General features: G+C 34.5%; 60 protein-coding genes and 1 pseudogene (2 of these 61 cut by a window edge). 12 read left to right on the top strand and 49 right to left on the bottom strand.

The features are described from left to right. Positions 1-359 carry the start of a BA2291 family sporulation histidine kinase gene (locus tag C568_RS0116410; protein WP_003197467.1) on the bottom strand. It extends 775 nt beyond the left edge of the window, so the window shows 359 of its 1,134 coding nt (coding positions 1-359); the start codon lies at positions 357-359; its stop codon lies beyond the left edge, outside the window. 178 nt (positions 360-537) lie between these two features. Between C568_RS0116410 and C568_RS0116405 the strand changes: the two genes are divergently transcribed. Then, positions 538-930: a YueI family protein gene (locus C568_RS0116405; protein WP_016132763.1), complete on the top strand. Its 393-nt coding sequence runs from the start codon at positions 538-540 to the stop codon at positions 928-930. Positions 931-1,514: 584 nt separating this feature from the next. Here the strand turns inward: C568_RS0116405 and C568_RS0116395 are convergent. Further along, positions 1,515-2,849: a hemolysin family protein gene (locus C568_RS0116395; protein ID WP_018782157.1), complete on the bottom strand. Its 1,335-nt coding sequence runs from the start codon at positions 2,847-2,849 to the stop codon at positions 1,515-1,517. A 386-nt stretch (positions 2,850-3,235) separates the two neighbouring features. Between C568_RS0116395 and C568_RS0116390 the strand changes: the two genes are divergently transcribed. Then, positions 3,236-3,724, top strand: coding sequence for a hypothetical protein (locus C568_RS0116390; RefSeq protein ID WP_003197459.1), 489 nt, complete (start codon positions 3,236-3,238; stop codon positions 3,722-3,724). A 110-nt stretch (positions 3,725-3,834) separates the two neighbouring features. Here the strand turns inward: C568_RS0116390 and hcp are convergent, their stop codons facing one another. The 9 genes from hcp to C568_RS0116345 all read right to left on the bottom strand — a co-directional run bounded on the left by hcp (position 3,835) and on the right by C568_RS0116345 (position 15,032). After that, positions 3,835-5,121 carry a hydroxylamine reductase gene (gene hcp / locus C568_RS0116385; RefSeq protein ID WP_018782156.1) on the bottom strand — a complete coding sequence of 429 codons (1,287 nt, stop codon included), beginning with the start codon at positions 5,119-5,121 and terminating at the stop codon, positions 3,835-3,837. A 105-nt stretch (positions 5,122-5,226) separates the two neighbouring features. Then, positions 5,227-5,823, bottom strand: a complete 597-nt coding sequence (locus C568_RS0116380) for a hypothetical protein (protein WP_003207128.1) — start codon at positions 5,821-5,823, stop codon at positions 5,227-5,229. 317 nt (positions 5,824-6,140) lie between these two features. Then, positions 6,141-7,991, bottom strand: coding sequence for a hypothetical protein (locus C568_RS0116375; protein WP_018782155.1), 1,851 nt, complete (start codon positions 7,989-7,991; stop codon positions 6,141-6,143). Further along, a complete protein-coding gene (locus tag C568_RS0116370) occupies positions 7,981-9,792 on the bottom strand; it encodes an AAA family ATPase (protein WP_018782154.1) in 1,812 nt (603 codons plus the stop codon). Before C568_RS0116370 ends, C568_RS0116375 begins: the two co-directional genes overlap by 11 nt. 109 nt (positions 9,793-9,901) lie before the next feature. Continuing rightward, positions 9,902-10,162, bottom strand: coding sequence for a hypothetical protein (locus C568_RS0116365; RefSeq protein ID WP_003197448.1), 261 nt, complete (start codon positions 10,160-10,162; stop codon positions 9,902-9,904). 94 nt (positions 10,163-10,256) lie between these two features. Further along, a complete protein-coding gene (gene arcD, locus C568_RS0116360) occupies positions 10,257-11,684 on the bottom strand; it encodes an arginine-ornithine antiporter (RefSeq protein WP_003207126.1) in 1,428 nt (475 codons plus the stop codon). A 218-nt stretch (positions 11,685-11,902) separates the two neighbouring features. After that, positions 11,903-13,414: an ABC transporter permease/substrate-binding protein gene (locus C568_RS0116355; RefSeq protein WP_018782153.1), complete on the bottom strand. Its 1,512-nt coding sequence runs from the start codon at positions 13,412-13,414 to the stop codon at positions 11,903-11,905. Positions 13,415-13,417: 3 nt separating this feature from the next. Then, entirely contained in the window at positions 13,418-14,371 is a 954-nt protein-coding gene (locus C568_RS0116350; RefSeq protein WP_003207125.1) for an ABC transporter ATP-binding protein, read from the bottom strand. Between the two features lie 103 nt (positions 14,372-14,474). After that, on the bottom strand, positions 14,475-15,032 hold the full coding sequence (locus C568_RS0116345; RefSeq protein WP_018782152.1) for a YdcF family protein: 558 nt from the start codon (positions 15,030-15,032) through the stop codon (positions 14,475-14,477). A gap of 551 nt (positions 15,033-15,583) precedes the next feature. Here C568_RS0116345 and C568_RS0116335 point away from each other — a divergent pair. Then, the gene (locus tag C568_RS0116335; protein WP_003197440.1) at positions 15,584-15,796 is read left to right on the top strand and encodes a hypothetical protein; all 213 of its coding nucleotides are present in this window, start codon (positions 15,584-15,586) and stop codon (positions 15,794-15,796) included. A 158-nt stretch (positions 15,797-15,954) separates the two neighbouring features. Continuing rightward, positions 15,955-16,377 (top strand): DUF1801 domain-containing protein, encoded by a 423-nt coding sequence (locus tag C568_RS0116330; RefSeq protein WP_006094749.1) that lies wholly within the window; start codon positions 15,955-15,957, stop codon positions 16,375-16,377. 65 nt (positions 16,378-16,442) lie between these two features. Here the strand turns inward: C568_RS0116330 and C568_RS0116325 are convergent, their stop codons facing one another. The 16 genes and pseudogenes from C568_RS0116325 to asnB form a co-directional block, all read right to left on the bottom strand. After that, a complete protein-coding gene (locus C568_RS0116325) occupies positions 16,443-17,237 on the bottom strand; it encodes a VOC family protein (RefSeq protein WP_006094748.1) in 795 nt (264 codons plus the stop codon). Positions 17,238-17,389: 152 nt separating this feature from the next. Further along, a complete protein-coding gene (locus C568_RS0116320) occupies positions 17,390-17,926 on the bottom strand; it encodes an NADPH-dependent FMN reductase (RefSeq protein ID WP_006094747.1) in 537 nt (178 codons plus the stop codon). Positions 17,927-18,132: 206 nt separating this feature from the next. Then, positions 18,133-18,297: pseudogene (locus tag C568_RS0116315) on the bottom strand (MurR/RpiR family transcriptional regulator); the annotation flags it as partial. Between the two features lie 36 nt (positions 18,298-18,333). Further along, complete coding sequence (locus C568_RS0116310) at positions 18,334-18,675, bottom strand: hypothetical protein (protein WP_018782150.1); 342 nt, start codon at positions 18,673-18,675, stop codon at positions 18,334-18,336. Positions 18,676-18,687: 12 nt separating this feature from the next. Then, positions 18,688-19,323, bottom strand: a complete 636-nt coding sequence (locus tag C568_RS0116305) for a response regulator (protein ID WP_018782149.1) — start codon at positions 19,321-19,323, stop codon at positions 18,688-18,690. Positions 19,324-19,337: 14 nt separating this feature from the next. Then, on the bottom strand, positions 19,338-20,456 hold the full coding sequence (locus C568_RS0116300) for a GAF domain-containing sensor histidine kinase (protein WP_018782148.1): 1,119 nt from the start codon (positions 20,454-20,456) through the stop codon (positions 19,338-19,340). A 200-nt stretch (positions 20,457-20,656) separates the two neighbouring features. Then, positions 20,657-21,205, bottom strand: coding sequence for a cysteine hydrolase family protein (locus C568_RS0116295; RefSeq protein ID WP_018782147.1), 549 nt, complete (start codon positions 21,203-21,205; stop codon positions 20,657-20,659). 110 nt (positions 21,206-21,315) lie between these two features. Further along, positions 21,316-22,185, bottom strand: coding sequence for an AraC family transcriptional regulator (locus C568_RS0116290; protein WP_018782146.1), 870 nt, complete (start codon positions 22,183-22,185; stop codon positions 21,316-21,318). A 350-nt stretch (positions 22,186-22,535) separates the two neighbouring features. Further along, positions 22,536-23,024, bottom strand: a complete 489-nt coding sequence (locus tag C568_RS0116285; RefSeq protein ID WP_018782145.1) for a hypothetical protein — start codon at positions 23,022-23,024, stop codon at positions 22,536-22,538. Positions 23,025-23,300: 276 nt separating this feature from the next. Then, positions 23,301-23,948 (bottom strand): nitroreductase family protein, encoded by a 648-nt coding sequence (locus C568_RS0116280; protein WP_018782144.1) that lies wholly within the window; start codon positions 23,946-23,948, stop codon positions 23,301-23,303. A 104-nt stretch (positions 23,949-24,052) separates the two neighbouring features. Further along, complete coding sequence (gene dat / locus C568_RS0116275; protein ID WP_003197405.1) at positions 24,053-24,931, bottom strand: D-amino-acid transaminase; 879 nt, start codon at positions 24,929-24,931, stop codon at positions 24,053-24,055. A gap of 133 nt (positions 24,932-25,064) precedes the next feature. Then, positions 25,065-26,027, bottom strand: a complete 963-nt coding sequence (locus C568_RS0116270; protein WP_018782143.1) for an ABC transporter substrate-binding protein — start codon at positions 26,025-26,027, stop codon at positions 25,065-25,067. 378 nt (positions 26,028-26,405) lie between these two features. Next, positions 26,406-27,401 carry an N-acetylmuramoyl-L-alanine amidase gene (locus C568_RS0116265; RefSeq protein ID WP_003207118.1) on the bottom strand — a complete coding sequence of 332 codons (996 nt, stop codon included), beginning with the start codon at positions 27,399-27,401 and terminating at the stop codon, positions 26,406-26,408. Positions 27,402-27,501: 100 nt separating this feature from the next. Then, positions 27,502-27,831 (bottom strand): hypothetical protein, encoded by a 330-nt coding sequence (locus C568_RS0116260; RefSeq protein ID WP_018766421.1) that lies wholly within the window; start codon positions 27,829-27,831, stop codon positions 27,502-27,504. Between the two features lie 56 nt (positions 27,832-27,887). Beyond that, the gene (locus C568_RS0116255) at positions 27,888-28,247 is read right to left on the bottom strand and encodes a GNAT family N-acetyltransferase (protein WP_018782142.1); all 360 of its coding nucleotides are present in this window, start codon (positions 28,245-28,247) and stop codon (positions 27,888-27,890) included. Positions 28,248-28,390: 143 nt separating this feature from the next. Further along, a complete protein-coding gene (gene asnB, locus C568_RS0116250; RefSeq protein ID WP_003197399.1) occupies positions 28,391-30,292 on the bottom strand; it encodes an asparagine synthase (glutamine-hydrolyzing) in 1,902 nt (633 codons plus the stop codon). A 217-nt stretch (positions 30,293-30,509) separates the two neighbouring features. Here asnB and C568_RS0116245 point away from each other — a divergent pair, with 217 nt between their 5' ends. Continuing rightward, on the top strand, positions 30,510-30,977 hold the full coding sequence (locus C568_RS0116245; protein WP_018782141.1) for an Hsp20/alpha crystallin family protein: 468 nt from the start codon (positions 30,510-30,512) through the stop codon (positions 30,975-30,977). Between the two features lie 54 nt (positions 30,978-31,031). Here the strand turns inward: C568_RS0116245 and C568_RS0116240 are convergent, their stop codons facing one another. Further along, complete coding sequence (locus C568_RS0116240; protein ID WP_018766424.1) at positions 31,032-31,616, bottom strand: SCO family protein; 585 nt, start codon at positions 31,614-31,616, stop codon at positions 31,032-31,034. Positions 31,617-31,960: 344 nt separating this feature from the next. Between C568_RS0116240 and C568_RS0116235 the strand changes: the two genes are divergently transcribed. Continuing rightward, positions 31,961-32,932 carry an MBL fold metallo-hydrolase gene (locus C568_RS0116235; RefSeq protein WP_018782140.1) on the top strand — a complete coding sequence of 324 codons (972 nt, stop codon included), beginning with the start codon at positions 31,961-31,963 and terminating at the stop codon, positions 32,930-32,932. Positions 32,933-33,220: 288 nt separating this feature from the next. Here the strand turns inward: C568_RS0116235 and C568_RS0116230 are convergent, their stop codons facing one another. The 4 genes from C568_RS0116230 to tatA form a co-directional block, all read right to left on the bottom strand. Continuing rightward, positions 33,221-34,063, bottom strand: coding sequence for a DegV family protein (locus tag C568_RS0116230; protein WP_003197390.1), 843 nt, complete (start codon positions 34,061-34,063; stop codon positions 33,221-33,223). Between the two features lie 153 nt (positions 34,064-34,216). Continuing rightward, positions 34,217-34,468: a DUF2535 family protein gene (locus tag C568_RS0116225; RefSeq protein ID WP_000605583.1), complete on the bottom strand. Its 252-nt coding sequence runs from the start codon at positions 34,466-34,468 to the stop codon at positions 34,217-34,219. A gap of 154 nt (positions 34,469-34,622) precedes the next feature. Continuing rightward, positions 34,623-35,351: a twin-arginine translocase subunit TatC gene (tatC, locus tag C568_RS0116220; RefSeq protein WP_016114704.1), complete on the bottom strand. Its 729-nt coding sequence runs from the start codon at positions 35,349-35,351 to the stop codon at positions 34,623-34,625. Between the two features lie 74 nt (positions 35,352-35,425). After that, positions 35,426-35,590 carry a twin-arginine translocase TatA/TatE family subunit gene (gene tatA, locus C568_RS0116215; protein ID WP_001132888.1) on the bottom strand — a complete coding sequence of 55 codons (165 nt, stop codon included), beginning with the start codon at positions 35,588-35,590 and terminating at the stop codon, positions 35,426-35,428. Positions 35,591-35,782: 192 nt separating this feature from the next. On the opposite strand from tatA, the gene trhA reads away from it, so the two are divergent. After that, a complete protein-coding gene (gene trhA, locus C568_RS0116210; RefSeq protein WP_018782139.1) occupies positions 35,783-36,439 on the top strand; it encodes a PAQR family membrane homeostasis protein TrhA in 657 nt (218 codons plus the stop codon). Positions 36,440-36,474: 35 nt separating this feature from the next. On the opposite strand, the gene C568_RS0116205 is transcribed toward trhA, so the two are convergent. The 5 genes from C568_RS0116205 to C568_RS0116185 all read right to left on the bottom strand — a co-directional run bounded on the left by C568_RS0116205 (position 36,475) and on the right by C568_RS0116185 (position 41,814). Then, on the bottom strand, positions 36,475-37,194 hold the full coding sequence (locus C568_RS0116205) for a lysophospholipid acyltransferase family protein (protein WP_018782138.1): 720 nt from the start codon (positions 37,192-37,194) through the stop codon (positions 36,475-36,477). A 111-nt stretch (positions 37,195-37,305) separates the two neighbouring features. Further along, positions 37,306-37,941 carry an FMN-dependent NADH-azoreductase gene (locus C568_RS0116200; RefSeq protein ID WP_018782137.1) on the bottom strand — a complete coding sequence of 212 codons (636 nt, stop codon included), beginning with the start codon at positions 37,939-37,941 and terminating at the stop codon, positions 37,306-37,308. Between the two features lie 236 nt (positions 37,942-38,177). Next, the gene (locus tag C568_RS0116195; RefSeq protein WP_018782136.1) at positions 38,178-40,163 is read right to left on the bottom strand and encodes a penicillin-binding transpeptidase domain-containing protein; all 1,986 of its coding nucleotides are present in this window, start codon (positions 40,161-40,163) and stop codon (positions 38,178-38,180) included. A 185-nt stretch (positions 40,164-40,348) separates the two neighbouring features. Continuing rightward, a complete protein-coding gene (locus C568_RS0116190; RefSeq protein WP_003197378.1) occupies positions 40,349-40,837 on the bottom strand; it encodes a dihydrofolate reductase in 489 nt (162 codons plus the stop codon). Between the two features lie 20 nt (positions 40,838-40,857). Continuing rightward, a complete protein-coding gene (locus C568_RS0116185) occupies positions 40,858-41,814 on the bottom strand; it encodes a thymidylate synthase (protein WP_018782135.1) in 957 nt (318 codons plus the stop codon). Positions 41,815-42,071: 257 nt separating this feature from the next. On the opposite strand from C568_RS0116185, the gene C568_RS0116180 reads away from it, so the two are divergent. Then, entirely contained in the window at positions 42,072-43,529 is a 1,458-nt protein-coding gene (locus C568_RS0116180) for a serine hydrolase (RefSeq protein WP_018782134.1), read from the top strand. Between the two features lie 86 nt (positions 43,530-43,615). Here C568_RS0116180 and C568_RS0116175 read toward each other — a convergent pair whose 3' ends face one another. From C568_RS0116175 to C568_RS0116155, 5 genes are all read right to left on the bottom strand, one after another. Further along, entirely contained in the window at positions 43,616-44,002 is a 387-nt protein-coding gene (locus C568_RS0116175) for a VOC family protein (protein ID WP_018782133.1), read from the bottom strand. A 230-nt stretch (positions 44,003-44,232) separates the two neighbouring features. Next, entirely contained in the window at positions 44,233-44,865 is a 633-nt protein-coding gene (locus C568_RS0116170) for an HAD hydrolase-like protein (protein WP_018782132.1), read from the bottom strand. Positions 44,866-44,996: 131 nt separating this feature from the next. Then, positions 44,997-45,575, bottom strand: a complete 579-nt coding sequence (locus C568_RS0116165) for a YpjP family protein (protein ID WP_018782131.1) — start codon at positions 45,573-45,575, stop codon at positions 44,997-44,999. Positions 45,576-45,856: 281 nt separating this feature from the next. Beyond that, positions 45,857-47,053 (bottom strand): ABC transporter permease, encoded by a 1,197-nt coding sequence (locus C568_RS0116160; RefSeq protein WP_018782130.1) that lies wholly within the window; start codon positions 47,051-47,053, stop codon positions 45,857-45,859. Continuing rightward, complete coding sequence (locus C568_RS0116155) at positions 47,031-47,756, bottom strand: ABC transporter ATP-binding protein (RefSeq protein WP_016114694.1); 726 nt, start codon at positions 47,754-47,756, stop codon at positions 47,031-47,033. Before C568_RS0116155 ends, C568_RS0116160 begins: the two co-directional genes overlap by 23 nt. A 188-nt stretch (positions 47,757-47,944) precedes the next feature. On the opposite strand from C568_RS0116155, the gene C568_RS0116150 reads away from it, so the two are divergent. Further along, a complete protein-coding gene (locus C568_RS0116150) occupies positions 47,945-48,376 on the top strand; it encodes a GNAT family N-acetyltransferase (protein WP_006094728.1) in 432 nt (143 codons plus the stop codon). A 26-nt stretch (positions 48,377-48,402) separates the two neighbouring features. Beyond that, complete coding sequence (locus tag C568_RS0116145; protein WP_006094727.1) at positions 48,403-48,942, top strand: HAD-IIIA family hydrolase; 540 nt, start codon at positions 48,403-48,405, stop codon at positions 48,940-48,942. Between the two features lie 190 nt (positions 48,943-49,132). On the opposite strand, the gene C568_RS0116140 is transcribed toward C568_RS0116145, so the two are convergent. The 7 genes from C568_RS0116140 to C568_RS0116110 all read right to left on the bottom strand — a co-directional run bounded on the left by C568_RS0116140 (position 49,133) and on the right by C568_RS0116110 (position 56,129). Then, a complete protein-coding gene (locus tag C568_RS0116140) occupies positions 49,133-49,573 on the bottom strand; it encodes a GNAT family N-acetyltransferase (protein WP_018766435.1) in 441 nt (146 codons plus the stop codon). Next, positions 49,570-50,043, bottom strand: a complete 474-nt coding sequence (locus tag C568_RS0116135; RefSeq protein WP_006094725.1) for an SAM-dependent methyltransferase — start codon at positions 50,041-50,043, stop codon at positions 49,570-49,572. The genes C568_RS0116140 and C568_RS0116135 overlap by 4 nt, the downstream gene beginning before the upstream one ends. 99 nt (positions 50,044-50,142) lie before the next feature. Beyond that, a complete protein-coding gene (locus C568_RS0116130) occupies positions 50,143-50,865 on the bottom strand; it encodes an aspartate/glutamate racemase family protein (RefSeq protein WP_018782129.1) in 723 nt (240 codons plus the stop codon). A gap of 118 nt (positions 50,866-50,983) precedes the next feature. Continuing rightward, positions 50,984-52,423, bottom strand: a complete 1,440-nt coding sequence (locus C568_RS0116125; RefSeq protein WP_018782128.1) for a GntP family permease — start codon at positions 52,421-52,423, stop codon at positions 50,984-50,986. Positions 52,424-52,466: 43 nt separating this feature from the next. Continuing rightward, positions 52,467-53,681, bottom strand: a complete 1,215-nt coding sequence (locus tag C568_RS0116120) for an iron-containing alcohol dehydrogenase (RefSeq protein WP_033794521.1) — start codon at positions 53,679-53,681, stop codon at positions 52,467-52,469. A gap of 108 nt (positions 53,682-53,789) precedes the next feature. Continuing rightward, the gene (locus C568_RS0116115) at positions 53,790-55,229 is read right to left on the bottom strand and encodes a GntP family permease (RefSeq protein ID WP_018766439.1); all 1,440 of its coding nucleotides are present in this window, start codon (positions 55,227-55,229) and stop codon (positions 53,790-53,792) included. Between the two features lie 234 nt (positions 55,230-55,463). Then, the gene (locus tag C568_RS0116110) at positions 55,464-56,129 is read right to left on the bottom strand and encodes an HAD family hydrolase (protein ID WP_029427374.1); all 666 of its coding nucleotides are present in this window, start codon (positions 56,127-56,129) and stop codon (positions 55,464-55,466) included. A 234-nt stretch (positions 56,130-56,363) separates the two neighbouring features. Here C568_RS0116110 and C568_RS0116105 point away from each other — a divergent pair, with 234 nt between their 5' ends. Beyond that, complete coding sequence (locus C568_RS0116105; RefSeq protein ID WP_006094720.1) at positions 56,364-57,161, top strand: lipid II flippase family protein; 798 nt, start codon at positions 56,364-56,366, stop codon at positions 57,159-57,161. Between the two features lie 163 nt (positions 57,162-57,324). Continuing rightward, a protein-coding gene (locus C568_RS0116095; protein ID WP_018782126.1) for a nucleotidyltransferase family protein crosses the window boundary here: on the top strand, positions 57,325-57,671 show its 5' portion. It continues 229 nt past the right edge of the window; the window shows 347 of its 576 coding nt (coding positions 1-347); the start codon lies at positions 57,325-57,327; the stop codon falls past the right edge of the window.

Below are 57,671 nucleotides of genomic sequence, written 5' to 3'. Positions count from 1 at the left end.
AATTCACGAGCTTTAACATCTAATTCGCACATTGCTTCAAATAGTTCATTTCTTCCTACATTCGCATTATAGACAAAATCTCCAATATTAACGTCCGCCCCTGCTCGCTCAATTGCAATTTTTTCACATAACGGCTGTAGGTGAGCTACATCCTTATTTTCCATAATAAGTTCAATGATTAACTCTAATAAATTCTCTCCATTCTGAGCTACTTCTTGCTTAAATGGATCTTTTTCGGAAATTATCATTTTGTTTTTCCAGTTCTCTACGAATTGGTGCCTGTTGTTTTTCAAGTGCGAACAAAATACTTCTTTAATATCCTTATCGATTGGAAAAACCCCCATTCCCTCCATTTCCATGCGACGAATACCCTATATATTTTGAATATTAACACAAAAAACGAGTTTCGTTAAGAGATTATTGTCACATTTTGTTAATTTCTGTTGATAAAGTTAATTTGAATATGGTATTTGAAATGTCTTTTTTTGCATCCTTTTCATTTCTTGCGTACAATAAGATATGAAAGGTGTGAAAAATATGGTAAATAAAAATGTGGAAGATTATCTCCAAGAAGGCATTCATGGCCAAAAGCAAAACAAACCAGAAGAACGCAATATGTACTTAGGCACATTGCGTGAGCGTGTGGAAATCGCTTTAACAATCGGTCAAGTGATGCAAAGCAATGTTTACACAGAAGTAGCTAATAGCATGCGCACTTCTCAATCATTACAACTATATGTAAACGGCAGCATCTCTTACCCACATTTATCAAAATACATTAAATTAGCAAACGAAAAAAATGTACCTTTTACAATCGTCCAAAATAAAGGTACACAAACACCAATTGGTTTAGTTCTTGCGCATAACACAGCGGTAGATAAAGAACAAGTTTATGTTGAAGATACGATTTTTAAACAAGAGATGAAATAATACACGATAATGTGACACTTCCATTACCAATCGGTCTTTTACGGGCAGTTATCCCTCACTTCTCTTCCTTGCTCCTCTCTGAATCTTGAGATGGGGGTCTTACTGCACGCAAATAGCGAGATAAATAAAAGGTACACTTACTTAGATAATAAGTGTACCTTTTATTTATATTTATTTTTTTATGAAGATTAGTTTCATCTCTGTCATTTCTTCAATCGCATATTTAATTCCTTCACGACCTGTACCACTTTCTTTGACACCGCATATGATGTCTTTAATCATGAAACTGCCCATATAAATCCATTTTGATTTTTTGACATATAAGCCGCGGCTATGAATAACAAAATGGGGGGTCTGCATTTGTTTTCACTCGACATGGAGCAGAAAAAGGGTCTGACCGCCGGATGCTCTCTCCCACCTAAAAATTAGGTTTTATGTCAGTCTTTTAATTTGTATTTATCTAATTCTAGTTCATCAATTCCATGCATTGCTTTCGTTAAATGTCTGACTTATTTTATTGTAGCATTGTCCCATTACATAAAAAAATATTTTCCCTACTAAAAAAACTCTGCTAAATGCAGAGTTTACGAGCTTACTTGTTCTTGTAATGTTATTGGTTTTTCAGTTTCTGAAATTAAAATGGGAGCTGCTCGCTTTGTCACTTCTATCTGCTTGATATAGTGGCCATCCAATTCCTTAACGCAAAAATTATAATCTTCAATTTCAACAATATCACCTTCTGTAATTTCTAGGTGCTTTGTTAAAATCCATCCACCAATTGTATCAATATCATCATCATCAATAGATAAACCTAACAATACATTTACTTCGCTAACAAATACTTTTCCTTCTAAAATTGTCTTTGTTTCACTTATATGTTGGATTTCTGGTTTTTCATCTATATCAAATTCATCTTGAATATCGCCAACAATTTCTTCTAATATATCTTCAACTGTTACAAGACCTGCTGTTCCACCATATTCATCAATTAATATAGCGATATGTGTACGCTCTCGTTGCATTTTTAAAAACAAATCATGAATTGCAATCGATTCAATGACAAGTATAATGGGACGAATATACTGCTGCACCGTTTCTTTGCTAAAGGCACCATGTTTCACAAAATCTGTGAAAATATCTTTAAAGTTTACAAAACCGATAACATGATCCTTATCCCCATCAACAACTGGGTATCTTGTATATTTCTCATTGGACATTTTTTGCAATGCTTCTTTAACAGAAGTATCTTTATCTAAAATGTTCATCTCTGTCCGTGGGACCATAATTTCTTTTGCAATACGATCGTCAAATTCAAAGATTTTATTTACATATTTAAATTCAGATTGATTAATTTCACCGTTTTTATAACTTTCTGACACTAACAACCGTAATTCTTCTTCCGAATGGACTTCCTCGTGCTCTTTCGCAGTTTGTAAACCAAACATTCTTGTTACATATCGAGCAGATCCATTTAAAAGCCATATAAACGGAAAAGTAATTCGATAAAAGAAAATAAGCGGTTTAGCAACGAGTAAACTCACTTGTTCTGCCTTTTGAATCGCCAATGTTTTTGGTGATAATTCTCCCACAACAACATGGAAAAAAGTAATGAACATAAACACTAGAATCACAGCCAAAATATCAGCAACCTGGGGAGGCACTTCCCATCTTGCGAAAAGCGAATCAAACATGTGCTTTATTGCTGGCTTTCCTAACCATCCGAGTCCAAGAGCTGTAACTGTAATTCCTAATTGACAAGCTGATAAATACTCGTCTAAGTTTGTAATGACTGTTTTCACAGGAATTGCACGTTTATTTCCCTCTGCAATTAAAAAATCGATGCGTGAACCTCTTACTTTCACAATTGCAAACTCGGCCGCAACGAAAAATGCAGTTAAGGCAATTAAAACAATCACCATACTTATACTATATATGTCCAAATACGTTTCCTTACTTACGCTGTAAGCAAGGAAGCCACCTCCTAATTAATTTATTCAAGCGAAAAAGACTTTTCTTATCATCTTACAAGTTTCTACATTCGCCATCACCTTTTTATACATTATATGCATACATAAAGAGGATATTTATATTTATGATAATCTAAATATCTTCTTTCAGTCAAACTAGAATAATTGAAAAAAAACAGACATTTTTCTCTCTTTTTAGAAGAATCTATATGCTCAAAAACTAATTCTCGTGAAAAAACACTTTCTTTGCCGATTCCTCACTTCTTTTGTCACCCATGCAGGGAAGAAGCTTAATACCTCGAAATAATTCAACAGGATATATATAGGAGGGATTTACCTTGGAATATAAAACACCCATTATTGCGAAAAAGTTAGGTGTTAGCCCAAAGGCAGTGGTTCGAATTGCACAACAATTGAATCTCAATATAGAAAAAAACAAGTACGGTCATTTCATTTTCACTCAAGACAACTTAGATAAAATGTTAGAATATCATCGTTCTCATATAGAACAAACCTTATCTCCAGCTATAATTTCACAAGTAGAACCATCAACTGATTTTGAACAATTTGTTACACAATTAAATACAATTACACACCGTTTAAATCGTATAGAGGAAAAAATGCAAGATAAAGCAGATGATGTCGTCAATTACCAATTGCTACAACATCGCAGAGAAATGGAAGAAATGATGGATAGAATTCAAAAATTAGAAGCTGCTCTTGAGAAAAAAGAACCAATTTACATCACACCTGATATCACGCCAACATATGAACGAGAAGAAAAACCGAAACGTCGTAAAATGATTTTAAGTATATTCGGATTTTAGTTCTTTTCCAATTGTTTGTTCGCGCATGATAATTGACTCCCCCCTAGTCAATTATCATGCGCTTTTTTATTTATATAAAAAGGATGTCTCATTACAAGACATCCTTTTTGTTACGATAACATCATATTCATATCTTCTGCTGCAGTTGTAATAAGTTTTAAACCAAATGTTTCTTGTAATACATCAAGCACACCAGGTGAAATAAATTCAGGGGCCTTTGGACCGATACGAATATCTTGAATCCCAAGACTAAATAGCCCAAGTAAAATGGCAACCGCTTTTTGTTCAAACCAAGATAGGACAATACTAACTGGCAATTCATTCACTTCACATTGAAAAGCATCTGCTAAAGCTGCCGCTATTTTTATTGTAGAGATTGAATTATTACATTGCCCTAAGTCAATGTAACGTGGAATCTCCGTACCGGGTACAACACCATAATTCACATCATTAAAGCGGAATTTCCCACAAGAAGTTGTTAAAATAACCGTTTCTTGCGGAAGTGACGTTGCTAATTCACGATAGTATTCTCCGCCTTTTCCTGGGGCATCACAACCTGCGATGACAAAGAAGCGCTTAATTTTCCCTCCCTTTACTGCCTCAATGATTTCTGGAGCTAATGATAATACTGTATTATGATGAAACCCTGTTACTAACTGTTCATCCGACTCCATATGTACTTCGGGAAGTTCTAGCGTTTTTTTAATCAATGGTGCAAAATCATCATTTTCAATTTTCCGTACACCCTCCAGGCCGGCAATATCATATGTAAAGAAGCGATCAGAGTATGATCCTTTAATTGGCATAACACAGTTCGTTGTAGCCAATATCGCACCGGTAAATTTTTCAAAAAGACGTCGTTGATCATACCATGCCTTACCAATGTTTCCTTTTAAATGTTTATATTTTTTCAGTTGTGGATATCCGTGTGCTGGTAGCATTTCAGAATGCGTATAAATATTAATTTCTTTTCCTTCTGTTTGCTTTAATAATTCCTCTAATGCAAATAAATTATGACCAGTAACAACAATTGCCTTACCTTCTACATGATTTTGTGTAATTTGAACAGGCTCTGGAACACCGAAATGATTCGTATGTGCCTCATCTAACAACTCCATCACCCGTAAAGCTGATTTCCCAACTTTCATAGCCATATCAATATGTTCTTGTTCATTAAAGTTAGAATTTGTTAATGTCATATATAACGCTTCTTGAGTTGTAGCATCTACAAATGGATCTGTATACCCTAGCTGCGCAGCATGGGTACGATAAGCAGCAATTCCTTTTAACCCAAACACAATCGTATCTTGTAAACTTGCAATTGTTTCATTCTTACCGCAAACACCCATTACTTTACATCCGCCTGTTGGCGTTTGTTCACATTGATAGCAAAACATATCATCCCACCCTTTCCCAATCATTCATTACAAACTAAGCTTAATATACATTGAGAAAAAGGGATGTGATATCAATCACAATAATTTATAAAAATTTGTGACACTTCATCTTGTTAACATAATATTTTTACTGTTCTCTTTGATTAATGCCTGCGCATGAGCATTTCCTTGAATAATATCCCGAAATTCTTTTAAGGAATACAAATGTGTTAATCCTTTCCGAGCATGAATTCGAACAGGTACCCCTTGCAATGTATCATGAAAATAAAACGGATCATCAATTGGTTCAATTGGAAAACCAATTGTAAGTAAATACATATACATTCTTTTTGTAACAACAGCAATATACCACTCAGCTTTCATTTCTAAAGCATGAATAAATAAAATAGCTGTTAACCTTTTGAAATGTCCTCTCCCGCGCGATGTTTTCGCAATACTTAACTTTCCTATTTCATAAACATTCTTTAAACCTTTCATTAACTCATTTTCAGAAAACGGATAGAAAAACTCAGAATTAGATTGTTCAGGTGTCGTATATCGAATACACTCTACTGTACCAATAGAATGTCCTTCTTCTATTAATAAAAATCGTGATGGATTTAAATTACGCTCTACAAACATTAAATCTCTCTCTTCACAAAAATCTCCCCACAGTTGCTCGAACCAAAAATGTTCTTCCTTTGTTTGAACACGCTGGAACATATTTCCCCGCCTTTCCCATCGCCGCTCTATATTTTGATAACGCTTTCACCATCTATCATATAAGAACAAATCTCCGCATGCAACTAAAAGGTATTTACTACATTATACATTCTATAAAAATTAACCAGTTCCTATTCATTTTTTTATATTTATATAAAGTGACACTTCCATTGTATATAATTAGAAATTACCTTTATTGTTTTATCACCTCTATGGGTATTTAATTCTACAATACCATAAATTCACAATTATACTCACTTCAACAATTCAATTTACTTACACAAAAAGAAACCTTTTCCGTAAAGAAAGGTTTCTTTTCATGTTACAATATTTTTTAACCATTTCTCGAAAATCTGTACAAGACCATGCTTTCCAGCTAACTTTTCTTCTCCCTGCTTTGTTTTATATGGATATAATTGCAAAAAGACTCCGCAACCTGCTTCTATTTTCTTCCCGTGCATATGACTGCCTGGGTATACACAAATCACTTCATGAATCGCCCTTCGGTGAAAAATACGTTTTCCATCTTGTTCTTCTACATATTTAATGGACCAATATTTGTACATTTGCTCTGTTGCTTTTGTATTTCCAACAGGCTGAAAAATATTAAACATAGGACTATATTTCACCTCAACAATAATAGACGACTGGTACTCATAACGTTCCCCTTGCTTCACATAACAATCTAAACGAATGTCTGGCTTTTTCGTATCTTCTCCATTATAGAAATGACTTCCTTTACTAAGTGCAATGAGTGGGTGCGTTTCAATAAGGTCATTAAACACTACATGGATTTGAATATTTTCACGATTTAAAACAATTGTCGTACCATCCTGTAAACCATCTAAGTAAAAATAAGTTTGAATTTGTTCGCGTAATGAAATTTCATCTTTAAATTCTAACTGTTGCAATATAGAAATAATGATAAAAAATGCATAATACTCATACACTAAAAACGTTGGTTTATACACAAATAATAAAGCTGGAGATTGTTGATTATAACGTGGTAGAAACTCTAAATGATATAATAGTTGCCGATGAGTAACAGGTAAAGCATGCATAGTTATATTTGTCTTTTCAGAAATCCCTCTCCAGAATGGAGAATTTAACAAATTTTGAAAGTACAGTATAGCTTGGTGGACAATATGATTTAAAATTTTATACTCTTGTATTTTCATAGATGCTTTCCGCAAGTCTGCCTCTTTTAACAAATGAATATTTCGATATTTTTGCTTCTCCCTATCTGTTACAGACCCGTTTCTTTCAATGGTTTGCATAATTGTTTTTACTGCTTGTTGTTCCTCTTTTTTTGTATGTGTTGCTCTTTCTAATATTTCGATTGTCTTTTGTAAGAAAGCCTGCGCTTCAAGTAAATATTGATAAAATTGTTTCGTTGTAAATTTTAGAAAAGCATTCTCCAAACTATCTGTTTGTTCTATAAATCTGCGATTATAATACTTAGCGTGAGGCTTTTTCTCGTTCATTATCACACTTTTCATCGTCGCTTTTCGTTCCCGTATTTCCCACTCATATCTATCGATATATCTTGTGTTCTCTTCAACTTTTTTATAAAGCTGCTTTATTTTTTTCATTTTTTGTGGCAGCATTCGAAGTAGCATTAAATAGGAAGAATCTTCAATGTCAATTAGCGTTGAGAATGTCTTTTTATAATAACCACGATCTAGCATAATTTCATTCAAAATTGATTTTACATAATTTTGAATCGTTTCAAATTGATCATCAAAAAAATTTTTAGGAACAATTTGAAACGCTCCATAGTATATCTCTTCTTCCACTTTCACCTCGAAATGATACAAACCACAACGCCAAGGATAAAAAAAATCAGTTTTTCCATGTTCATATAATAATACTTTTTCTCTTTTTTCATGCAATTCATATTGCCATTCTTTCTTATCTTTTTGCCCTTCATACACTTTATTCCATATAAAAGTAACACGGATTGGCGTTTCACAATGTAAAGTCAAACGTAATGCTTTTAATTCTTGCACTTTATAAACACAATGTGCCATTGTTGTAGTGTGTTTACAAAGACGATTCAAAAATATAAAATCTCCTTTTCCTTCTGTTCCAATAATTAATTTTAATACGAACGGGAGCTTATCTTTTGTATCTACAATTTCCGTCTCGTGCTGCTCCTCATTTCGCATACCCATACAACTCCAATTCACGCCGTTTTTGTCTAATATAAGCTAGAGAATGTTCGAATGCGGAGACACAATTCGCAAGTGGAGATTGTAATAATGATACTAGCGATAGCCCTTTCTTTTCATCCTCACGAAGAAGTGGACCAATTGTCATTTCCGTACCACGTAATTTTGTTAAAATACGCTGTTTTACTTGTAAATCAAAACCCTCTTCTCGGCTAATCATATAAGATTGATTATCTTTTGGAGGGATATTTTGCAAATAAGTCGCAATCGCAGCAGCGCATCGAAAAGAAACGCCTTTCGATGCGTCATGTGATGATAATACGCCGTGTAATTTATCTAATAGTTCTAATTCTTCTTCAAAAAGTACATCAATTATCTCTTTATTTCGTAACCAATTCATACGAAACTCTCCTGTTGTTACTTGTAGGGGCGGGATTTGTATCCCTTTATTTTGCTGCATATTGATTTCACAAAATGGAATCTTTTGAAGTGTAATAAGATTTGTTCGATCCAATAAGCGATCAGATAATTCTTTCGTTGTTTCATCAAAATTTACAGTCCCGATAAAAATAATATTTTCACCAATTTCAATTTTAGGTGGAATTATATTTTCTATTTCATTTCCTTCCTCATATAAAGAAAGAATACGATTTTTCTTTTCTAATTGAAGAATAGATAAAAATGGTGTAAACCAATGTTCAATATGTGACATATTCATTTCATCAAATACAATCATATAAAGCTGATTCGGATTTTCATATGCTTTTAATAATGTCCGAATTAACTTCGTTTCACTTTCGATATATGTTCCATTTGGATGAAGATAACCTATTATATCGTGTGGTTCTTGATAAGATGGAGAAATTGGAATCCATAACAATTCTTCTCCATACGTTAACCCTAACGCTTCTGCATATACTTGCACAAAACGAGATTTCCCGATTCCTGGGATACCAGCAAGAATCGTTAACATATTTGTTTTTACACTAATATGAAAGTTAAAAATATCCGTTGCATCTAAATACAAACCTTTATTATTGATTAAGTTCTGTACATACTGTATAAATGTAGATTCACGCTCATTCCATTCTTGGTCTTCTTTTTGCCCTTTTATGTCTACTACTTCCACCCGTTTTCCCTCTTCTTCGATTTGCTTTAGAAGTTGATCATACATATTTTCTCTTACAAAATACAAATGATCATCCGCTTTCACTTCTATATACTTGGTCCAATTATCAATTTCGATATATTTGCATTCCTTTTTTTGTTCGCAATATGCAATTGAACTAATGGATGATTTTAATGATAAATTCCCATATAATCTACCTTCATACCATAACAACTGTGGTACTTCGAAATCGTGTGGGAATTTAGGAATAAGAAAAGATAAGTACCCATTACCTAGCTTTCGCTCTAAAGATTCTCTCTTTTTATATCCTACTAATCTTGGCGAAGGGATAATCTTATATGCATCCGCGATTTCCCGTTGTTCTGTACATATTAATTCAACATACAAGTTCCCTCTTTCATAATAAAGGCGAAACAATACCAATTGTTTTTCTAACTTTTTTTTCTTTAAATCCGCAAATATTCTCTCATTTTTTTTGTTAGTATATAGTCCTTCAAACAAATATACTTCACCTTCAAATTGCGATTTCAAAATAGAAGGAATTTGTGAAAGACATTGTACAGAAAAAGTATTCTTTTTTTCCTCCTCACCTTCAACGAACTTTCCAAGAAATCTCATGTGATACATCCGCTTTATAAAACTTGGATGGAGAGCTTTATGTAGCTTCAATATACTCACCTTCTTTTTTTCATACTGTTCTTATTATATGAACTGTAAAAGAAAACTAGAAACAAAAAAACCTGACGTACACCGTCAGGTTACAAAAGTAAAACTTATATTAGTGAGAAGGGAAAGCTTTTTTCTCTTGCATAATCGCATTGTGAGCAATTTTCATTTTAGCAAGTACGTATCGTAGTTTATCCTCGGCATTTTCATCTTTATTATGTTGCAGGCTTGCTAAAGTCTCCACAGAACCAGCTAAATTCTCAATCGCTCCACGTAGTTCGGGATGATGATTAAAAAATGATTCTTGTACTAATACTTTTCGTAAATCACTTGCCAATTCCATAATTCTTAAGAGTTGTTCTTTTTCTTCCATTCTCATCCCTCCTAAACATCTTATATATTAGATATTCTGTAAATAACATAAAATTCCTTGTATGCAAAGAAAAAAGTCCTCCAGGAGGACTTTTTTACATTTTTATATTACCTGTTACAAGCATATAAAGCGATATTACTGCTGCAACCACGATTACAACCATGACATATCTCTCCATGCCAGAAAAACAGCGATTTCCTTTTTCTTTTCGAGCAAACATATAAACAACAAGTCCAATACCATATACGATTGAGACAAGTAATAAGTTTTTTAAGCCTGCTGCATAAATCAACCATACGGAATACAATGAGGCAATTAAAGCAAGCATTCCATTTTTTAGCCTCGCACGTTTCAGTTCCTTCGTTACAACTAATTTCAACTGATAAAGTGCTGATAATAAGTACGGAAGTAAAATAGATGTAGACGCGATAAAATACATCATTTGATACGTTGATTCCGAAAACAAAACGATAATAAACAATGTTTGTGCGACACCATTTGAAATCCATAATGCAATATGTGGTGTCTGCTTTTTATTTGTCTTCGTAAAGGCTTTCGGAAATACGCCATCTTTCCCTGCTACGTGAGAAATTTCAGAAACGAGTAAGAACCATCCAATTAATGTCCCAACAAGTGAAGCAACCAATCCGATATTAATGGCAAATGCTCCCCATGGTCCAACAACATGCTCTAATACATGGCCCATTGACGGCGTTTCTAACAGAGAAAGCTCTTGTCTTGTCATTGCCCCCATAGAAAGGACTGAGATTAAAATATAGATGGACATAACTAAAATTAATCCAACAACCGTTGCTTTTCCAACATCACGGCTGTTTTTTGCTCTTCCAGATAATACGACTGCTCCTTCCACACCGATAAATACCCAAAGTGTAACAAGCATCGTATTTTTCACTTGACCAAGGACAGAAGAAATAGAAACGGTTCCCTCACCCCAAAAATCATGTGTAAATGTATCCCAGCGAAACGCTGTAACCATAACTGCAATAAATAATAAAATCGGAACTAGTTTTCCAATTGTTGCAACAAAGTTCATAATAGACGCTTCACGAATTCCAATTAAAATAAGGAAGTGCAGCGTCCATAATAAAAGAGATGCACCAACGATGGAGGCAACGTTGTTTCCTCCTTTAAAAATAGGGAAAAAATATCCAAGTGTACTAAACAATAACATAATCGTAGCTACGTTTCCTAAAATCCCTGCAAGCCAATATCCCCATGCACTGTTAAAACCAACATATTCACCAAATCCTGTGCGTGCGTAACTATAAATTCCGCCTTCAAGCTCTGGTTTTTGTCTTGCTAACGTTTGGTATACAAGTGCAAGTGGAATCATTCCCATTGCTGTAATACACCATCCAATTATCGTTGCGCCACTATTTGCGCCTACTGCTAAATCATGCGGTAAACTAAAAACACCACCGCCAACCATTGTTCCTACTACTAATGCGATTAATGGAAAAAATCCTAATTTCTTTTCTATCGGTACCACCCCATCTGTCATTCTAGGTGTTATGTTCATCCGTTCAACTATTAAAGTCACCTTTTTCTCTAATAGATGTTTCTATTATATTTTTTCAGGAAAACATTACTTATTCTAAAAGAAAATGAGCAAAAAGGGAATACTTTTTTGAAAAATTGTATAAGTATGCACAAAAAAACCGTTCATTTTATTATGAACGGTCGATTTCCAGTCATTAAATTGTATATTTTTTGCAAATATTAATGAATCAATCCCTCTTTTTCTAAAAATTGTTTCGCTACTCTTTCTGCACTTTTACCATTCACATTTACTTCATAATTCATTTTTCTCATATCTTCATCTGATATTTTCCCAGCAAGTTTATTTAATGTCTGTTCAAGTTCAGGATATTTATCAAGCGTTTCTTTTCTTAATAAAGGAGCTCCTTGGTAAGGTGGGAATAACCCTTTATCATCTTCTAGTACTTGGAGGCCATATTGTTCAAGTTCGCTGTCAGTAGAATAAGCATCAATAACAGTAACCTCCCCCGACTCAATTGCACCATATCGTAACTTCGGCTCCATTGTTGTTACGTTTGCAATCTGGAAATTATACAATTTTTGCATCCCTTTATAGCCGTCTTCCCGATCTGCAAACTCTAACGTAAATCCAGCCTTAACATTTGCTGCAACATTTCGTAAATCTGAGATTGTTTTCACATTATACTGCTCTGCAACTTTTCTTGGCATTGCAAGTGCATATGTATTGTTATATTCCATCGGCTTTAGCATCACCATATGATATTTCTTTTCCATCCCTAGGCGTGCTTGTTCATATACTTCTTTACGATTTGTACTTTTTGGATCTTCTTTTACAAAAGTAGCTAAAGCAGTCCCTGAAAATTCAGGATACATATCAATTTCCCCTGATTTTAAAGCTTCAAAAACAAATGCTGTTTTCCCAAGTCCTGGTTTCAATTCTACATCTAAATCAGTATCTTGCTCGATCAGCTGCTTATACATTTGAATTAAAATTTCTGGTTCAGCTCCCAGCTTTCCAGCAATCACAATATCTTTCTTTTGCGTATTCCATAGAAATGGTGCAGCTATAACAACTACAATGATACATATTGCCGATATAATTCGCTTAGGAGAGCGTCCAGTACTTTCAAACATCCGAAGTACTCCGTCAAAGAATAAAGCTAACAATGCGGCTGGTACAGCCCCTAATACGATAAGAGCATGGTCATTTCGATCTATACCGAGTAAAATAAGTTTTCCAAGCCCTCCAGCTCCTATTAAAGCAGCTAACGTAGCTGTTCCGACAATCAATACCATTGCCGTACGAATTCCAGCCATTATAATTGGCAATGCAAGAGGAAGTTCTACTCTCCATAATCTTCTAAAGCTATTCATTCCCATCGCTCTTGCTGCTTCAATAAGCGATGCATCTAACTTACGGATTCCCGTATATGTATTTCGTAAAATTGGCAATAACGCATACACAACTAGCGCGATAATTGCTGGCACCTTTCCAATACCAACAAGCGGAATTAAAAGCCCTAGTAAAGCCAATGAGGGAATTGTTTGCATAACAGCAGATGTGCCTATAATAAACTCAGCAATTCGCTCTCTTCTCGTTAACAAAATACCGAGTGGAACTGCAATCATCACCGCAAAGAATAAAGAAATAAGTGAAATTTGTAAGTGCTCAATCAGCGCACTAAGTAATTCTAATTTTCGTTCTTGAAACGTTTGTAATAATGCAGACACGGTTTACCCCCTCTCCTTCATTTGTCCAGCCAAATATGCCACAATATGACGGCTCGTTAATGTCCCCACGTATTGCCCCTCTCTTTCAATCGGGATTGCCTCTTCTGCTTCCAAACGAATCAACGCCTCTTGTAGTGAAGCATGCAGAGATAGAGGTAAAACATCATTGTCTACTTTTCTATCACTCGCAAGTGGCAACACATCTTCAATGCTCTTCCCTTCATACCAAGGGCGAACACGATTTCCAATAAATTCTTCTACAAAATCATTTACTGGGTTATGTATGATTCCTTCCGGTGTATCTAATTGAACGATTTTTCCTTTTCTCATCACGCAAATACGATCACCAAGTGTTAACGCTTCTTGCATATCATGTGTCACGAACACGATTGTTTTTTGAATTTTTTTCTGTAATTCTACAATATCCTTTTGCAACTGTTCTCGGCTTAATGGATCTAGCGCGCTAAATGGTTCATCCATGAGAACGATTTTCGGGTTAGCAGCCAGTGCTCTTACCACTCCCACACGTTGCTTCTGTCCACCAGATAATTCATCAGGCATACGATTTCGATATACATCTGGATCTAATCCAACCATATCAAGTAACTCATCCACACGCTCTCGAACTTTTTCTTTACTCCATTTTCTCATTTCAGGTACAATCGCAATATTTTCAGCAATTGTCATATGAGGAAACAATGCAATTTGTTGCAGAACGTACCCGATATCCCAACGCAATTCATGAATATTGTAATCTTGGATGTCTTTTCCATCGATAGAGATGGAACCTTCTGTCGTTTCAATTAAACGATTAATCATTTTCATCGTTGTTGTTTTTCCGCAACCACTCGGACCGATAAGGACAAAAAACTCTCCTTTTTTAATTTCTAAATGTAATGAATCTACTGCTTTTGTACCATCTTCATATGCTTTTGACACATGATTAAATCGAATCACAAATACAACTCCCTTATTATTGTTTCTTTCATTCTGATAGAATCTTTCCTTCTTTTCAAATGATACGCTTTTTATTCACGAAAAAAGAGCCCTTACTTGAGCTCTAATGATCGAATAATACTGTTTTAATAATTGCTGCATATTCACGTATATATGCTTTCTTCTCTGAACGCCTTGGTGTTGGTGCCGCGAGTGACTCCATCTGCATTCCTAAACGCTTAGCAATAATTTTTGTTCGATATAGATGATATGTATTACTCACAACTACCGCGTGCATTACATGATATAAATCCATGCTAAACTTTAGATTTTCATAAGTACTTGTCGAACGATCCTCAATGAAAATACGATTCTCTTCAATTCCATGCTTTATTAAATAATTTCGCATGCTATGTGCTTCAGGAATGTCCTCATCTTCACCTTGTCCTCCAGATACAATTACTTTTGTTTCCGGACGAGAATTTAAATACATTAAGGCTACATCCAGTCGATTTTGAAGAGATAAAGAAGGTTTATCCCCAAATAATTTTGCACCTAAAATTAATACATATGGAGCGTTATCACTTAACTTTTCACAAGCAACTTTTTTCATTCGATATGTCATATACATTATGCATAATGGTGGAAATAATAAAGTAACAAGTAGTATCCATTTGTTCATATATAAGCTTACACTCCCTTTCTTTATATTATATAGAAAAAGAAAGGGAGACAGAAGTATTTTTTAGTGACTACGTTGTCCTGCGTTTTGAGCATTACGCCCTTTTTTAGAAGATGTATGACACTGAGTTTGATTTCCTTTATGTTTCGCTGATCCTAACGCTTTCGTTTTTCCCATTTTGTTTCACATCCTCTTTTTATATGGTTCCTTTATAGATTTTGTATTTTCTCTCTCGTCATACAATAGATTTATTGGAAGTTTCTCCTTATTTCAAGAGTATTTTTTATTTTTGGGATATCAAGATAAAGTGAAACTTTAATCAGTGGGGTTTTCTTTCCCACACTGATTATTAGCCCTCACCAATCGGACTTTTACGGGCAGTTGATCTCCCACCTAACATCCTTGTTTCTCTCTGCATCTTGAGGTGAGGATATTCCTTCCCGTTTATTCGGGATAAAAGGTTACATTTAGTGTATTCATTACATGCTTATAATTTAATATATATTAAATACAATAAGAATATTGTAATATAGTGAAAAGGAGATGATTTTATGTTGAAAATAGGACAAAACAAAGTACGTTTAATTTCAGGAATTAGCTTATTAATATTGGTTATGACTAATTCTTTTATAAAAAGTGATTCTTGGGTCATTTGTATAGATGTCATTTTAGTCTTGGTTAACTTATTTCTATTTATTATTTCTAGAGATATAACAAAAGCCGATTTACTTAGAAAAAAAGGTAAGTTAGATGAAATGAAATAATTTTGTGTTATTTTTAAGGATGAAAAGAGAAAGTAAATTTTTATTCAAAAGTTTTTATTTCTTTTAAGAATACACGAGATTCTGTAACTTTGATTCAAACTATGTATTATAATGAAATATGCGATAAAACCTATATCTAAAAAGGGGGCGATTCTATTATGTATAAACTCAAAACAACAGAAACCAACAATAGTGTAATCGAGTTTATTGAAAATGTTGACAGCCTAAAAAAACGAGAAGACGCATATCAGTTATTAGATATCTTTACTGAAACAACAGGTTATCCAGCAAAGATGTGGGGACCAAGCATAATTGGATTTGGTACATACCACTATAAATATGCATCTGGTCATGAAGGAGATGCACCATTAGTAGGCTTTTCCCCTCGTAAAGCCAAGATTAGTTTATATTTTGCGACGGGTGACCCTAAGCGAGAAGAATTATTAAAAGACTTTGGAAAACATACATCTGGAAAAGCGTGTATATACATTAATAAAGTAGCAGATATTGATCTTAATGTTCTAAAAGCATTAATTAAACAATCTGTCGGTTTTTTACAAGAAACGTATCCAGATCGTTAATATGTGTATAGCAATTAAACGAATGAAGCAACAGGTGTTTTGAATACAAGTCAAAAAAATACCACTTAAATAGAAAGTGGCAAATTTAACTTATTAGGAATATCAGCTTTAAAATGCGGAGTATGTTGTATAGAAAAAGAATATCCTTCTTGAACAAACGATAGTTCATTCTTACTAAACTGACAAGGTACATCATTTTGTCTTAGATGATTCTGAACCTTTTGTATGAAGTGTAGACTTGGTGTTCCAAATGAAACATGTATCTTTGGAGGCAAAGCTTTCATTGCAATTGGAATCCAAGTTCTCCCCTTCCAACTTGCAACAATATGGGCTGTGCCACCAATCATAAAGTTGAAAATCCCACCATCTTCAAATGTTTTCATGCATAAATTAGATTTTAGCCATTCTCTAAATATAGGTACATTTTCAACTGGGCAACCTATTTCTCTCATATAAAGAATGTTTAAAGGTGTATGTGGAACTAAAACACCTTCATCAATATATTTATGTGCAATAATCTCTAGAAGATTTCCGTCCCCATCGCGAAAATATAAATTTAATCGATTATCCTCTTCATCAATGTCATGACCGTCTTCCCATTTTACAATAAGCAAACCAGATTCCTGAATCCGTTTTGCTGCTTCATAAAATTTTGAAAATGGTACTTGAAAAGCAAAATGAGCAGGTGAAATTGGCTCATATGCTTCTTCAAAAGATAAAGTTACATGTGGCGCTAATCGAAAACTTATCTGTTTATCCGTTTTTAATAAAATTGGGATCCCGAGGCGTTCTCCATATACTTGTTCTACGCCTTGAATAGATACTGTCTGTAATCTCAGCTCTGAAAAATGTGTAATCATCCTTATTCACCACCTTAATTTCCATACATAAAATCAATTTTATTAAAAATTCTTCTATTTATATCACTATTCTGTGGACCTTATTGATTGAAATCGTTTTCACAAAGGTGCTAGAGGCAATGAATAATAGAACATTGCCCTCTAAAAAATTATCACTCAACCCCTAATTGCTTTTTCACTTCTTTATACACGCTCATATATGCTTTTAACTCTTTGAAAAGATCATGAATTAATGGTTTTGCATCTTCACTAAGTTCACCATCTTGTACGTATAAACCGTCTAGTACAACTTGTTTTGGAATCGCATTTGCATATACGCCTCGCGCGACAATCCGCATGCTATTAAGCGCGTTTATACCGCCTTTTCCGCCGCCTGCAACCGCCAATAAAGCAACTGGTTTATGGACGAATTCACTGCTACTTAAGAAATCTAATGCATTTTTGAGCGCACCACTCATCGCATTATGATATTCAGGTGTGCAAAGGACAACACCATCAGCTTCTTTCACTATTGTTTTTAATTTAGTTACTGCTTCTAGTTCACGTTGTGATTCTTCACCGTTATATAAAGGCAATTGTTCTGTTGCTAAATCATATAACTCTCCTTCAAATTGTTCTGCAATATATTTTGCAATGACACGTGTTCTACCAAATTTACGTGGTGTTCCGTTAATTACAACTAATTTCATGTTTATTTCTCCCCTTTGTTTTAAGTTCTACCTCTATACTATCAGAAAATTCTACACAAAAAACAGTAAAAAGAGGGAAAAGCTTTGAGAAAATAGTATGAGAAATACAAAAAGAACTCATACTTTCGTATGAGTTCCTGATATATCAATTAATCATTCTTTACAACAGCGTGTCCGCCGAACTGATTTCGAAGTGCTGAAACAACTATAGTCGCTTCTGAACTACTAGTAACTTCAGCTAATTCCGTAATTGATTTATGTACAGCATCTTGCGGATGTTTAATAATATGTTCAGCAATACTTCGAAGCTTCGGTGATAAACCATTTAATGAAGCCCGAATCTTTCCTATTCCACTTTTTGTACCAGACATGATGTATCTTCCCCTTCCATAGTAGCTCTATCGTACCTAATTATCGAAAGAAGAAAAATCTTTATTGGTATTGTTATGTATTTTATATGCTTTTGTATATTTTGCAGTGACGTCTTTATACCGTAATAATCCTGTTCTTATATTGACTTCTACCTCTTCATTAATATATGTAGTACGGAATGTTATCGTTTCATTTTGCATGCGACTAGGCAAAATTTTAAACTTATATAATACTCCGTAACGTTTTGGAATCGTAACATAGAATTGGTTATTTGAACTTGTAATCTGAAGCGCTTCATTGTTTTCTGTTATGTATTCTCCTACACATTCGGATAGATTTAAACAATTTTGTTCATACGAGCGTATAGCTACTGGCACCTCAACATCTTCCTATACAACACCATTTTTTACAGCATACAAAGCCGCTTGCGTCCGATCATCTACTTCTAATTTAGCAAGTACATTTGAAACATGTGTTTTAACTGTCTGTTCTGTAATATGAAGCTCTGCTGCAATTTCTTTATTACTTCTTCCTTTCGCAATTTCACGCAGTACTTCTTTTTCCCTTTTTGTCAGCATAGAAAAATTATCTTTTTTTTCCTCTTTCACTGCCGGTCGTCCTAACAAAGCAGGCGTTACTTTCGGATGGAAATTTGCATTGCCTTGATGTACAGCAATAATAGAAGCAACAAGTTGATCTGGCTGTACTTCTTTTAGTTGATAACCATCCGCACCAGCTTCCATCGCTGGAAGAACGTAATCTTGCTCTGAAAAACTGCTTAACATAAGGATTTTAATTGTCGCATCATATTGCTTCAATCTTTTTGTCGCTTCAATTCCATCCATTTTCGGCATTGATAAATCCATTAATACTACATCTGGCCTTTCTTTTCGAACAAACGCTAACGCCTCTTCCCCATTCTCTGCTTCTCCTATAATTTCAAATTCCTCTTTCGTTTTTAAGAAGAATACAAGTCCCCTTCGCACAATATGATGATCCTCTACAAGTAATAATTTAATTTTCAATGTGTTTCTCCCTTTCAAACCGGTAATTGAATCTCAATCTTTGTCCCCTGTCCCGGTTTCGTTCTTATTCGAAATGTTCCTTTCATCAATTCAATTCGTTCTTTCATACTTTTTAAACCAAGTGCTGAATCTCTCACTGTTTCTCTAATAAACCCAATGCCGTCATCTTCAATTTGAAAGTTCAACTTATTATTTTCTGTTTTCAAGCTAACAGATACTCTCTCACATGAAGCATGTTTTTTACAATTATGTAAGGCTTCCTGACTCACACGCCACAGTACTTCTTCTATTTCATCACCAATTGAAATAACTCCATCAATTCGAATTGCTACTTGAATACCTAATAGCTTTCCGTAATTCTGTACTGCTTCTGCAAGCCCTTTTTCTAATCCTTCTGGCCGTAATTGCCAAATTAATAATGTCATCTCTTGCAGCGCTTCTTGCGATAATTCCCCTATGTAACGGAGCATCTCTTGTAATTCTTTGTCCTTTGCCATATCAAGAGTCCCTCTAGCAGTTAACATAATAGAAAATAGCAATTGTTTCACCGAATCGTGTAAATCACGTGCGAGTCGATTTCTCTCCGCTACAATTACATATTTGCGCTCTTTCTCAACTAGCCTAATTCGTTGTATCGTTGTTCCAATTTGGAATGCAATCGCCTCTAATAACGCTAGTTCTTCTTCTGAAAAATGTGTTTTATGAGGTGAAGCAACATTTAATAAACCGAACTTCTCGCTGCCAGCACGAAGAGGAATCGTCGCATGGTGTGTAATCTCTTCGGTCTCTCCCCAATTATATTCAATAGCATCTTCAATTCGTTTACACTCAATGATATTTGTTGCCTTTTCTAAACGTCCATTTACGAATCGATTCACGCACCAACAATCTCCTTCACACATCGGCTTCTTTTCCCGCCATGTGAGTGCTGGTGGCAAATTCCTATCAACAAGCATACGATGCGTTCCTTTTTCATCAATAAAAAAAATCCAACCTGTTTGTAAATTCATAACTTGCAATAATGTATGTAATACTTTTTCCAACATTTCCTGTAAATCAGTTGCCTCATTTAACAACTCTGCAATTTCTTTTAACGCCTCTAACCGGCGCATTTGCTTTTCATCATAATTCATGTTCATCACCAACTACCATTATAACATTAAGAAATTTCTAAATACTATAAATTAAAAAAGAAGCTGAATGTATCAGCTTCTTTACTCTATATCAATAACTTTTCGATTTGTTGTATTTGTTTACTAATCTTGCAGTTCCGAACGACCAAGAGCCGTCTAAGTATTGTTCCATTCCTTTTATCCCGCATTTTTGTTTCTCTTCACTGCACTTCGGCATGTAAACAAGACTTAAAGTGTCCAATTGCAAACTCATGTCCTTGTTCATTAAAAGAAGCCACTGCTTTTTCATGTACAACGATGTGAAATCCTTTATTATAGGCATCCACTGCTGTATGTAGAACACAAATATCCGTACATACACCAACAAGGTGGACTTCTTGTATTCCTCTTTCTCTTAGTTTCATTTCTAAGTCCGTTCCAGCAAAAGCACTATAACGTGTTTTGTCCATATAGTATACATTCTCATTGTCTTGATATTTTTCATACACCTTTTGTAACTCTCCGTATAAATCTCTTCCTTTTGTTCCCGCTATATTATGTGGTGGAAATAATTGTGTCTCAGGATGATAGGAATCATTCTTTTCATGTTTATCAATGGCAAACACAACATAATCTCCGTTTTCAATATACTGCTTCGTAATCGCTACAAGATGCTGTTCAATATCTTGTCCCGGCTTTCCACACGTTAAAGCACCATCGTCTGCTACAAAATCATATGTATAATCAATATTTATAAGAGCACGTTTCATCACTCATTCTCCTCCCTACTTGTTTCACGCTAAACAATAGAAAACGTGTTTTTACGACGCAATATATTTTATTCGACATTTTCAAACAAATCCCTACGAAACATTTATATTTAAAGTATAGGTATATATATTATCACTTTCATTTGATTTGGATATATTGATTGCAATACATCGGTAATTTCAAAATCTGGTCCTTCTCTTCTTTCATAATTCGAGTTTGGTAGCCATGTACCATAAATATACCTTCTCGTATTTTGAACTAAATCAGTCGAACCGTTTACTTTGAATTCAGCATATTTACCTTCTGGAATTTCAAAATTAACAAACCCATCGTCTAATTCTGCAGCACTCCCCTGTACTTCTTCTCCAATAATGAACGAAAAATTACCATCATCATGAAAATCACATGCGATACCATATGACATATTAGGTGCAATTTTCTCAAGAATCCTCAAATAATATTCATTACTTCCAAAGTCAAAATAAAATTTTGGAATTTCCTCAAAGTATTTTTCATTGTTTAGATTAGTTTTATATTCAAAACCGATAATATCCCTTTTGCTTAATTGTACAATATTAGGTTTATTCATAATCAAGTCTCCCTTCCTCTCCTTTTTATAGTCAAAAAAATTCATTTTAGCTTGTAAATGTAAAGCGATTTCTGACTTTCGATATTTAGCAGGAGTCATTCCAAAATAATTTACAAATGCCCGTGTAAATGCCTCTTGTGAGTTATATTGAAAATCAATCGCAATTTCTAATATATTCTTTCTTGTTTCCCTTAATGAAATGGCAGCTTCAGATAGCCTTCTATTTCTTATATATTCTTGTACAGAAAAACCTGTAATCGCTTGAAACAGCCTTTGAAAATGAAACGGAGAAAAACAAGATTGCCAAGAAACTTCAACAACATTAAGTCTGTCCTGTAGATTGCTTTCAATAAATTCAATAGAGTTTTGGATTTTTTCGAAATAATCCATCTTCACTCCCCCCTCTTTTAATCTATTTTATATTTTCATCAAAATATTTTTTGATAATTCGTGCTAATTCTTATTGTAACTTATTCAAATTCTTCTTAATGTGTATTTATAAAAAGATAAATTGAAACTTTAATCAGTGGGGGATTCTCCATCCTCCATTAATTATTTCCCCTCACCAATCGGGCTTTTATGGGCAGTTACTCTCCCACCTAATTTCTTTATTTTCACCGAATTTTGAGGTGGGAGTCTTACTGCCCGCAAATGGTAGAATCGGAATAAAAACCAAAAAGGTACATCACTCTTTATCGTGATGTACCTTTCCCTCTCTAACATAACAGAGTATTACCTTTTTAATATGCAGGTTTATTTTCAAATTTAGCCTGTACAAAGTTAATAACTTTTCCCGCTGGAGCATTATTTTCAAATTGAACTGCAGTTATTGTATGATACCCTGTCTCTAACGTTTTTTGCTTTAATTCTACTGTTGTCTGCGTCATGCTAGTAACATGATGTTTATCTTCAAATATATTATCTACGAATACGAATGTTTCTTTATCATTTTGAAAATCGGCAAGTTCTAATTCAACTTGCTGAATTAGAGTATCCTTCTTTACAAATACAGTTGGTATCTTCCCATCTTCAGAAGTACCATCTGGCGTGATTACTTTTACTTTCCCTTCACCAATTGGCATTGTTCCCTCTGGAAAAGGAGTCACACTCTCATCACTTGCATTTACAACTTGTTCTTCTTTTACTGGCTGGGTTTCTTCTTTTCCATTCGGGACACCACACCCCACCAGTAACAAAGCAGACAATCCAGTGATTATGAATTTCTTCAAAATTCATCCCCCCTGTAAATTTATTCTTTATTTATTATACAGAAATAATTATCTGTTCTAAGTTCAGTTTTTTAAACTTCCGTGAACAAACATTCCGTTCATCATTACTGTACCATACTTTCTTTTTTAACATCATTAATTTTTTCAAGAAATAATTAGAAATTCCTTCTTACTCTCCATTTTAGCCCATTATCACTAAAAAATATTCTCCTCTAGAAAAATTAGAAAAAGACATTGATACATCCAATGTCTTTTTCTAATTTTTTACATAACATCCTACAAAATAAACTTTGTAATATCTTTTACTTCTTTTCGAGCAAGTTTCTTCGGTTTATCTTTTGGATACCCTAGCGAAATTACCATATTAATTTGTTTCTCAGGCTCAATCTGTAAATATTGTCGCAGTTCATTTTGAGCTAATAACACCGGCCCTGTCATCGGGCAAGTCCCAAGACCTCTTGCATATGCTGCTAACATTAAATTTTGCGCAGCTAAACAACTACTCTTAATCCCCTCTTCTTCCCATACTGAATCTGGAACGAAGTCAATTGGATCAAATATCTTTTCACGAAACTTTGACTCATATGGTGTAGCTAAACATACGATTAAAACCGGTGCATCAGAAAAAGCAGTTGCATATGGTCCAAACGAACGCGTAAGTAATTTGCCTGCTTTTTCTTCTCCTTTTTCCGTTGCTTTTTCAGCCAATTTATGTAAAGCATCCCATGTCATTTGCTCAATTTCTTTAATTTTATCCCGATTCATAATAACAATAAATTCCCACGTTTGTGAGTTCGTATCGCTTGGAGCATAACGAGCACAATCAATAATTTCCTCTATGTTACCAATAGATACTTCTTGTTCTGTAAACCTCCGAACACTGCGTCGTCCGTGAATTACTTCTTTAAATGCTTCATAATTCATATACATAAAATCCCCTTTTATAGCATTTTCAAAAATTGTCCTATGCTTATAATTATATCACGAAAAAAAGCTGGAGGAATACCAGCTTCATTTTCCTTGCGCATTCAATTTATTACTTTAAAGGTAGCGATGCTTTCTTCATAAGCTTCTTGTAACTTCCTTGTAACAGGTCCCCGTTCACCATTACCAAATGATTCGTCTCCAATTTGAATGACAGGGAGTATTTCAAGGGGTGTTGCTGTAAAGAAGCATTCATCTGCCTCGTATACTTCTTGTAATGAAAACCCTCGCTCTTCTACTTCAATATGTAGAGCTGTTGCTAATGAAATGACATGATGACGAGTAATTCCATGTAAAATAAGTTGATCCGCTGGGTGCGTAATCACTTTATTATTTTTTATAATAAAGAAATTCGAATGGCATCCTTCTGTTACAATTCCATCTCGAACTAATATCGCTTCTTGATACCCTTCTTCATTAATTTTATTCTTAATCATAATATTAGGAAGAAGATTTAAAGATTTGATATGGCAAAACTTCCAGCGAATATCCTCTTCCACTGTTACTTTTATTCCCTTTTCCATTAGAGATAGCGGTCTCGGGAATGAAACAATGTTTGCAAAACAAGTTGGCTCTAGATTTGATTCATATACATGATTTCGTGGCTGCATGCCTCTTGAAATTTGAATATACACATTCCCATCTTCTTGAAATTGATTTTTCTCAATTAATTGCTGAAGTTGTTCAATTAATTCTTCTTTTGTAAAAGGTGGAACAAGATGAATTTCCTTCATAGATTTAAAGAATCTTTCTAAGTGTAAATCTAGTAGGTGAGGTTTCCCATTATATAAACGAAACACTTCATATATACCATCACCAAATTGTAAACCTCGCTCTTCTAATGCAACCATTGGCTGTTCTTCCTTCATATTCACAATTCTTCCATTAAACAAAATCCAATCTTTATGAACACCTGTTGCCATATTACCACTCCTTTCCTAATAATTATTTTCATTTTACAACTTATTTGCACTTAATAGTGATGATTTTTCAGTTATTTAAGAATATAAAAACACATCACAATTTAATAGTGATGTGTTTTTATAGGTTATTTACTTATTTCAGAAAGTATTTTTCAATATCATCCAACATAAGATTTGCCGCTTTAATGCCGCCTGCTGTATTCCAAATAACTTCATCTACTTCGAATACTTTATTATTTTTGGAAGCTTGTAGCTGTTTAAAGAGTGGGTCTTCTGTCCATTCTTTCGCTATCGTATTTCCTTCATTATTTTTATTAGCATCTTTATCAGATGTGAAATAGAATAAGTAGTCTCCATCCATATTTGGAATTTGCTCTTTTGTAACACCTTTTATCGCAAAATCATCCTTATCTTGAAGTGGTGGCCTCTTAAATCCGATATCTTGCAAAACAACACCAGAGAATGAATTCTTTTGATAAATACGAACATCACCTGGAACGAAACGAATGATAGAAACTTTAGATACTATTTTATCTCCTAGTTTCTCTTTTATCGCTTCAATACGCTTCTTATAATCATCCAGCGCTTTTTGACCTTCTTTTTCTTTATTTACGGCTTTTGTGTATAACGTAAAGTTTTCTTTCCAATCCCCGCGTAGTGTTTCAGCATAAACAGTAGGTGCAATCTCTTTTAATTGTTCATATACTTTTTCATGACGCATCTTATTCCCAATAATTAAATCAGGCTTTAATTTCATAATCGCCTCTAAATTAACGTCACGCTCAGTTCCTACAACTTTTGTATCTTTCAATTCTTTTGCTAAATGCGGATACCATTCTTCACCAGCTCTTGGTTTTGTAGAACCAACCGGTGTAACTCCTACCGCTAAAAGTGCCTCGGCACCTTCATTTGTTAGGACAACGACTCTTTTAGGTATTCCTTTAATCGTTGTTTCCCCCATCGCATGCTTAATTACATACGATTCTTTTCCTTCTGCTGCTGTATTCGTTTCTTTCTTCTCTTCTTTGCTACATCCTGCAATCATAACCGTTAACATTACAATGCAGAGAATAAAGATATTTTTAGTTCGGGTCATATGTCCTCCTGGATGAAATTGATTATCATTAACATTCTAAAGATTAATGTATTGACTAAAAATTGTCAATATATTTTTAAAATTTTTCTAGAATATGTTCTCTCAACTATTCCAACATGGATTCAATTTCATCCTACCGATAAACATGGAAAATGAACAGGCATACAAAAGTAATTGTCACTTCAATCAATGCATAACACATGTTTTGACTTGCCCTTTTCAACACGAATTGCATAGCTATTACAATGATAAGTCCAATTAGCATGTTTATAATTTTAATATATTATTTCCTCACAAAAAGCCCTCCCTCTAAGTTCTTCTGTTTGCAAGACATTCAAGGCAGGGTGTCATTCAATTCCATTATTAATCTTTTATATTTTAATATTGATCATATTTGATATAAGATGGATCATTATATATCCACTGATTTCCTCCTAGGTTTAGCCAACTGTTTTGGTTTGCGTATACTAAATAGGATTCTGGAGAATTTAACTGACGAATCACTGAAGACGATGTTGATGGACCGCTTCTTAAATTCACATTCGTCCCTCGAATATTCGCCACTCCAATCGGACTTCCATCACTATTTCCGTATTTCACATAATCAATATACGATGGATCATTATATATCCATTGGCCTGCCCCTAAATCTAGCCAACCGTTACTTTCCTGATAAACTACATACGATTCTGGAGAATTTAACTGACGAATCACTGAGGATGATGTTGATGGGCCGCTTCTTAAATTCACGTTCTTTCCTCGAATATATGCTACACCTTTTGTTTGAGGAGCTGGACTTGGCGGTTCTGGATTTGGTGGGTTTGGATTTGCCGTTAATCCTAAGATTACAGCAATTCCTCTTGCATATGCTTGGCATAAATCTTCTATAAACTGCGGATTTTTTAATAAATTTGCATCAAATGTTGTATCAATAAAAGCTGTTTCTGTTAATAAAGCATCCATAGCTGTTTCCCTTAGTACTGCATAATTTGCCTTTTTTGCCCCACGATCACGCAAACCGTATTTCGTTAAAACAGGATTAACTGCCACATGCATCTTTTGTTGCTTGGCTGCTGCAGAACTGCTATCTGATAGTCCATTATAAATATAACTTTCAAAACCTGTTCCACCGCCACTATTAATATGAAATGAGATGAAAAAATCTGCTCCGAAAGAATTAGCAATATTTGCACGTTCTGATAATGAGATAAAGACATCACTATCGCGCGTCATCTTAATATTAATTGCATAATTTGCAAGTAAAATATCTCGAACACGCTTAGCAATTTGAAGTGTTAGATTTTTTTCAACCAAACCGTTTCCAACAGCACCGGAATCGTATCCGCCATGACCTGCATCTATAACTAGCTTCATATACCATTTCCTTTCTATATTTAATAGAGCTTATATTTATGCTCGTCCTATTTTATGTACAACATAAAAATTTGGTTACAAAACAAACAAAAAAACCACCTTATGTAAGGCGATTTCCATCATCTCGATTGAGCCAATTTAAAATAAATATGTACGACTGATAATGAACATGCCGTATACAAAACAAACAAAATAGAATAGCCATTCCACTGCCACTATATATTAAGCCAAACTTCAAAAAAATGTTCAACATTGGTGGAAAGTGGATTGCATTTTGTAATACATACAAAGTAAAAAACAGAATAAAAAATACCGGAATGTATTGCCATTCATACGGTTTACGCTTTTTACGCATCATTTTCCGGATGAAAATTTGGCATAGTTCTGCTCCTATAAAACAACTCCCTATTAGTAAAAAACCAGACGTCATCGTCATACATCCACCTGCCTTATATTCATTTCTTTCCTTAGTTAACTTCTTTCCTTTTAGAAGCGTTTTATGTACATTTCACCGTTCCATATAAAGCCGAGTCCCTCTATAAAAGATTTAGCTTGTTTAGTTAGATCCCCTTGTAACACCTTGATATCTTTCATATCTCTACTCTTCATCATTTCTTCAAATGTAAAATAAGTGTTCGTTCCATATCCGTAACCTTGATAATCAAAATGAATTATTAAATTAGATAATATAGCACGCTCACCTTGAACGGTATAATCAATTACACCAATATATGTATCATCAATTTTTATACAATATTGAACTTCCTTTATATTCAAACCATTAGAAGCAAACATTTCTTCAACAACTTTTTTTGTTTCTGTATTCACTTTTTCAAACGTAATCATATTTTGTCCATCCTTTTATTATTATTGTATCAACTACAATACGTATTTATGAAAAAAACCTTAAGATCGTATGCAATCTTAAGGTTTTCTTATTTATCCCACTATTGGTGGGATAATAATCAGTGGCGGATGCCAGTTTCACTTTATACTAAGCTATACGCACGCTTTGTTTCTTCATGAAACTCATTTGTATCATATTTATGCTCAACATAAATTTGGTGCCATACCATAAATGCAAGTACTGTCCAAATTTTACGGCTATAATCGCCTTTATCTGCACAATGTGCTTCCAGTAAGTTTAATACATACTGTTTGTCGATTAAATGCTCTGTTTTGCTTTCTTTAATAATATTAACAGCCCAGTCATGCATTTCATCTTTTAACCAATGACGAATTGGTACAGGGAATCCAAGCTTTTTACGATCTAACACGTGATCTGGAACGATTCCGCGCACTGCTTCACGTAAAATTGCTTTTGTTGTTCCATTTGCGATTTTTAATTCTGTTGGAATTTTAGACGCAACGTCAAACACTTCTTTATCTAAGAATGGCACACGAAGTTCTAATGAATTTGCCATCGTCATTTTATCAGCTTTTAATAAAATGTCGCCGCGTAGCCATGTGAACATATCGATGTATTGCATTTTGCTTACATCATCATAATCTTTAATTTCATTATACAATGGCTTCGTGATATCCATATAGTTAACACTTTCATTGTAATACTTCATTAACTCAGCTTTTTCTTCTTCACGGAAGATTTTCGCATTACCATAGTAGCGTTCTTCAATTGGTGTACATCCACGTTCCAAGAAGCTTTTCCCTTTAAATCCTTCTTTTAATGCTCCACTTAATGCTTTTAAGACACTTTTTCCTGGAGTAGGAATATAAGAGAACATTTTTAACGAGTTTGGTTCACGATAAATATTATATCCGCCAAATAGCTCGTCCGCACCTTCACCAGAAAGAACTACTGTTACATGCTTACGCGCTTCTTTTGCCACAAAGTACAACGGTACAGCAGCTGGATCAGCTAAAGGATCATCCATATGCCAAATAATTTTTGGGAATTCGTTCATGAATTCTTTCGCTGTAATGAAGACACTATGGTTTGTAACGCCTAACTTTTCTGCCGTTTCTTTTGCTACATCAACTTCACTAAAGCCGCGACGTTCGAAACCAACAGAGAATGTTAGAAGATTTGGATTCATTTCTCTTGCGATAGACGCAATGATAGATGAATCGATACCACCAGATAAGAATGAACCTACTGGTACATCACTACGCATATGAACTTTTACAGAATCATACAATACATCGCGAATCGCTTGAATGTGCTCCTCTTTTGTCGCACTTGAAGCATTGAAATATGGTTTCCAGTAGCGATGAATTTCCATCTCTTTACCGATTTCTTTTACGAAATAATGACCAGGTTCGATTTTATTAATATCAACAGTTAATGTTTCTGGTTCTGGTCCATATTGATACGTAAAGTAATGTTGCAGAGAAGTTGGATTTACCCCTTTATCTTGCATAACATGCATGATACTTTTCTTTTCAGATGCAAAGAATGTTGTATCACCTTGCTGCGCGATATATAGCGGCTTAATACCGAAGTGGTCACGTGCACCGAAAAGTTTCTTTTCTTCACGATCCCAAATCATAAATGCAAACATACCACGTAGGTAATCTACACATTTCTCTTTCATGTGTGCATACAATGCGATAATAACTTCTGTATCAGATTGCGTTGCAAATGTTGCACCTTTTTCAAGTAGCATTTCACGTAATTCTACATAGTTGTAAATTTCACCATTAAAAATAATTACATATCGATCATTTTCATAAGTTAGCGGCTGATGTCCTGCCTCTAAGTCAATGATACTTAAACGGCGGAAGCCAAATTGTACATGTTCATCACGAAAATATCCCTCGTCATCTGGACCACGGTGGAAAATAATCGTATTCATATTTTCAAATTGATGTTTTTCTGTTTCTGAAAACTCTCTAGGGTTTTCACATAAACATCCTACAAAACCACACATACTTCTTACCCTCTTTCAGTTTTCATTCTGTTTCTATACTACTATATCAACCCTATTTATACTAGCATAATCAACTCGATATGGCGATAAAAACTATAAAAAAATCACTCCATTTCACATTTTACCCAATTTTTTTGTGCAAACATGAAAAATAGGCACTCACATTTGCACACATTTGTCATATGATATTGCAAATTGATTTCTAGGAGGCAAAAACATGAGTGATGAAAAAAAAGAATCTTCGTCTCGTCCACCAATTCGTAGTTACTTAAAACAAATTGATGATTTTTTTGAACAAACGCCATTACGTGATGTAATTGCGGATATGAATCACTTTTTTCAAAAAGGAAACCGCTTATTAACATTCCCTGTCGACCTATATGAAACTGGAGAAGAACTGGTCATAAAAGCAGAACTCCCGGGCGTTCAAAAGGAACAAATCCAAATAGAAGTTCAAAGTGAATACTTAAAAATCTCTGTTACTGAAGAAATCATGGAAGAAACAAAAGATGAAGTTTCACATAATTACTATCGCCGTGAGCGATCCATGTCAGGTGCTTCTCGCATGATTAAGCTTCCATATCTAATTAAGAAAAAAAGTGCAAAAGCTTCCTATCAAAATGGTATTTTAGAAATCCGCGCTCAAAAACTTCCACAACAGCACGATATTTTATCCATAGATTAACCATTATATATATATTTTCCATATCCAAAAAGAAGGATGCCCAGCATCCTTCTTTTATTTCAAGAGTCGCTCCATATCACGTAAAATGTCTTCGTACGGTGTCTTACTAATTCCACTGTATTGCTTCATTACTTTTCCTTCTTGATCAACTAAGAAGAACGATGTTCCATGGATGACTTGACCATTTTCCGGTTTATCTACTAACGTTTGGAAATTATCCTTTGCAAATTTTTTCACATCTTCTAATGAGTACCCTGTTAGCAAATTCCAATTTTTCGTATCATCTGTGAACTTTTGTATAAATGCTTTCAAATTCTCTGGTTTATCCACTTCAGGATCTACACTAAACGAAACGAATTGAACATCTAATTTTTTCTCTTTCGCCATCTTTTGTAGCTTTGCCATATTAGCAGTCATTGGTGGACAAACCGTTTGACAATTGGTAAACATAAAGTCAGCCACCCATACTTTCCCTTTTAAATCTTTTGTTCCAAACTTTTTACCATCTTGATTTATGTATTGAAAAGTTTCTAAATCCCAATTTAATGGTTTACGGAGTTTTGATCCTGAGCCGCATCCTGCAAGTATAAAGAAGCAAAAAACAACTATGAGACCAATCAGCTTTTGATAACGCTTCATTTTCAAACCTCTCTTCTCTTTTCTAAATTTATGTATGACATGTTTATCATAACAAAAGTAAACACTATGAGAAAATTGTTTATCCAATTTGTTCACGAAATCGTACGAATTTAGGTATGTTACTTCCTATTTTCGAGCGAATTACTAGACAACTGTTTCATTGTTTACTAAAATTATCTCCTTCCCGTCTCTTTACACAATAATTTTCAATAAGTCACTCGCTTTGTAAAGATATCCACACTATTTTTTACAATTTTTTAATCGTTAATCAATTTCCCTCACTTTTTTCCTTTACAACATTTCGATACAATACAACTACAAAGATTTTAAATGAGGTGATGTTCATGGCAAAGCGCTATGAAAATATGGATAATGTTAGTACAAAAAAACCACTTCGTTCTTTTTTACGTTGGCGTAAAGAACGAAAACAAAACAAAAAAGATTTTTCTTATCTAGTAGAACAATCACCTGTAAAGAGTAGCCAGTTTTTACGAACGAACACTGAAAAAACAACAATTACATGGATAGGTCACTCAACATTCCTTATACAAACAAACGGGCTCAACATTTTAACAGATCCAGTATGGTCAAAGAAAATAAAGCTTGTACCGAGGCTAACGAATCCCGGCCTTACATTACAGGAATTACCTAAGATTGATATTGTCCTCATTTCACACGGTCATTATGACCATTTGGACTTTTCTACACTTCGTCTATTGAATTCAGATGTTCTATACTTAGTACCTACTGGATTAAAAAAGTTATTTACAAGAAAAAAATTTATGCGAGTAGAAGAATATAACTGGTGGGAATTCACAAAAATTAATGATGTAGCATTTCACTTCGTACCGGCGCAGCACTGGACAAGAAGATCATTGTTTGATATGAATACTTCCCACTGGGGTGGATGGGTTGTCGATAATAGCACAACAGATGAAACCATTTACTTTTGTGGTGATAGTGGCTATTTCCAAGGGTTTAAAGAAATTGGCAACCGATTTTCTATTGATATCGCCTTAATGCCTATTGGTGCATATGAACCAGAATGGTTTATGAAAGTATCACATGTTTCCCCCGAGGAAGCAGTGCAAGCCTTTTTAGATGTAAAAGCAACGCATTTCATTCCAATGCATTACGGTACATTTGCACTTGCTGATGAGACACCTAGAGAAGCTATTACCCGACTTCGTAACAACTGGAATTTACGTATGTTACCTTGGGAACAACTTCACGTATTATTTCTTGGTCAAACGTATTTTCCAGAAAAAATGCCCTCTGAGGAAAAAGAATCCATAAAGGAACACGCAAAATTATAAATCCCTTTCCCCTTTTATGCATATTATAAACTAAGGCTTTAATGAACTGCTGATTTTCTGTTCATATAAGAACCGATAAAAGGAGAAAGGAATATTATATGAGGGAGTATTTACAACGACGCTTTATGATTTCAATAAGCGCCATCATCACGATTATCATCGTCTATTACAATCAGTTATAACATCTTAATTAATAGAACTTCTTCCCCACTCCTAAATAGTCTCATTCATTTAAAATGTTGCTGTAGATGAAAAGATAAAAAGAGCTACCCTCAAGTAGCTCTTTTTCTATTCAGCAAAATATGAAAATCCGATTGCCCCTACACCAGTGTGTGTGCTAATTATAGGCGTTGTGTAAAAAATTTCCGTTTGTGTAAATCCACTAATTTTTTCAACTGCTTCTTTCATTTTTTGCGCTAACGGTAATGCTTTCGCATGTGGTACAGCTACCGCCTTTACTGTTTTACCAGCTATATCTTCCTCAAACATTTTTATCAATGTTTTCACAATTTGACCTTTGCTGCGTACCTTCGCAACAGGATTATATACACCATCATCAATACTTGCAATTGGCTTAATGTTTAATAAAGATCCGATCATAGCTGTTCCTTTTCCAATCCGACCGCCTTTTACAAGGTTTTCTAACGTATCAACAACTACAAATAGACGAGTATTTTTACGAACTTCTTCAACACGCTTTAAAATATCCTCCAAAGAACGTTCTTCCTTCGCCATTTTTGCTGCTTCAATTACTTGATACGATAAAGCATGCGTAATAAACAATGAGTCTACCACTGTAACTTTCGTATCTGTCATCGTTGCTGCAGTATTAGCTGTTGCAACTGACCCACTTAAACCATGCGTTAAGTGAATGGAAAGAACTTGGCTACCGTCCTCCCCTAAACGATCATACATTTCAACAAACGATCCGACTGCTGGCTGTGATGTTTTTGGTAATTCTTCTGATTTTTGCATTTCTTCAATAAATTCATCCGGCTGTAAATCTACACGATCTAAGTATGTTTTTCCATTTACAGAAATCGACAATGGAATAACATGAATATCATATTTTTGAATCACATCTTGTGATAAATCCACCGTTGAGTCTGTAACAATTTTAATTTTTTGCATATTTTACTTCTTCCCTTTCCAATACGCTCTCCTTGTTATTATACTAGTATTCACAATGCTTTCAACAGTTTGAAGTGATTTTCGACAAATTTCTTTGACTTTTATGTCTAAAAAGAAAATGACAGAGCTTATTTGCTCTGTCTCTATTTTAGACTATGCATTTTTTTCAAGCGAGTTTGTTTGATATACATTTGAATAATCATTCCACTTTAAGCAACTTTGTAAATATTCGCGAAAAGAGTATGAGAATCTCGGTTGTTTTTGTTTTTGAATTTTAGCAATAAATAGTTGAAGACGTGACTGAATTAGAAATGCTAATGGGTGTTGTGCTTGTAGGACAGGGATTTCAAATATTTTGATACAATTCCCTGTTGAATGAGTGAAATAAAAACTTTTCATAATCACGATATCAATCCTCTTTTTTATTGGATTTATAACTTCAGTATAAACTTACACTAGTGAAAAGTTTGTCTAAATTTCGGAGATTCTATAATTTTTTTCTTCTTTATATTGTATACAGTTATAAGTATAGTATAACAAATAAATAAAAAAAGTGCCTTTATAATGAGGCACTTTTTGATTCTGTATTCATTTCTCTTTTTATTTTCCTCTTATACACAAACTTTGATGCTGTAATACTTAATTCATAAATTACAAGAAGTGGTATCGCTACTGAAAAATCAGAAATAAAGTCTGGCGGTGTAATACAAACAGCAATTACAATTAAAATAAAATACGCATATCTTCTCACCTTTTGTAGTGCTATTGGATTAAGAACACCTATACTAGTTAAAAACATCGTAACGACAGGAAGTTCAAATATCACAGCAAATGGTACTGTCATATTCATCACAAACGAAAAATACTTATCCGTCGTAAACATTGTCTGAAACATATCATCACCAAGACTCATTAAAAATTGCAAAATAAATGGTAAAATCAGAAAATAGCCGAAGCAAAGTCCTCCAATAAATAATAGAAATAATGCCGGGATATACAGAATTGTCATTTTACGCTCATGTTCATGTAGAGCTGGTTTTACAAATAACCAAATTTGTAAAGCTGCAACTGGTATTGTACATACAATTGAAAAGACAGCTGCAATCACAAAATAAATCCATAAAATATCACTTGGACCTAAAACAGTTAATTTCATATTTAAATCTTTTACGATAAAATTATATATTTCTTTCGTAAATGAAAAGCCAATGACAATAAAAATCAGAAACGTCAGCGCTGTTATAATGAGTCGCTTTCTTAACTCTCCAAGATGCTCTATGACACTCATCTCTTGATTGTCCACTCTTATCACCACATTCCCCACTCGCTATATACCATAGAAACAAAATAACCTAGTGAAATTTATTTCTTTTCTTCCGTATCATCATGCAAACCCTTTGCAGACTTTTTAAACTCTTTTAATGTTTCCCCAAAAGCTCGTCCAATTTCAGGTAACTTTTTTGGACCGAAAATAATTAAAGCGAGTACTAAAATTAATATCAAACCCGGAACCCCAATATTTGGCATATGACTTCCCCCTTAATCTCACTTAATTTTATTTTGTCAAAAAATTTTGTAAACGTCAATGCATCTATTAGCTTTTGTCAAAAAAATTCGAAAATATAATCACTTAAACAATTTTCATTTTCTATTTCTTATGTATATGATATGGTAAAGGAAATTACACCTTACTTCATCAAACATGAAAGGAATCAAATTATGACTCAAAAAATAACACGAATGACGCAATTCGTAAAAGAGGAAATTGCCAATGCGATTACCCATGGCATCGGTGCCATTTTAAGCATTCCTGCATTAATAATACTAATTATGCATGCATCAAGGCATGGTACTGTATCTGCTATTGTTGGATTTACAGTTTACGGCGTGAGCATGTTTCTACTATATTTGTTTTCTACGCTATTACATAGCATCCACCACCCGAAAGTAGAAAAATTATTTACGATTTTAGATCACTCGGCCATCTATCTCTTAATTGCCGGCACGTATACACCATTCTTACTAATTACTCTAAGAGGGCCACTCGGCTGGACATTACTTGCAATTATTTGGACACTGGCCATCGGTGGAATTATTTTCAAAATTTTCTTTGTACGCCGTTTTATTAAAATGTCAACACTGTGCTATATCATTATGGGCTGGCTCATTATCGTCGCTATTAAACCACTTTATGAAAATTTAACCGGGCATGGATTTTCACTATTGTTAACCGGTGGGATCCTATATTCAGTAGGGGCTATATTTTTCCTTTGGGAAAAACTGCCCTTCAACCATGCAATTTGGCACCTTTTTGTATTAGGTGGTAGTGCAATGATGTTCTTCTGCGTCTTGTTTTATGTATTGCCTGTTGCATAAAAAAGTCTCAGCTTTTCAAGCTGAGACTTTTTTTATTACTTATGTAATTGAGCCGCAATAATATCTTTCGTATGCTGCGTTAATTCTTTTATATCCATACTTGCATATTGCTCAGGTGTAATTGGTTTAGAAATGGTTACTGTTGCATGAGCAGGCTTCATGCGATTTCCATTCGCCTCAAACATCTTATATGTTCCGTCTACAGTTACTGGTAAAATAGCTACTCCGGCTTTTACAGCAAGATGAAAACTTCCCGCTTTAAACTCCCCCATTTCGCGGCCCTTACTGCGCGTTCCTTCTGGGAAAATTACGATAGAATGTCCATTCTTTAAAAGTTCAATTCCATCTTTAATAGCTTGGAGCGACTGCCGACGATTACTACGATCCATAAACACACAATTCATCAATTCCATCCAAGTTGGTACAATCGGAAATTTTTTAATTTCTGCTTTTGAAACAAATCCAATTGGTTTATTCAAGTACCCAAGTAAGACTGGAATATCCATATCACTTTGATGATTACTTACAACAAGGACCGGTTTATCTTTCGGCACATTTTCAATTCCATTTACTTGTACAGTCGACCCAGCTACACGAACCATTTTCTTACCAAACCAGTTTGTCGTTTTATACACGAGACGATCTTTCTCTTGTGGCGACATTGTCTGCGCTTTTCGTTTTATACGCCATAATCTCGGTGTAATACCAATTACAATTACAATTAAATAAAAGATTTTAAAAAACGTTTGAATCATATAGAACCCCCACTTATTCTCATTCCGTCCTTCATTATACTAGACAAACGAAGGAAAAAGAAGAAAAAATGTCCAAACGACAAGCGTTTGGACATTTTTGAGTTTTCTATATTAGAAACGTTTTGCTAATTCGCGAGCATTTGCAATTGCCGCTTCTTTAATTTCTGGTGCTTTTTCAGGGTTTGCATTCATACCTTCAACCGCAAGGTAGTCTACATCAGATATACCCATAAATCCTAATACTGCATTTAAGTGCTTGCGGCCAAAGTCCATTGCTGCGTATGGTCCTTCAGAGTAAACGCCACCTGTAGCTTGAATGTGAAGTGCTTTTTTCCCTTCTAGTAAACCAACTGGTCCGTTTTCAGTATATTTAAAAGTTTTACCTGCGATAGACAAGTTATCCAAGTATGCTTTTACTACTGGTGGATAACTGAAGTTCCACATTGGCGTTACAAACACATAACGATCTGCATTCATAAATGTTTCTAAGTTTGTATTCATTGCTGCAATTTTTTGTTGTTGGCTTTCGCTTAACGTTTCAAAGCCTTCACCTGCTGCAAATTTACCCCAAGCTGTAAATACTTCTGCATCAATTGCTGGTACAGTTGTGTTAAATAGATCAATTGTTACCACTTCATCTTGTGGATGTTCATTTTTATATGCTTCGATGAATGATTCCCCTACTGCCATACCGAAAGATGCTTCTGCTGAATTTGGATTTGCTGTAATAAATAGTACTTTTGTCATTTTTATTCTCTCCCTTAATAATTATCTTTAATTTGAGATTTTAATAAAAAGTAAATAACTTACCTTATGTAAGTATAATACAAAAACATTCTTTTTCTGTCAATAAAAAATAGCTGCTTTTTTTTCGTAAGTAGATAATTCTCCTATCTCCATTTCATTGAATATTCACATTTCATTATTCAATCTTCACGAAAAAAGCTATCTCCTTTTTTAGGGAGATAGCTTTTTCCTAAGTATTACTTTTGAAAAACATGTTTCACTTTTTCACCAGGTACGTTACTTCCACCCCGGCCTTTTACATCTTCAATCATCATCGTAACAATCATATTCGGTGAATTTACATCAAAAGCAGCGAACCATCCAAGTTCTTTTCCATTTGCTTCCTTCGACTCTTTTAACTCAGCTGTTCCCGTTTTTCCAGCGAGAGTCATACCGTCAATCTTAGCAATTTTCCCTGTACCATCTTCATCATTAATTACTTTTGTTAACGCATTTTTTAATATATCTTGGTTCCCTTTAGAAATCACATTTTCTTTCCAAGGTTTAACTTGTTTATCATCTTTAATAAGATGTGGAGATGGTATCTTCCCTTCATTTACAATCGGTGCATACGTTAATGCCAAATGAAGAGGCGTCATTAATACTTGGCCTTGTCCATACCCTGTATCAGCCATTTGAATATCATTTTTAATGCCATCTTTTGCAATTTTTGAAACCGGGAATGGATATTCAATTGGTAACTTTTCATCGAATCCAAATTTCTTTGCTTCACTCATAAATTTATCTTTCCCAATTTTTATTGCTTGTTGTGCAAAGTAAATGTTATCAGAAAACTTCATTGCTTTATCAAAATCAATTGGACTTGCATCTTTTACACGTGTTACATAATAATTTCCCCATGAAGAATCTTTTGTCCATTGTAATCCTTCAATTTTCAATTCCTCTTTTGGATCAATTGTTTTCGTTTCAAGACCAATCGCACCTGTAATTGCTTTAAATACAGAACCTGGTGCCGATGCTTGTGTAAAGCGATTTGTCATTGGCTTTTTCGGATCATTATTCCATGCTTCACGTTGTGTTTTTGATGCACCCCTTACTATTACATTCGGGTTGTACGCAGGGCTACTCACAATTGCAATTGTTTCACCAGTCTGCGGATTTATCGCTGCACTTGAACCAGCTTCTCCCTTCATTTCGTTAAAGATTTTTTCCTGAACTGTACTATCAATTGTTAACGTAACATTTTCTCCATCTTTTGCTTCAATTTTAGCTAATTCTTTTTGCTCTTTTCCTTGTGCATCCTCCATGAAGACACGGCCACCTTTTTTACCACGTAGCTTCTCTTCAAATACTTGCTCCAAACCAGCTTTTCCAACTGGGTCATCTGCCTGATATCCTTTTTTCTGTAAATCCTTTAAATCTTCTGCATTCACTTTCCCCATATATCCTGTTAAATGAGCAGCAGCCTCTCCCAATGGATATGTACGAACATTGACTTGTCGAGTCGTTACACCGTCTAAAGAAATATAATCATTTTGCGTTGCACCTTCTTGTAAAATCCCAATTGGTACAAATGAATCTGGTTTAATCCATTTTGCCGCAAGCTTTTGATCTATCTCTTCTACAGACATATTCAGCAACTTTCCAATTGTTTCCTTTGTCTGTGGTGCAGCCTCTCCTAGTTTACCTGGAATGATGCCAATTTCATTTGCTCTTCCATTCGTTGCAAGTCCTTTTCCATTACGATCATATATCTCCCCACGCTTCGCTTGAAACGTTTGCATACGTACTTTACTGTCTTTTGTCATGCCTGGAAAAATAAAATCTGGAGTCCAGTCTATTTTCCAAGATTCTTTATCTCCATCTTTCTCTTTCACAAGCTTTGCTTCGTGAGAAAAGGAAATTTTCCCACCAACTGTATCCATACTCACATTAAAAGGAACTGGCCCTTTATCTTCTTTATCCTCTTTTACTTTTCCTGTTTCTATCTTTAGATTTTTAACCTCAATACCCGCATAAATCTTTTCATACTTCTCTGTAAAATCTTTTTTTGAAATAGATTTTTTTGCATCTTCTGACAATTGATCATACATATCTGCAAATTTTTGCTTATTCCACGCTTTTGCATATGTATCAAATGCTTGTGCTGGCTTTTCTTCTTTACCACATCCTACTAGCATGAGTGTGAAGCAAAGAAAAAGCAATCCCCATAGTTTTTTCAACCGATTCTCCTCCTTTAGTTAAGCAAAGAAATAATAAATATAAATCTGTCTTTTATGGATTTTTCCTAAGCTACTAAAACTTACAACCTCTACCATTATATCATCAAAAAAGTTCATTCATAAAGTTTTATCTTATTATCCAAATAAAAAGATTGATGTGAACATACACATCAATCTTTTTATGATTATTTTTGTTTTTCATATATGTGATAGTAATATGTGTACGGATTCTTTTCATCCGTAACACCTTTTTCCACAAAAACTTCTTTCCACTCTTTCATATTCATTTCTGGGAAGAATGTATCTCCTTCAAATGAATGGTGAATCTTTGTTATATAAAGCTTGTTCACATATGGTAAGAACAATTCGTAAATTTGCGCTCCACCAAAAATAAAAATTTCTTCTTCATTTTTACACAACTCAAATACTTCTTCTACTGACTGCGCAATTTCACAGCCTTCTACATGATAATTCATATTGCGCGTTACGATAATATTTCGTCTTCCTGGAAGTGGTCTTCCAATCGCTTCATAGTTTTTTCTCCCCATAATAAGTGGGTGACCCATTGTTGTCTTCTTAACATATTGCAATTCACTTGGTAAATGCCACGGTAATTTATTATCCTTACCGATGACTTTATTTTCATCCATTGCGACCATAAATGAAATAATCATATTTTCATCTCCTTTTGCGTTTACACTGCGACAGGTGCTTTAATTGCAGGATGTGGATCATAACCTTCTAATGTTAAATCATCCATTTCAAAATCAAAAACAGACTTTACATCTGGATTTAATTTTAGCGTTGGAAACGGACGTGGTTCACGCGCTAACTGCTTTTCCACTTGTTCAAAATGATTTGTGTAAATATGTGCGTCTCCAATCGTATGAACGAACTCTCCTGCTTCTAAACCACATTCGTGCGCGATTAAATGTGTTAACAATGAGTAGCTTGCAATATTAAATGGAATGCCAAGGAAAATATCACCGCTTCGTTGAAATAACTGACACGAAAGCTTTCCGTCTGCTACGTAAAATTGAAATAGCGTATGACAAGGCGGAAGTGCCATACTTGGCACATCTTCAGGATTCCAAGCAGAAACAAGTAAGCGACGAGAATCTGGTGTTTTCTTAATCATTTCGATTACATCTTTTAACTGATCAATCGTCTCACCTGCTGTCGTTTTCCAAGCACGCCATTGTTTTCCATATACATCTCCTAAATAGCCATACTGATTTGCAAAATCATCATCTTCCAGTACATTCTTTTTAAACAAATCCATTTGCTCATCATATTGTTTCTTAAACTCTTCATCCTGCTGAGAGCGAAGTCCAAAGTCCGTCATATCTGGCCCTTCATACGCATCGCTTTCTACCCAGCTTTTAAACGCCCATTCATTCCAAATATTATTGTTATTTTGTAGTAAATAACGAATATTTGTATCACCTTTCATGAACCAAAGAAGTTCACTAGCTACTAAGCGGAATGGCACACGCTTTGTCGTTAACAAAGGGAATCCCTTGCTAAGGTCAAAACGCATTTGATATCCAAATACAGATACAGTCCCTGTTCCTGTACGATCTTCTTTTTTTGTACCATGCTCCATCACATGGCGACACAGATTTAAGTATTCATATTCAGCATGTTTCATATGTAAGAAAAACCCTCTTTCGCATCTATTTCCTATATGGAGTTTATCATACAAAAAATAATTCTGCATGCAAAATTCTCAGTAAAACTTATTGAAAAATATTTCAATATAGTAAGTATTAACAGAAATCTAGTATAGGATATCCATTTTAATGAATCTTACAAAATTCTTAACTTTTCATCTTTTAAGAGGTATTTCACTCTTTACCAAAGAAACTATAGTGCGGAAGTATAAAATAATATTTGGAGGTTAGAAGCATGTCTAAAATTAAAATTCCTGTTATTAGTTCATTACAAACAACAATTGAAAAAATGATGAAAGATCTACACGTTCCTGGGGCTGCTGTCGCAGTTATAAAAGATGGAGAAGTCATTGTTTCAGAAGGATTTGGCTATCGTGATTCAAAACAGAAAAAACCGGTTACGCCTCAAACACGCTTTGCAATTGGATCTGCGACCAAGGCATTTGGCACCCTATCTTTAAGCCTATTAGCACAACAAAAAAAGTTTGATTGGGATACTCCTGTTCAATCTTATATCCCTACCTTCGCTTTATCAGATATACTTGCAAGCTCCCAAATTACAGCACGTGATTTAGCTTCCCACCGCTCTGGCGTTAGTCGTCATGATGCTCTTTGGTACAACTCTTCCTTAACTCGAAAAGACATCGTTGAAAAAACAAAGCATTTATCACTTGATGCACCATTTCGCACAGCTTTCTTATATAACAACTTAATGTATGCAACAATTAGCTATATTGTAGAAAACATTACAAATCAGACATGGGAGCAATACGCCAAAGAACATATTTTAGCACCACTTCAAATGGAGCAAACAAACTTCTCTGTCACAGACTCACAAAATACGAATGACTACGCATTGCCTTACGTTGAGAAAGATGGAGAAATAAAAGAGGTACCATTCCGTAATATTGATACAGTAGGAGCTGCTGGATGCATCAATTCAACAATTGCAGATATGGCAAATTGGGTACTTTTCCATCTTAATCAAGGAAAAACAGGAGATCACGAATTACTATCTTCTGAATTATTACAACAAATGTATACGCCGCACAATACAATTCCTGATCAGCCACTTTTATCGCCCCCTGAATCACCAGTAAATAGTTATGGTCTTGGTTGGTTTATTAGTTCTTACCGTGGCTATAAAGTAATTCATCATAGCGGAGGTATCGATGGATTTTCTGCACTTGTCTCATTTATTCCAAAAGAAAATATAGGCCTTGTCATATTAACGAACGCCGGAAGCACCTTACTTCCTAGTTATCTTGCAAATCAAATCTATGACGAACTCCTCGGATTGGAAACAATTGATTGGCATAAGCGTGCTATAGAAGACACCGCTCAATTGAAAAAAATGATGAAAGAAGTAAACCAATCACTTCCAGAACAAGTAAAAGAGACCGTACCTTCTCATGCATTAGAAGACTATATTGGAACATTCGAACACCCTGCTTATGGAACACTAGAAGTGTATAAACAAAATGAAGAGTTATATTTACAGTTCACAGAACTAAAAGTTCGGTTACATCACCATCATTATGATATGTTTTATGCAACATTAGACTTATTCCAAATAGAAATGAATGTGTTGCTTGCTTATGAGATGGATATAAAAGGGGAATTCCAAACAATCCAATTACATGTACCAGTTATGTTAAGTACACAGCCTCTTACATTTACGAAGATTAAATAAAAATACAACAATCTAAACTTATAATAGAGGAAAGCTATACTTTCCTCTATTATTTATCCCGTATTAACGGGTAATAAGATCTCTCCTCACATTTCCACATTAGGCGTATAAGCCACTTCTACAACAAACCCATTCGGATCATAAAAATCCACAGTATAATATCCATCTGAGTAATGATTCGTCTCAATCGGCCCACGAATAATCTCCACTTGTACATTTTGTAAGAAATTAGCGACCTCATTAACTACAGTTCTACTAACAGCCTGATAACAAATATGCCTCGGCCCTAACGTTCTTACAATCTTTTCCTCTACTTCCTTGAAATATATTTCAATCTCCCCTGTACTAAATGCACTCTCATTCAACTGTTTCCAGCCAATGATAGAGAACAACCTACTATAAAAACATATGGATTCCTCTAAATTTGCTACCCAAAATTCAATATGATGAATACCAGGTTCAAACTGCTGCATCCCCTTCTCTTCCTTTCTGTCATTTTAACAGTACTCCAACAGAAAAGGGTTAGAACAATTACTTGTGAGAACGACTGAAGACTGAAACTGTAGGGCAAGGTTGTGTCCAAACAGTATAAACGACGCCTGTGGAGAGTATGTAAGACTGCTTGGATTCTCAAGCAGCAACACCCTATGAAACAGGAAGCCCCTTCTTCAAACGACTCGTAAGAGTGTTAAGGAGGGGTCATTCACTGAACAGACTCAACTATATGTAAAATTTCATTTGGTGTATTTACCATATAATTTGGAGAATCTTCTTTGATCGTTTCCATCACATCATATCCCCATCCAACCCATACGACGTTTACGCCAACTTTTTTACATGCAACAATATCTCGTTGCTCATCACCAACATACAGCATATCAGCTTCTGTTAACGTTTTTTCTTTTAAAAATTTCTTGATAATTTTATCTTTCCCAAACAAATTTTTCGAACAAAAAACTTCTTGAATATTTTTTATTTGATTGTTATGTAGAAATGCTCTAATATGCTCTTCTGAATTAGAGGATATTACTGCTATTCCATAACCCTTTCTATGTAATTCATCTAGCACTTCCTTCATGCCATTAAATAAGACTAGATCTTTAATAGCTGGCTGGTATAGTTTATAAAACTCTAGCGCTAATATAGGCAATTTATAAAGTGGTACATGAAGCTGTTTACACCTTTCAGGAATAGATAATTTTCTTAAAGGTTCAATTTCTACTTCACTTACCGTTTTATACCCATGCTTCTCAGCAAGTTGATTATAAATAGGAACAAATATATCTTGTGAATCTACTAATGTACCGTCAAAATCAAATACAACATATTTCAACATAATGAATACTCCCTTAGCCTCTTTTTTGAACAAATCTAAACATATTCTATTCGCTGTTAAGATCCGCTTCACCTTTAATTTTCACATTTATAAAAACAAAAAAGAACAAGGACATCTCCTCGTTCTTTTTATCACGACAGCCATTTCGGCGGCATATTCGTATTCCAATAAATATCTCCTAACTCATGATGCGCTGTATATCCATCATCAAAGCGATGGTAGTGGAAATTAAAATAATATCCATCTTGTGGTGGATGATCCCGCCTTACATGGAAACGTAGTAAATCATTTCCTGTTTTCGTATCATATACATGAAAAATCTTTTCGTTATTGCCGCCTGCTGGTTTCTGTGAAATTGCTAATGATTGTAAAGACTCTTCCGGTACATCTGTTGTAAGCTCTGCAATTGCTTCTTCTATTTTAGGTAAAATAATACCTTTAAATTCATCTTCAATGACAGGTCCAATTTTAGAACCAAACTTTTGCATAGATTGTTTCTCAGCCTCTTGCATTGCATAGGTCACAAAGGTCTCTGTGGTTAACCTCTCTCGATTTTCTTCATATGTATAGGACGTCTGCTCCAAATTTTGTTGCCTTGTTGTAGGCTTGTCCGCTTTTGCATTATCAAGCAAAATAGAAGGAGGCGTCACTAAACCAAATGTAAATACAGTAATTAATGCGACTAACGTCTTTCTAAACCAATTTGGCATTTTTTATTCCCTCCCCTTTCACTACTTAGATTCGTATAACGGTTGTTTCTTCCATTATACAAAATGATGCTAATTTTTGCACTTTACAAATTTATTAACTTTCATATTTTTTTCATTTGAATATGTAATAGTCAGATTTCATATAATATATGTACAACAATAGTGAGGAGGATTTTTAATGACTCTAGATGTCATGTACTCCGTCGTGAGCATTTTTGTTCTCTTATATTTTATTTACCAGTCAATTACAGACTAAAAAAGAGCCATTATGGCTCTTTTTTCTACGGTATGAATACAATCCAGCCTATTAATATTAATAGTAGGCTTCCTACGATAATAGCTGGTAATAAATAAAACTGGCCAAGTATAACTATGCCGTAAATCAAAACAGCCGGAACAAACAAGGACATTCCCGCTCTTCCTTTTAACAATAATAACTTCCCTTGATCACAATATAATTGGAGAAACATTTTTTTAACAAATTCATTCCATTGATCCCCTGAATAACGTACAATTGCAACACAGGCAAATACAATAATAATAAGCGCAATCCACCATGGTGTTACTTTTATCGATACTGCACTCATAAAGATAATTTTAATATAAAAACTTAAAGAAGCACCTGATCGAAAATACTCCTTAAAAAATGATTCAATAATACGCGAATCAGATTTTTTCCCTAGTATATGCTTCGAACGTGGAAACAACCATGGTCTCGAGTTATTACTTGGCTTCGTTATTTGACCACTAAAGTGCATGATTTCCGTTGTCCAGCGCATACCCTCTTCCTTTTCTTTTTCAACTTCCTTAAAAAAGAAACGTTGATAGTTCATTTTTTGTTTTATCAATATCAAACTAATTCCAATCAATACAATGATAAATAGTATTGCATATACTGGATGTTTAAAACCTAAAAACAGACCACTTCCCAAACAAATAAAACTCATAAAAAATACGATAATCTTTACAATCCATAATACCCAGCGCTTCCCTCCACACACATCTATATATCTTACCAATAGTGATAACATACACCGAAAAACGGTAAAGGACAGCCAAAATAATACGACTTGTAAAAGAGAAGCCCCCATACTCTTAACCAATATAGGTAACATAATGAGCGTTACAATGATATTTGTTATACTTATTCGAATACATGTGTATACCATGCCATATTTCATTAATTTTTTCATGTGAACTGGATGCTGAATTAAAAACAGGCTATCTGCTTGCTCAAAAAACGAACGCATTCCTCTTGAATATGTAACAAAGAAAAATACAAACAAGCCCAATAAAAAATAAGCCGGTTCTTCTGCAGATAATTCTCTTGTCCATAACGAACGATAATAAATCCCGCTAAATACAAGTACTGGAACGATAAAATATAATGCGATTGTCCAATCAGTTACAGACCGAATGGATTTCCATTTTCTTTTCAGTTCATGACGCAACCTTTTATAAAATTGTTGTTTCATCATGTTGTTCCCGCCTTACGATTGCATCAAAACAATCTAATAATGGACTCTCTGGCATTTCTGCTAGGGATTGAATTGTTTGTAGATTACCGTTTGCTAATAACGTTCCTTGTGAAATAAGTAAAAATCGTTCACAGATTCTTTCCGCTGTATCTAGCACATGGGTACACAGTAAAATCCCTACTCCCCGCTCTTTTTCTTTATATAAGAAATTTAAAAATTCTCGTGTTGCTACTGGATCTAATCCAATAAACGGTTCATCAATAATATAAAAGTCTGGTTCCGTTAAAAAAGCCAAAATCAACATTGATTTTTGTTTCATACCTTTTGAAAACTTTGATAAGTATTCATGCTTATGCTTTTCCATTCGAAATGTGTGTAATAACTCCTGTGCGCGTTCCTCCCAGCTCCCTATTTCACACCCACGTGCAGCCATTAACAATTCAATGTGCTCCCATAATGTTAAATAATCATAATACGTTGGGTGTTCTGGCACATATGCATACGGATTCTCTTTTTCACCAAACGAAATTTCACCCTCCATATTTGCAAGTAAGCCAAGCATTGATTTAATTGTCGTACTTTTCCCAGCTCCATTTGCACCAATAAGAGCAACTAGTTCACCTTTTTCAATTGAAAATGCTATATCATGGATTGTTTTTTCTCCTGCTTCATAACCCGCTGATCGAATATTGACCTGTAACAAATTACTTCCCCTCTTCCCACTTACAATAAACTCCAGGAAAATCATAACATATTTCTTCTTAAAATATTATTCTATATATCTAATATATTAAATGTTTATATTCGTACTACTAGCAGGAAAAAACACTTTTTAACAGAATATTTAACATTTGGAGTTGTTAATTTATATTTATAGATGGAGTTGAGAGTATGAAATCTCACATTCGAAAAGCAACTGTGAACGATATAGAAGCACTTTGTTCACTAACAAAAGAATTAAAAGGTTCTGATATTTCTTATGTAGACATGCAAAATCGCTTACAATTTGTTGAAATGAGCCCATTTGACTTCTTATATGTTTACGAAGAAGATGATCATATATTTGGATTCCTTGGATTTCGTATACGTGAGAACTTAGAAGATGTGACACGATACGGGGAAGTATCCATTATTAGTGTTGACTCCACAGCAAGAAGAAAAGGAATTGGACAAATTTTAATGGAGTATGCTGAACAGTTAGCTAAAGAGCATAACTGTATTGGAACATGGCTTGTAAGTGGTACGCAAAGAACAGATGCTCATCCATTCTATAAAAAATTAGGATACGAAATAAACGGATATCGATTTGTAAAATACTTTTAATTTACTAGTTGAAGGGAACTACTATTATGACAAACATTCAAGCAATATTTATCGATCGTGATGGAACCATCGGAGGAGATACTATCATACATTATCCTGGTGAATTTACCTTATTTTCATTTACACAAGACGCCTTACGTGCATTAAAAGAACAAAATATAAAACTATTTTCCTTTACAAATCAACCTGGTATTGCTGATGGAAAAGCAAGTATAGAAGATTTTATTCAAGAACTAGAAGCTTTTGGTTTTGATGACATCTATCTTTGTCCTCACAGACATGGAGATGGGTGCGAATGTCGAAAGCCAAGTACAGGTATGCTTCTGCAAGCATCAAAAAAACATGAGCTTGATTTAACAAAATGTATCGTTATTGGCGATCGCTGGACTGATATCGTTGCTGGCGCAAATGTGAATGCAACAACGATCTTAGTTCAAACGGGTGCCGGGCATGACGCATTACATACATATCGCGATAAATGGGCTCATATTGAACCGAGTTATATTGCAGAAAACTTTCAAGATGCTGTCATTTGGATTCTGAAACGAATTACAACACAAATTTAAGAAGCACCTTATTTAAAAAAAACCTAACATATTAATCAAAAGTAATATGTTAGGTTTTTTATTTTTCATATACAAATCTACAAGCAATCGCAAATAATATTGTACGTTGTATTCACAGGAACTTGCACAATAGTAATATACGTTGAATGATAGAGTTCGGTTTGTATTTTCGCCTGTATTAATATTGAATTTAGAAAGTTAATTCATAATGGAAATAACGATTATCTCTCAAATATCCATTCTCGGCATATAATCGCTGTGCTGATATGTTATCTATTTCTGTTTGCAATTTTAATCCTTTTGCACCGTTCTCTAGTGCGAAAATTCTAGCCGCTTCTAATAATTTTTTTCCAATACCTGCGCCGCGTTTACCTTCTTGTACAAATAGATCATTTAAAATCCATAATTCTTTCATCGAAACTGATGAAAAAGAAGGATATAATTGTGTGAATCCAAGGTACTCCCCATCTTCAACAGCTACAAAAATTACAGATTCTTTTCGCTCTATGCGATTACGCAAAAATACTCGTGCTTCTCCCACATTCGACTCTTGTTTATAAAAGGTACGATAATTATTAAATACTGATGCTACTCCATCTAAATCTTCAATTGTCGCTTCATATATTTTCACTTTACTTCGCTTCCTTTCCAATACTCCTTCATAAGGTCCGTTACCCATTCAGGTTGTAAAATATCTTCATTCGGTAAAAATTCTCTCATAACAGGCTTTATATCCAATATAGGTGTACCGTCAATTGCATCTAATCCTTCAACTACAATTGATTTTCCTTCTCGCCTTACAACTTTTGCAATTGTCGCCCCCAATCGATTGGGACGATTTTTCCCCCGCTGTGCAAAAATACCTATTTTCGGATATTCCTTATTATTTCGCGGATGTCTAGCCGAATATTGAATCTGTTCATCTTTCACTTTATGAAAATAAAAGATTACTTCAATATGTGAAAAATCTTCAATTCCTTGTATACTCTCTTCTGCATATGAATCCGTTAATGTAATAAGAGATTGTACATCTCCCCATTCATCATCCATTATCATTTTTCTTTCATTATGTACAAAAGCAATTGGCCGAAGTGAAAACATCCATACTCCCCCTTTTTTGTAACCACTTACATTATAAAGTATCTTCTGAATATTTTCCATCGACACAATCGGATTAGTTTACATAATAAAGTTATGTAATTATTTTTTATTCTTTTTCACCACATCCAAATAACCTCCTAAAGAGATGTTTACAGCTTCAACAGCATGTATAAAAGTTGTATCAAATAAAGGAACTTGAGAATCTTCCTGTTTTACTAATAGCCCTATTTCCGTACAACCTAATATAATTCCTTCTGCTCCATTTTGTACGAAACGATTTATTATTTCTTTATAGGAATCTCTTGATGTTTGATTAACCTTTCCTAAACATAACTCGTTATATATGATTCTATTTACTAATTCCCTATCTGTTTCATTTGGTATCATTACTCTCATACCCTTTTCTTCTATACGTGATTTGTAAAAATCTTGTTCCATTGTATATTTCGTTCCGAGTAAACCAACTGATCGAATTCCTTGTTTCTTTATTTCCATAGCTGTTGCATCCGCGATATGTAAAATAGGAATACTCACCTTATCTTTAATATTACTAATCACTTTATGCATTGTATTCGTACAAATAACAATGAAGTCTGCACCAGCTTTCTCAAGAGAATATGCAGCTTCTCCTAATACGTTCCCCGCTTTTCCCCAATCACCTTCAGATTGACATCGTTCAATCTCTTCAAAATCAACGCTATATAAAAGACATTTCGCTGAATGTAATCCTCCTAACCTCTTTTTTACTTCTTCATTAATAATGCGATAATATTCAGAAGAAGACTCCCAGCTCATTCCACCAATAAGACCTATCATTTTCATCTTACCCATTCCCCCTTATTTTCTCATTTAAAATTTATACAACATTATTATGTAATTTTAACATAACAAAAAGGACATTTGTTAAACAAACAAATGTCCTTTTTTAGTTCAGTTCTTCTTATACAATTCCAGTTAAGCTATAAACACCGATCACAACAAATACAGCTATTGTTTTAATAATAGTAATTGCAAAAATATCACGATAGGATTGCTTATGTGTTAATCCAGTTACTGCCAATAATGTAATGACAGCACCGTTATGTGGTAATGTATCCATTCCTCCTGATGCCATTGAAATAATCCTATGCATCACTTCAAATGGAATATTATATTGTTCCGCCGCCGCAATGTATTTCTCCGACATCGCACTTAAAGCAATCCCCATTCCTCCTGATGCTGATCCAGTAATTCCCGCAAGGACATTTGTAGTAACTGCACCATTTACGAGAGGATTTGTGAACGTCGTAGAAATACTGTCCCGAATGACACCGAAGCCGGGTAATGCTGCTATAACTCCCCCAAAACCATATTCTGCTCCAGTATTCATAGCAGCAAGCAATGCACCACCAATACTTGCATTTAAGCCAGCTTGAAATCCTGTAAATAAGCGTTTCCAATTTAAAATTATCGTTGTAATAATTCCGATTAATAGTGCCAGTTCAACAGACCATACGCCTAGCACACCAGAAAGTTCCACTTTGCCAAATGTTTTTAATCCAATAGATGAAAAATCAAATCCCTTTGGATACCATGTTGGAATCATCACTGTAAAAACTTTATTCATTACCCCCACTAAAATAAGCGGTATAAAAGCCAGTACTTGGCGAAGTGGTGTAATTTCGGGAGTATGAATAGCTGGTTTTATATTTTGTTCTGTTTCAGTTGTAGCTGCCATTTCAGAATTCTCATTTCCACAACCATAATAACCTTCGCCACTTTCCTCTGCCTTTTTTCGTCTTCTTTCTAAATACAACATACCAACAAGAAATACAAAGACCGCTCCAATGATTCCAAGAAATGGTGCTGCATAAATGTCTGTTTTAAAAAATGTCGTTGGAATAACATTTTGAATTTGCGGTGTCCCTGGAAGAGCATCCATTGTAAATGTAATTGCTCCAAGAGCAATTGTTCCTGGTATTAATCGTTTTGGAATATTAGCCTCTCGAAATAAATTAGCTGCAAATGGATATACCGCAAAAGCAACTACAAACAAACTGACGCCACTATAGGTTAATATAGCACCCATCAGAACAATTGCTAGCATGGAACGTTTGACACCAACTAGCTGAATAATTGTTTTTGCAATAGACTCCGCAATCCCTGACATTTCTACTACCTTACCGAAAATTGCTCCGAGTAAGAATACTGGAAAATATAATTTAATAAACCCAACCATTTTTTCCATAAAAATATTAGAGAAAAAAGGTAATACGTGACTTGGCTCTGTTAATAAAACCGCAAATAGCGCGCAAATTGGGGCAAATAATATAACCGAAAAACCACGATAGGCAACAAACATCAGCATGCAAAGAGCCAATAAAATAATTACTAATTCCATCTCCTGCCCCCTTTTCATTTCCGTGGAAATATTTTAATAATATTCAGAAATCTATTGAGGTACTTATAGAATTTTCATATTGATAGTCAAAACATATACGATATAATTTTTTCACCTCATGATAAGAAGGGATGCGTGGGTTATTACTCGGACTCCCACTAGCCAATGCATCTTTCGCCATTTTTGAAAGAGCATTTTCAAATTCAACCTGATCAATTCCGTACTCCCTAAGATTAGGAATACGTAGATCCAAACAGAGTTTCTTTATTTCAAAAATAGCATGGTTAGCAAGCTCTTCATCAGATAATGAATGTAATTCCGGATTTATAATCCGCCCAATATCTGCGAGGCGTTTGACTGAGCAAATTTTTGTAAAATCTAAAACTGCTGGTAGTAACATCGCATTTGATATACCATGGGGTACATGAAATAGTGCTCCAATTGGGCGTGACATTCCATGGACTAAAGTGACCGATGCGTTTGAAAAAGCAATGCCAGCTTGTAAGGATGCAATCATCATTGCTTCTCGTGCTTCTATATCTGTCCCCTTTTCATAGGCAATCCGCAAGTGTTTCATAATCGCTCCAATTGCTGCAAGTGCTAATACATCTGTAAGCGGTTGCGAAAATCTAGAAAGATATGCTTCAATTGCATGACATAGTGCGTCAATACCTGTTGCTGCAGTAATATTCGGTGGAACAGAACGTGTCAATAAGGGATCGATAATCGCGATTTGTGGCGTGAAATTTGGGTGCTTAATCATCATTTTGACATCTGTTTTTGTATTTGTAATAACAGCAACACTTGTAACTTCTGATCCTGTACCAGATGTTGTTGGAATTGCAATAAGGGGTAATGGTTGCTTTTCTATTTCCACATGATTTTGAACATAATCTTCAATCTCTCCTCCATTTGTAAACAGAACTGCTACAGCTTTTGCTGCATCAATACAACTTCCTCCACCAAGCCCAATAATAAAATCACATTTTGACTCTGCACATATCGTTAACGCTTCCGAAACGTGGATATTTGTTGGTTCCGCATTTACATTTTCATAAGTAATAACATCTATTTTTTTCGCTTTTAGTAGTTTCACACACGCATCAATATAACCAAGTTTTTTCATAATAGAATCACTGATAATGAAAGCTTTTTTCCCTAGTTTAATTGCTTGTTCTCCTAATTTATCCAGTGAATTTCTCCCGTACAAAACGTTCTTTGGCATACGAAACTCTGCGATTTCTTGCAAATAACCCACTCCTTCTTTCCCTACTAAATATTTTATAATGTGAAATTTCCATTGTATAAATTATCAAATGTAATATTCCACTTCGATTAATTATTTCCTCCCAGACTAATAAATTTATTAGTAGATTCCTGTAAACATATAAAAAGCAATTACTAAAAATACAGCGACCGTTTTCAATATTGTCACAGCAAATATATCACGATACGATTGTTTATGTGTCAATCCTGTAACAGTAAGGATTGTAATAATTGCTCCGTTATGTGGAAGTGTATCCATCCCTCCCGATGCCATTGAAACAATACGATGCATAACTTCAAGTGGAATATGATATTGTTCTGCCGCTGCAATAAATTTATCTCCCATTGCACTTAATACAATTCCCATTCCTCCCGATGCTGAACCAGTAATACCAGCAAGAATATTCGTTGTCACCGCTCCATTTACGAGTGGATTAGTAAATGTTGCAGAAATGCTATCTCGCATAATCGCAAACCCTGGAAGTGCTGCAATTACGCCACCAAAGCCGAATTCTGCTCCTGTATTCATTGTTGCAAGCAATGCTCCTCCAATACTTGTATTCAATCCTGCTTGAAATCCTGTTACAACACGCTTCCAATATAATAAAAGCGTTGTTATAATCCCAATGATGAGTGCTAATTCTACAGACCAAATACCAAGTACTGCGCTTAACTCTATCTTACCAAACGATTTCATTCCAATTGAGGAAAAATCAAAACCATTTGGATACCATTTTGGTATTGTTATTGTAAAAAACTTATTCATAACTCCTACTAAAATAAGTGGTACAAAAGCAACGACTTGCTGTACTCTTGAAATTTTAATACTTTGAAGAGAAGTATGATTCTTTTGCTCTAACTCCAGTGATGCTGCCATTTCAGAATTCCCATCTTCAAAACCAAAATATCCTTCTCCAGCTGCTTTCGCCTTCTTACGTCGACTCTCTAAATAGATCAATCCTAACGTTAAGACAAAAATAGCACCAATAATACCAAGTATAGGTGCTGCATAAATATCTGTTTTAAAAAATGTTGTCGGGATTACATTTTGAATTTGCGGTGATCCTGGGAGTGCATCCATCGTAAACGTGACAGCTCCAAGAACGATTGTTCCAGGTATTAAGCGCTTCGGAATATTCGCTTGACGAAACAATTTTGCAGCAAATGGATATATTGCAAACACAACAACATAAACACTCACACCGCTATAAGTTAAAACAGCCCCCATTAAAACGATAGCCAAAATGGTCCGTTTTTCACCCACTATTTCAATAATTGTCTTAGCAATAGAATCTGCAATTCCAGACATTTCTACTACTTTACCGAAAATAGCACCTAGTAAGAAAACTGGAAAATACAACTTAATAAAGCCTACCATTTTCTCCATAAAAATATTCGAAAAGAAAGGCAGTACAAAACTAGGTTCTGTTAAAAATACTGCAAATAGAGCAAAAATCGGTGCAAATAAAATAACAGAAAATCCTCTATAGGCAACAAACATAAGTAAACTAAGTGCTAATAAAATAATAACTAGCTCCAATTCTCTCACCTCCCTTAGACTGAAAATTCAATCTTTTCAATCCGGATTTTTTCTATGTATCCCTACAAAATATCGCTTTTATAACGATTCAAATACTGACATTCCTCCCCCTTTTCTAACAAAATTTTTATAATTAAAATAGCATATTTATTACTATTCTATTACATATGAAAAATCCCTTTAAACGAAAACAATTTAACTATTACTCGTTATAAAGGGATTTGCTTTTTTGTTTTATATTTTAAAAATTCTGTCTTTTGTACAAAAGCTTCGCAACTCTTCGACATGTTTCACAATATGCGTCGCTCCTGCTTCTTTTAATTCTTCTTCACTCCCATATCCATACAATACACCGATAGAGTCAATCCCATTACAATTAGCTCCTATCATGTCATGCTTTCTATCCCCAATCATCACTATCTCTTCTCTTTGCAACTCTGGATTTGTATGCAAAATATATTCAATAATTTCATCTTTCTTTATTCGGGTTCCATCTAAATTACTACCAACAATTTCTTCAAAAAAATGAATCAAGTTAAAGTGTTCTAAAACTTGTTTTGCAAATACAGTGGGTTTTGAAGTTGCAACAAATAATCGTTTCTCTTCATCTTTTAACTTTTGTGAAATATAGGGAATCATCTCATGTACACTATTCTCAAGTAGGCCGCTTCGCTTTAGATATTCACGAAAATATGTAACAGCTTGCTCTACTTGTTTTTCGTCCATTCCGTATCTATCTGCAAACGAATGCTGAATTGGTGAACCAATAAAAGAATCTAGCTCTTTCTGATTCGGTTCATCTATTCCCATTTTTCGCAATGCATATAAAACCGAATTTACAATTCCTTCTTTCGGATCTGTTAATGTTCCATCTAAATCAAATAGAAATGTTGTATACATCCCTGCTTCATACTCTTTTGCACGATTACTATAATATGTATGCATGACACAAATCCCCCTCTAACAGAAAAATCACCATCCTTTCTATATTATCAAAATATTTATTTTGAATATTTATGTTGTTTTTTTTACACATTAGCTTCTTCCCAACAGTCTGAGCCACGAATATATATACTCAAAACTATGTTCTTGTTGTATTATAAGTATAATTTCATAGAAAAATGGTGACCAAAAATGACGAAAACATTAATTTTCATAATGGCTTTCACGATTATCATCCATGCAGTCGAAACAAGTTCTTATAGTATTCGCTTAGCAGGTGTGCGTTTAAAAAAGATTGCTGTTTCCCTATCCGTAGTTGGGTTGGTGTTGCTGGTTTCACGAACATCCAACTTACTGCAAGCTTTTTTACTTGGCGGTATCGTTGATCAGGCCAAGATAGACTCCTCTATTGATTTAGAAAGAGCAATACGTCTCGTTTTATTCACAGCTTCCATCGGTACACTGCTCGCAATTATTCTATATCCGACTTTCACAAAGCTATTTGGGTATGTAATTCAAAACTTTGAAACAGACGGTTCATTCATTCGAATGATGAAAACAAACAATATACAAAAATTGAAGTATACAAAAAAATATGTTCGTTTTCCTAAATTTGAAATGATTCACCGTATGCGAATTGGTGGTATTCCGAAACGAATTATGCTCATTAATATGTTTGCAACCGCCATCTATACTGCAGGTGTCCTTTCTGCTTTGTACGCTTCCTTTTTAAATCCGACTTATGCGACGAATGCCAGTACGGCATCCGGGCTCGTTAATGGATTTGCCACAATCTTATTAACTGTGCTTTTAGATCCGCGCATTGCCCTTTTAACAGAGCGTGCTCTTCAATCAGAAAATGGCGCTGATACAATGGGGAAAATGTTCGGTTGGCTTATGATTTCAAGATTTCTCGGTACATTATTAGCACAGCTCTTATTTGTACCTGGTGCACATTGGATTTTGTGGATTATTAAACTCATGCATTAAATGACCACTACATCATCCTTGATGGTGAGGATCAGTGAATGATACTTCCCACTATGACAGCTCGATTAACAGAAGCAATACTTGATGAAGAGAAAGATATACTATATTCAAAAATTCTTAAATTACTTAAATGAAAAGTTACATTTAACAAGGAGGGGAATGTATGTATATGAAAACAGAACAAGATATTATTAAACTCATACAAAACGATACTTGGATGATGGAAATATTGCAGACAGCAAAATCATTACAACTTCCTGATTGGTGGATTTGTGCTGGGTTTGTTCGTTCTAAAATTTGGGATGTTCTCCATGGATATGAAGTAAGAACACCAACACCAGACATAGATATTATCTATTTTGACCCATTACATATTAGTGAATCCATCGAAGAAAAATTAGAAAATAAGCTTAAAAGTATAGATTCTACTATTCCATGGTCAGTGAAAAATCAAGCTCGTATGCATGTAGTCAATAACATGCCACCTTATTCATCTTCAGTCGATGCAAT

Source organism: Bacillus sp. 95MFCvi2.1 (genome assembly GCF_000374965.1).
Classification (GTDB): Bacteria; Bacillota; Bacilli; order Bacillales; family Bacillaceae_G; genus Bacillus_A; species Bacillus_A pseudomycoides.
This window is presented reverse-complemented; position numbering and strand designations above follow the sequence as displayed.

What these genes read in the sequence shown, in the direction of transcription:
- C568_RS0116405 (WP_016132763.1), top strand. Translation starts at nt 538, where the DNA reads ATGGTAAATAAAAATGTGGAAGATTATCTCCAAGAAGGCATTCATGGC.
- C568_RS0116395 (WP_018782157.1), bottom strand. Translation starts at nt 2,849, where the DNA reads ATGGTGATTGTTTTAATTGCCTTAACTGCATTTTTCGTTGCGGCCGAG.
- hcp (WP_018782156.1), bottom strand. Translation starts at nt 5,121, where the DNA reads ATGTTTTGCTATCAATGTGAACAAACGCCAACAGGCGGATGTAAAGTA.
- C568_RS0116380 (WP_003207128.1), bottom strand. Translation starts at nt 5,823, where the DNA reads ATGTTCCAGCGTGTTCAAACAAAGGAAGAACATTTTTGGTTCGAGCAA.
- C568_RS0116375 (WP_018782155.1), bottom strand. Translation starts at nt 7,991, where the DNA reads ATGCGAAATGAGGAGCAGCACGAGACGGAAATTGTAGATACAAAAGAT.
- C568_RS0116365 (WP_003197448.1), bottom strand. Translation starts at nt 10,162, where the DNA reads ATGGAAGAAAAAGAACAACTCTTAAGAATTATGGAATTGGCAAGTGAT.
- arcD (WP_003207126.1), bottom strand. Translation starts at nt 11,684, where the DNA reads ATGACAGATGGGGTGGTACCGATAGAAAAGAAATTAGGATTTTTTCCA.
- C568_RS0116345 (WP_018782152.1), bottom strand. Translation starts at nt 15,032, where the DNA reads ATGAACAAATGGATACTACTTGTTACTTTATTATTTCCACCATTATGC.
- C568_RS0116335 (WP_003197440.1), top strand. Translation starts at nt 15,584, where the DNA reads ATGTTGAAAATAGGACAAAACAAAGTACGTTTAATTTCAGGAATTAGC.
- C568_RS0116330 (WP_006094749.1), top strand. Translation starts at nt 15,955, where the DNA reads ATGTATAAACTCAAAACAACAGAAACCAACAATAGTGTAATCGAGTTT.
- C568_RS0116325 (WP_006094748.1), bottom strand. Translation starts at nt 17,237, where the DNA reads ATGATTACACATTTTTCAGAGCTGAGATTACAGACAGTATCTATTCAA.
- C568_RS0116320 (WP_006094747.1), bottom strand. Translation starts at nt 17,926, where the DNA reads ATGAAATTAGTTGTAATTAACGGAACACCACGTAAATTTGGTAGAACA.
- C568_RS0116300 (WP_018782148.1), bottom strand. Translation starts at nt 20,456, where the DNA reads ATGAATTATGATGAAAAGCAAATGCGCCGGTTAGAGGCGTTAAAAGAA.
- C568_RS0116295 (WP_018782147.1), bottom strand. Translation starts at nt 21,205, where the DNA reads ATGAAACGTGCTCTTATAAATATTGATTATACATATGATTTTGTAGCA.
- C568_RS0116290 (WP_018782146.1), bottom strand. Translation starts at nt 22,185, where the DNA reads ATGGATTATTTCGAAAAAATCCAAAACTCTATTGAATTTATTGAAAGC.
- C568_RS0116280 (WP_018782144.1), bottom strand. Translation starts at nt 23,948, where the DNA reads ATGAATTATGAAGCATTTAAAGAAGTAATTCACGGACGACGCAGTGTT.
- dat (WP_003197405.1), bottom strand. Translation starts at nt 24,931, where the DNA reads ATGGCAACAGGTGTTCATAAAGATTGGATTTTGTTTAATGGAAGAATT.
- C568_RS0116270 (WP_018782143.1), bottom strand. Translation starts at nt 26,027, where the DNA reads ATGACCCGAACTAAAAATATCTTTATTCTCTGCATTGTAATGTTAACG.
- C568_RS0116265 (WP_003207118.1), bottom strand. Translation starts at nt 27,401, where the DNA reads ATGAAGCTAGTTATAGATGCAGGTCATGGCGGATACGATTCCGGTGCT.
- C568_RS0116260 (WP_018766421.1), bottom strand. Translation starts at nt 27,831, where the DNA reads ATGACGTCTGGTTTTTTACTAATAGGGAGTTGTTTTATAGGAGCAGAA.
- C568_RS0116255 (WP_018782142.1), bottom strand. Translation starts at nt 28,247, where the DNA reads ATGATTACGTTTGAAAAAGTGAATACAGAAACAAAAAAAGTTGTTGAA.
- asnB (WP_003197399.1), bottom strand. Translation starts at nt 30,292, where the DNA reads ATGTGTGGTTTTGTAGGATGTTTATGTGAAAACCCTAGAGAGTTTTCA.
- C568_RS0116245 (WP_018782141.1), top strand. Translation starts at nt 30,510, where the DNA reads ATGAGTGATGAAAAAAAAGAATCTTCGTCTCGTCCACCAATTCGTAGT.
- C568_RS0116240 (WP_018766424.1), bottom strand. Translation starts at nt 31,616, where the DNA reads ATGAAGCGTTATCAAAAGCTGATTGGTCTCATAGTTGTTTTTTGCTTC.
- C568_RS0116235 (WP_018782140.1), top strand. Translation starts at nt 31,961, where the DNA reads ATGGCAAAGCGCTATGAAAATATGGATAATGTTAGTACAAAAAAACCA.
- C568_RS0116230 (WP_003197390.1), bottom strand. Translation starts at nt 34,063, where the DNA reads ATGCAAAAAATTAAAATTGTTACAGACTCAACGGTGGATTTATCACAA.
- tatC (WP_016114704.1), bottom strand. Translation starts at nt 35,351, where the DNA reads ATGAGTGTCATAGAGCATCTTGGAGAGTTAAGAAAGCGACTCATTATA.
- tatA (WP_001132888.1), bottom strand. Translation starts at nt 35,590, where the DNA reads ATGCCAAATATTGGGGTTCCGGGTTTGATATTAATTTTAGTACTCGCT.
- trhA (WP_018782139.1), top strand. Translation starts at nt 35,783, where the DNA reads ATGACTCAAAAAATAACACGAATGACGCAATTCGTAAAAGAGGAAATT.
- C568_RS0116205 (WP_018782138.1), bottom strand. Translation starts at nt 37,194, where the DNA reads ATGATTCAAACGTTTTTTAAAATCTTTTATTTAATTGTAATTGTAATT.
- C568_RS0116200 (WP_018782137.1), bottom strand. Translation starts at nt 37,941, where the DNA reads ATGACAAAAGTACTATTTATTACAGCAAATCCAAATTCAGCAGAAGCA.
- C568_RS0116190 (WP_003197378.1), bottom strand. Translation starts at nt 40,837, where the DNA reads ATGATTATTTCATTTATGGTCGCAATGGATGAAAATAAAGTCATCGGT.
- C568_RS0116185 (WP_018782135.1), bottom strand. Translation starts at nt 41,814, where the DNA reads ATGAAACATGCTGAATATGAATACTTAAATCTGTGTCGCCATGTGATG.
- C568_RS0116180 (WP_018782134.1), top strand. Translation starts at nt 42,072, where the DNA reads ATGTCTAAAATTAAAATTCCTGTTATTAGTTCATTACAAACAACAATT.
- C568_RS0116175 (WP_018782133.1), bottom strand. Translation starts at nt 44,002, where the DNA reads ATGCAGCAGTTTGAACCTGGTATTCATCATATTGAATTTTGGGTAGCA.
- C568_RS0116170 (WP_018782132.1), bottom strand. Translation starts at nt 44,865, where the DNA reads ATGTTGAAATATGTTGTATTTGATTTTGACGGTACATTAGTAGATTCA.
- C568_RS0116165 (WP_018782131.1), bottom strand. Translation starts at nt 45,575, where the DNA reads ATGCCAAATTGGTTTAGAAAGACGTTAGTCGCATTAATTACTGTATTT.
- C568_RS0116160 (WP_018782130.1), bottom strand. Translation starts at nt 47,053, where the DNA reads ATGATGAAACAACAATTTTATAAAAGGTTGCGTCATGAACTGAAAAGA.
- C568_RS0116150 (WP_006094728.1), top strand. Translation starts at nt 47,945, where the DNA reads ATGAAATCTCACATTCGAAAAGCAACTGTGAACGATATAGAAGCACTT.
- C568_RS0116145 (WP_006094727.1), top strand. Translation starts at nt 48,403, where the DNA reads ATGACAAACATTCAAGCAATATTTATCGATCGTGATGGAACCATCGGA.
- C568_RS0116135 (WP_006094725.1), bottom strand. Translation starts at nt 50,043, where the DNA reads ATGTTTTCACTTCGGCCAATTGCTTTTGTACATAATGAAAGAAAAATG.
- C568_RS0116130 (WP_018782129.1), bottom strand. Translation starts at nt 50,865, where the DNA reads ATGAAAATGATAGGTCTTATTGGTGGAATGAGCTGGGAGTCTTCTTCT.
- C568_RS0116125 (WP_018782128.1), bottom strand. Translation starts at nt 52,423, where the DNA reads ATGGAATTAGTAATTATTTTATTGGCTCTTTGCATGCTGATGTTTGTT.
- C568_RS0116110 (WP_029427374.1), bottom strand. Translation starts at nt 56,129, where the DNA reads ATGTATACAACATTTCTATTTGATTTAGATGGAACATTAACAGATCCG.
- C568_RS0116105 (WP_006094720.1), top strand. Translation starts at nt 56,364, where the DNA reads ATGACGAAAACATTAATTTTCATAATGGCTTTCACGATTATCATCCAT.